We start from the raw sequence: 48,246 nt of genomic DNA on the forward strand, positions 1-48,246 counted from the left end.
CAATTAAATAAAGCGTTCCAATTCTGGTTTGGTTCATTAACAACTAATCGTGCTGGTTTACAACAAGCAGCTGAAGAAGATATTTTAACAACTGTACATTTTAGAAACTTTAATGTAGAGTTTGAAGAATTACCTGCTTAATTACATTATTTATTCAAAATAGGGCACTCATTTGAGTAGCCCTATTTTTTATTATATCGTATAAATTTATTTGTGATATTTAAACATAAATTAAATAAAAATGTTATAAAACGTTACAAAATGTTTCACTTTACATAAAAATGTTGTATAATTGTGCATGTACACAAAAATAATATATTTTAATATGGGGTAGAAATATGAAACCGATAGTAAGATTTAAAAGTATTAATATTAAAAACATTAAGAATGTTAAAGAAGGTAAAATTGTATTTCCTGATTATAATCCTGAAGCGGAAATTAGAAATAACATTCTTGGGATTTATGGCCAAAATGGATCTGGGAAAACAACAATCGTTAATGGTTTTAGAATAATTCAACTTTTATTTGCTGGAGTTTCAATTGCACCAGCTTTATATCTGTGTACTGTCAATACTTTATCAAGTGCAATTGATGTCGAGTTAACAATTCATGGTGACAATTATCAACTTTTAGTAGGTTATACTGTTAAATTCTCTAAGCTTGGTAAGATTGAAGAAACGTTAACTTATACTGATGTATTAACTAATAAAAAATCAAAAGTGTATTATTCTGAAGAGACTGTTCAAAAAGAACAAGTATTTAATCCGTTAAATAGAAACGTCGATTTTGGTGTAAATAGAAACACGATTGTAAGTTATCTTGTTAACATTCAGAAGTCGAGAAATGAATTTCAAAGTTTTTTCTTTAATGATGAATCAAAGAGTTTACTCAATGACAATTTGAAAGATGAAAATTTTAAAGAGATTATTAACATCATACCTGAGTATGCAAAAACAAAATTTTTAATCATTGATCATGCTCGTTCTGTCATGTCTGCTGTAGGACTTGAACATCCAATCAGTTTACTAATTAATGATAATGAGGGCAATAGAGTTTATACAGAGAATATTTTTAGTGGCTATAAGAATCAAAGTAACTCAAATACATTACAAAGTTTAAAAAATGGCATAACATCTGTTAATCAAGTCGTATCTCAACTGATTCCAAACTTTCAATTTCAAATTAAGAACGAAAAAAGGATTCCGAATCCATTGGAAGAAATATATGAGTTTGATTTTTTGGCAAGTAGAGATGGCATGGAATTTCCTTATTCGTTTGAATCTGATGGTGTAAAAAGTTTAGTCAGTTATATAGCATGTTTAATTCATATGTATAATCAAGAAGATGTTATTGTAATTATTGATGAATTTGATTCATCTATATTTGAGTATCTATTAGGTGAACTACTTCAAGTTGTTAAACAAGGAAGTAAAGGCCAATTCGTATTTACGTCTCACAATCTTAGAGCATTAGAAGTGCTAGATACTAAAGATGTTTGGTTCACAACAACAAATCCAGATAATAGATATATTCAATTTACAAATATTAAAAATAATCATAATTTACGAGATGTGTATTATCGCACAATTCAACTTGGTGGTCAAAAAGAAGAGGTATATAAAGCCTGCGATCAAGCAGAAATTAGAAGAGCTTTTTCTAAGGTGTAAATTATGAAAAAAGTTTGGATGTTCGTCGTTGAGGGAGATAGTGAAGAAATCTCTTTAGATATTATTATTAAACATTATTTTGGAGTAGATAAATCAATTAGATTTTTAGTTATGAATGCAGATGTAGTTGCTGATAAAAGCCCTGAAACTAAACTGATAAATCGAATTGAAAATGAATTGAATGTTTATAAATTGCGATTAAATGATTTAGAAAGAATTATTCATATAGCTGATGTTGATGGATGTTTCATCAATGAATCTTCAATTATTGAGATTCCAAATTCTAAAATTGAATACAAGACCGACACTATTGAATGTTCAAATAAAATAAGCATAAAATAAGAAAGGCAGAGGATTTTTCCAATAGTTATGCAGATAGAATTGCTGATTTTATCGTACTAACTAGAGGCCTAACTTTAGGGTTAACAAGGGATGAATTACTAATATGGTTACAAAAAGATACGAATTCATTAAAAAAGGCATCAAATATCTACTATCTTTTTGATGCAGGGGTATTAAATGAAAATTAATAAAGAAAATGCATTTAAATTTTGGGAATCTATCTATGGAAATCAAGTTCTTGTTGCTGATTGTTTTGGGTCTTTAATGTATAAAATGGATTATGGTGATTTTAAAACCATGCGTAGTTATAAAGATGGTAACTATAATTTTGGTTGGACAATTGATCATATCCTTCCCATAAAGTTAGGGGGCACTGATGATAATAATAATCTTGAACCGATGCATTGGGAGAATAATCAAGCAAAAGGTGATCACAATGTATTTGTGATAGATGGAGTTACATATGCAGTATATCGTTGTAAAATGACGGTAGATGGCTATAGAGGATACGGTATTATTAATCAACAAACTGGTAAAAGAATTGATTGGAAGGCCGCGACAAATAAACATTTTTAATTTGTACTTAGAAATGGGGCACTCATTTGAGTAGCCCTATTTTTTATTCCTATTTAGTTGTAAATATCTTAAAAAGATATATAATCAATATGTCATAAAAAATATACATGATGAGAAGCGTTGTAGGTGATACATATGTTTGATAAAAAGAATAACCCGGATCAAAAAGTCCTGGATGCTTTAAACAAAGCAATCAAGAAGTTTAAAGCCAAATTGAAATTCCAATTTTATGATGTTTCACCATTCAAAAAAATAGCTAATGATGAGGTCGTTCAAGTCGTTTTACTGTATGTCTCTCAAATGACTAATTACTACCATAAAATCTATATTTTAAGTGCACTTGGTAAACATGAATTAAGCAGTGCAATTCCATATATAGTTAATACTTATAATAACTTTGTTAATACACAGTATAGTTCTGCTCAAGATGAAATTTATATCGAATATCTATTTGAAACAATTGCTAAGATGAACGCATCAGAATACTTAGATGCTTATAATAAGTTATTCCAAATGAAAATGACTCCAGCATTTGAAAAATTTATTAAAATGTTAGATAAACAAAAAGTTTTAGCATTAACAGAAGTTATTTACCGCTTATTTAAAAAAGAAAACTTTATTCCAAAAGAATGGGTCGGTAAAAAAGAAGAAGAAAAGCGATACTGGGTTTCATATAGCATACTTAAGTATCTAGTTAATCGAAAAGATCCTAAATACAGAAAACTCTTTGAAGAATTAATTGAGGAAGAAAGATATGATTGGTTACAGTATTCAGATTCTGTATATCGTGATGATATTGTAAAATCATTTACTGCTAAGATTAAACAAGCTGCTAAAGACGGCATTGAAAAATTAAGATAACACATAAAATGCACCTATTAAAGGTGCATTTTCTTTTATATACAGTATAAATCAACAATATTTTCCATCATAAACTTTTCTTTATTGGTTAGAACAATCAATTGTTTAATCACATCAACCTTTGCAATATAGCCTTCATATGGATAAATATAACCATCTTCATAATGTTTAATTTGAATGGGTTTATTGTTTGATACGGCATCCTCTAATGCGTGATTGATTTCATCAATCTTATCATCAAGTAGGACTGGTTTAGGGATTTTACCTTGGTTATACTTAATTCTAGCAAGTATTTCCGAGAATCCTGCTAAACCATCGAATGGTTGCCACTTAATGATGCCACGATCAATATAACTCATTTATTGTGACCTCCAATCATACCATTTCTTGCAATAATGGTTGATTCAGCTTTTAATGCTGAACCACGTAGTGCTGCATTTTTACCAAAACGATGCTTAATTGAATCAATAGTCGCTTGGAGTTTAGTTTCTTTTTCTAATGATACTGAATCTTCAAAAATAGAGTATTGATAGAAGTTGTCAGATTCTTGTAAACCGCCTAATGAAATGCCAACCACTCGAATTGGATAACCAAGATAGAACCTGTCAAAAAGGTCTAGACAAGCTTGATAAATGGTTGTTTCATTATGGGTTGCTTGATCTAATGTAATCTGTCTTGAAAAGCCACCATTAAAATGTTTGGAGTAACCAACTGATAGATGAATTGTCTTACATTTCTTTTGATGGATTCTAAGACGTCTCGTAACTTCATCTACCATCTCTAAAATAATGGTTAGAATTTCATCTGCCATGTAATCTCTAAATAAGACTTGATTGGCACTAAATGATTTAGCTTTTGAGCGAAGTTTCCATTTATCTTGAATTAAACTCATATCAATACCGTGAGCATGATAGTATAACTCTTCGCCAATGACGCCAAATACTTGTTTTAAGCGTGCTTTGTCATAGTGGGCTAAATCATATACAGAATAGATACCAAGCTCGTTTAAATTGGATTCCATGCGTGAACCAATGCCCCAAATTTCAGAAAGTGGTGTAATTGGCCAAAGTTTAGTAGGAACATCAAGATATGACCACTCTCCAATATAATCAGGACTTTTTTTAGATTCGATATCTAAAGCAAACTTACTCATTAACATGTTAGGTCCAATGCCACAAGTAGCATATAATCCTAACTTATCTAAAATTCTTTTTAAAATCTTTTGAGCAAGTTCTCTAGCGGTTAGATTATAACGTTTAAGGTAGAAGGTGACATCTAAGAAAGATTCATCAATTGAATAAACGTAAATATCATCGAAAGAGACAAACTCTAAATAAGTTTCAATAACTTTTTCAGAGTACTCCATATAGGTTGCCATACGAGGTTTAGCAAAGATAATATCTAAATTCTCAGGAATTTCAAAAATACGGCAACGTGAGGGAATTCCTTTAGATTTTAAATAAGGGGTTACTGCTAAAACGATAGAACCACCACCACGTCCTTTATCAGCAACAACTAAAGGTGTAGTGAATGGATCTAGTCCACGAAGGACACATTCAACAGAAGCATAAAAAGACTTCAAGTCGATACAAAATATGGTGCGATTAATTTGGTAGTCTTTCATGTTTTCCATTTCATGGGTCCTCCTTTGGGAACTTATTATATAACCATTTTTTTGATGTAAGACACTGAAAAAACATGAAAGGAAAAACATAAAAAATGGTTACACCTAAAACGGCATAACCAACAAATTAAGTCGGATTTAATTTTATAATTACATAAAAAGCATTTACATTTCTTCGATTAAATCAATATCGTTAACGGTGGGAGAACCCACACGTTTTGAAACCTTATACATATGTATTGTTCCTTGATAAGGTCTAAGTACTGATCTAATATCATTGGGGTCAATGTATCTAGGATTTAACCAAATCTTTTCAGTCTCAGGTGTTAAAATAACCGGCATTCTTTCATGGATTTCTTCAGTGACTTTATTGGCTTTAGTAGTGATTACTGCCACGGTATGAAGTTTCTTACCGTCACTTGTTTGCACAGTGTTCCAAACAGCAGCCATAGCAAATAGTTTTTGATCAGTTGTTATACGATAGGGTTGTTTTGTATCATCTTGACTCCACTCATAATATCCATCTGCTAAAACGACGCATCGCTGATGCAAAACGGCCTTCTTAAAGGAAGGCTTTTCAAAAATAGTTTCAGCTTTAGCATTAATAAAGCCTAATTTATCATCCGGATTAAATGATGGAACAAAGCCCCATTTCAATAATCCAATGCGATATTTTTTACCATCATGAAGAATTGAGATGATATCCATACTAGGGGCAACATTATAATTAGGTAAGTTAAAATTTGTCTCAAACTTTTCAATTTCATACTTTTTTGAAACATACGCTTGGAGTTCATCAAAAGTTACAGTAATCGTAAAACGGCCACACATTATAATCACCTCAAGATTATCTTATCACTATTTAAAATATTCATAAGACTATATGTCTTATTTTAGATGTGAACTACTAACAAAATAAAGGAAGTTTAGTGCTATAATCAAGGTATGGGAATTGAATTGATTAACATCCACGGTGTGGGAGAAACTACAGCTAGAAAATTAAAACGTCAAGGCATATGGAATACATATGACCTTGTTTCTTATTTACCAAAGAAATATCAAAACTTCGCCTTAGCAAGTTTTGATGAATTAAAACATGGTGAAATTGTTACAGTTCAAGGAATCATTTCTGGCCCGGTTGTTACAATTAAGAAAAAGGCTGTATTAACGACTACCTATATTGATGTTGATGGACAAACCATTAAACTTTTAATTTATGGTAGAGAATATTTAGGTAAAACACTGAAAGAACAAGATAAAGTTTTAGTTCAAGGGAAGTTTAATTTATTTACCAGAGAACTGAATGTAAACTACATTACAGAACGAAAAGAAGTTCCTGAAATTAAACCAGTTTACATGTTAGAAGGCATCACAGATACCCAAGTATCTAAAATCTTGGAGGCAATCTTTAATGAGGATCAAGATCAGATTTATGAAACATTGCCTAGAGAGTTAATTAGTAAATATCATCTTTTAGAACGTAAGCAAGCAATCTATAAGGCACACTTTCCAAAACATGAACAAGATATTAAAGATGCATTTCTTCGTTTTAAAAGAGAAGAGGCATTTAATCATCAATTAAGTTATTTATTTACCCTTAATCCTAAGAACGAAAGACAACCAATTCCATATAAGATTGATATGGTTAGAGACATCATTGATGGACTACCTTTCCAATTAACCTTTAACCAACAAGAAGCAGTCAATGATATCTATAAGGATTTTAAAAAGACAGAATCAAGTTACCGTTTGATTCAAGGGGATGTTGGTTCTGGTAAAACTATTGTTTCATTTTTAGGTGCTATTGGAATGATGACTGCTGGTTATCAGGTTGCTATGATGGCACCAACTGAAATACTGGCTCGTCAACACTATGAGAATTTCAGTAAATTATTTCCGGAGTTTAAGTCATGTTCATTAACGTCTTCTCTAAAAGATAAGAAAGATATTCAAAAAGATATTTTAGATGGTAAATATCAAATGATTATCGGTACTCATGTTTTAGGGATGCCTCTAACTAGATTTAATAACTTAGGTTTAGTTATCATTGATGAACAGCATAAATTTGGGGTAGAACTTAGAGATAGTTTAATTCAAAAGAGTATCACGGGCGATTTAATTTATTTAACAGCAACCCCTATTCCAAGAAGTTTATCATTAACCTTCTTTGGTGATCTAGAAGTTTCATCAATTAAGATGCGTCCAACATTTCAAAAGATAACAAAGACAATCTTCTTAAAAGAAAGAAACTATGAAGAAATTATTAGAATTCTAAAAGATACTCAAAGTAAAGATGAACAAAGTTTCATTGTGGCACCAGCTATCTTAGAAAGTAAAGATAAAGACTCCGTTGAAAGTCTTTATGCTAAACTATCACCTTTCTTTAATGAACAAGACTTTTATGTTATTCATGGAAAGATGAGTAGTGATGATATTGAACTTGTGATGAGTCGTTTCATTGAAAATAAAAAAGGTATTTTACTTTCAACAACCATTATTGAAGTTGGTATTGATGTAAAAAATGCTACCACCATGTTAATTGTTGGTGCAGATGCCTTTGGCCTCTCACAACTGCATCAATTAAGAGGCAGAATTGGCCGAGGAGAAAAACCAGGCACATGCTATATTGTTTCAGAAAAACAAGACTCAGAACGTCTTAATTTCTTTGAACAAACAACGGATGGTTTCTTACTTTCTGAGTATGACTTAAAACTTCGTGGACCAGGCATATTTTCAGGTGTTCTACAAAGTGGACAAGTTAAATTTAACTATTTAGATTTTTCAAGCGACTTAAAGATTTTAATTGAAATGAAAAATGATGCTAAGTATTACTTAAAAAAATTAGATAAGTACCCGTATTTAAAAAAGAGAATAACAAATATAGTGATATAATCAATTTAGTAGAAAAGAGGAATGAAGTTATGATACGTTTAGCAATCGACGGTATGGGTGGAGATTTTGCTCCAAAAGAAATTGTTCAAGGAACCCTTACTGCTTTAAATCAATATCCTAATATTGAAGTCTTACTTTTTGGTAATAAAGAGATCATGGCTCCATATTTAAAAGAACATGAAAGATTAACTGTGGTTGATGTACCTAATTACTTTGACATGGGTGTCAAAGAGATCGGTATTGATACGCTACGTAAAAAAGATTATTCAATGATTGCAGCTATGTATGCTGTTAAAGAAGGTAAGGCAGATGCGTTAATTTCTGCTGGTCCAACACAGGTTTTAGTCTTTGGTTCACAATTTATTATTAAACCTCTAGAAGGGTTTGAGCGTTGTGCAATTGCACCACTTATTCCATCACTAGAAGGTAAACCTACCTATTTATTAGACGCTGGTGGAAATATCAATACAAAACCAGAACATATGTTAGGTAATGCAATTTTTACAAGTGTTGCCTTAAGAGAAGTTTATGGTGTAAAAGATCCAAAAGTAGCCTTAATTAACATCGGTACTGAAGTTGGTAAAGGTCGTGATTTAGATAAAGAAGCATACGAACTATTAGCAAACCATGAAGCAATTAATTTCTATGGCAACTTAGAACCAAAAGAAATCTTAGATTCTGATGCTCAAGTATTACTATCAGATGGTTTTACTGCTAACATCGTGATGAAAACGATGGAGGGTACAGCTAAAGCAATGGGTAAAATGTTGAAGCGTGAAATCAAATCAGGATTCTTCTCAATGATTGGTGCACTCTTCATGAAGAAAGCATTAAAGAATTTCAAAAAATCAATGTCTCCAGATGAAATTGGTGGTGCATTACTTGTAGGTTTAAACAAAGTAGTCATCAAAGCGCATGGTTCATCAAATGCATATGCCTTCACCAATGCTATCCGTCAAGCAAATGACATGGTAGAAAAAGATGTTATAGGAAAAGTAAAAAACGCACTAGGAAGTAAATAATGAAGACTTTATTCGAAAAACTAGGTATCACACCTAAGAATGAAGCACTATATATTCAAGCACTGACCCATTCTTCATACGCTCATGAGAATGGGACAGTGCATTATGAACGTTTAGAGTTTTTAGGTGATGCCGTCATTCAAATTATTATGAGTGACTATTTATATAAAAATGATTTAAGAGACCAAGGTGTCTTAACAAAAAAGAGAGCTCAAAGTGTTCGTGAAGAAGCATTGTTTCTCTTTGCTGAAAAAATCGAACTCTCAAAATATATCAAATTAGGTAATGGCGAACAAGGAGCTAAACAAAGTGTAGTTGCTGACGTCTTTGAGGCTATCTTTGCTGCAATCTATCTGGATTTAGGTATAGAGACTGCATTTTTAGTGTTTGAGAAAGTGGTGGTACCATATCTTCCACTTGTTGAAACACTAAAGGACTACAAAACTCAATTGCAGGAATTCATTCAACTTGAACGCAAAAGTTTAACATACCGCACAGTCAAGGTTAGTGGACCATCACATAACCCTACTTTTAAAGCGGATGTATTTTTAGAAGATGAAATTCTTTTAGGTAGTGGTACTGGGTCATCAAAAACTGAGGCCCAACAAAAAGCAGCTAAAGAAGCACTATCTAAAGTTGTAAAGGATGTGTAGACATGCTACAAAGATTATATGAAAAACAAGTCCTTGAAATTGACGGACTTTTAACTCAAGAAAGTAAAAGACTTAAACTATCACCAAATGAATTAGTAGTTTTAAAGACTTTATTTGGGATGTATAAAAAGAGAGTCTTTTCAATGTCTGCCATTGCTAAAAAAATCGAATTATCCTTAGATGATTTAGCTAAATCAGTTGATCTATTAACAACTAAAGGATTTATCTCGTTTTCATTAGAAACAAGAAATGAAAAACAAGTCGAAGTTTTCGACTTAAGTGGCACTTTTGAAAAACTAACCAATCTTTTAGACAGTGACATCAAAGAAGCTAAAAAAGCTAAATATGATACTTTAATCTCACAAACCATTGAACGTCTAGAACAAATACTAGGCAGAACCTTATCAGCACTTGAACTTGAAATGGTTCGTGCTTGGTATGAAGAAAATTTATATACACATGAATTAATAATCTCTAAGATTAATGAACACCAAGACTCTGGACGATTCTCAGTTAAATTCTTAGAACGTACATTGACTCAAACAAAGCTAAAAGCTCAACCTGTAGACGAAGCTGCTGATCGTGCAATTGATGAAATCTTTAAGGCGATAAAATGACGAAGTCTCAAGCGATTTTCTTTTCTGAATATTTAGATGAGCTTTTCCCAAATGCGGGTCCAGAACTTGTGTTTTCTAACACATTTGAGTTATTAGTGGCAGTTGTTTTAAGTGCTCAAACTACCGATATTGCAGTAAACAGGGTGTCAAAACCGCTGTTCAGGGGTTTTCCAACCCCAAATGACCTGGCGAATGCTAAAATCGAGGACGTTGAAAATATCATCAAATCCATCGGACTTTATAAGATGAAAGCGAAGCATATTATCAACTTATCCCAAATTTTAGTCAGTAAGCATAACGGAGAAGTTCCAGGTAATAGAGAAGATTTAGAAGCACTTCCAGGTGTTGGTAGAAAAACTGCAAACGTGGTCTTGTCCAATGCTTTTAATATTCCTGCATTTGCAGTTGATACACATATTCAAAGAATATCCAAACGATTAGGGATTGCCGATGATAAGGATGATCCTTATAAAGTTGAGATGAAGTTAAATGAATTATTCCCCAAGGAAACTTGGCATAAACTTCATCATCAATTAATCTTCTTTGGAAGATATCACTGTACTGCAAAGAAACCAAACTGTCATACATGTAAAATGAAAGATTTATGTCAGTACTTTAAATTAGGAATAGATTAAAATTTGTCGGAATATTTTCCGACTTTTTTATTGGCAAAATTTGGACGCATTTAACATACATAAAAAATAAAAAGGAGTCACAACATGTATATAAATATAATTAATGTTAAACACCAAATTGGATTGAGGAAACATTTACCTGAACATGGTGAAGATATTGGTTCAATGATTCGCCATCAACGAAGAAAAATGAGCCTCACCTTAGAAGAGGGTGCAGAAGGTATCTGTTCAATATCATATCTTTCAAAGGTTGAAAACAATCAAATCATTCCTAGTGACAAATATTTAGAGTTATTCCAACAAAAGTTTGAAATCTCGCTAGATAAACTGTTTGATAAGAATGATCAATTAATCATCGATTTAATTGATGCAATATTTATCAAAAATAAACAAGCATTTAGTAAAGAAGATTTTAAAGGATTTGATTATCGTTCTAAACTATTTTATCTTGCTACCTTAATTTTATTAGAACAATATCTAGATGCTAAAAAAGCCTATTTTGAGTTAAATCCATACATTAAAAACATGAATGATTTAGAACTATCGTTGTATTTATATTTATCAGCAACACTACTTGAAGATGAAGGTAGGCTTTCAGATGCCTTCACACTATTAAGAATGAATGAAGCAGAAAGCACTAACTTTAAATTAAAGATGCTCATTGAAACAAAGAAAATAATCCTAGCTTGTAAAATGGATAAACATCCTTATGTCACCATGTATTATGATGAAATATTAAGTGAATTGATTTCTCATGAGTATTATCATTTAGTGCATGAAATAAAATTTATATATTTATCGTATATGACACAATTCTTCGATCAAAAAAAACTTTTTAATGAATTAGAAAAATCATTAAATATTACCGCAGAACAAAGAAACTATTTATTAATAAATTATTTATATCGCACCAATGAATTTAATAAATCAGAACAATTGTTAGAAGAAATACATTTTACTAATTCAAGAACTTATCTTTTAGCATCGATTATCTTAAATCGATTAAATAAGAAAGAGAAAATCAAAACATTACTACAACATAAAATAGATACTAATAACGCACATGAAAGACTAATTATTGAATATTTAAAACTAAAACATGTTGAAAATAGTAGTCATTTGGATCAATTTATTCGTATTAAAATACTTAAACAATATGAACTTGCAGACTCAAAAGATATCTTGATGTTTTGGTATGAAGAAGGTGTAAATACCTTTAAAAAAGGAGGTTATTATAAAGACGCTACAATACTTTGTGAGATGGTCATTGATAAAATAAACACTTTAGCAACACTTCGTGATTGAAAATGAAAATTCTTATGATAGAATTAAAAGTGGAGCAATTGAATATTTGATTGATCAGAACTAATGAATAGGAGGTATAGAAATGTCAGGAATCATCAAAACCATTAAACTATTCATTATAGGTGATAGCCTACTTTAGGGCTTATAAAACTTATAATGAAAGAACGTAATTTTTTATATGTAATTACCCTTCTTTCATTTTAGAAAACTTTTTTAAGTTGACTTTTTAAACGAGGGGTAACTCTCGTTTTTTATTTATCTAAGACTCAAAGGAGATTCGTCATGAAAAAGATAAAATCATTATTTAAATTAACAAAAGGACATCTTTGGGGTTATTTATTACTCATACTTTTAGTTGTATTCCATCGCTTTAGTTATTCATTCGTACCTTTATTCACACAATATCTAATTAGAGCTTTATCAATTAACTTAGGGACACCCACAGATATTGATCCAGTAAACTTCCCACCATTCTTACTTGAATTCTTTGGATCAGGTGAGACTTTACTACAAACTGCAATGTATGTTGCAGTAACGCTGATTGCTTTCCAAACATTTAGATACTTATTAATGTTTGTAGAAGGTTATGTACAGGGGAATATCCAAGAAACCGTAGCAAAAGACTTAAGAGTTAAATTGTATGATCACATTCAAAACTTAAGTTATAAGTATCACAATAATGTAGACACAGGAGATTTAATTCAAAGAGTTACATCAGATGTGGAAACTACAACAAACTTTATTGTCGTTCGTTTAATGGAAATGATCGGTTTAGTGGCAACACTATTATCTGGTATCTATCAAATGTCTTTCATCAATCAAACGATTATGTGGCTATGTATTGCAATCCTACCAGTTTATGCTGTGTCATCGATTATTTACTTTGTTAAAGTCGAAAAAGTATTTACTAGAGTAGAAGAAAAAGAATCGGCAATGATGACAGTTATTCAAGAAAACGTTCAAGGGACTAAAGTCGTTAAGGCGTTTGCTAATGAGAACTATGAAATTGCTAAAATGGAAGAGAAAAACCAAGACCACACAGAAGCAAACATTAAAGCAAACACAATCGTTGCGGCCTATTGGGGAGCGATGGACTTTGTTTCATTATTACAATATTCAGCAATCACAATTTTATGTATTGAATTGGTAAGAAATGGTACGATGACAGTGGCATCTGTAGTCGCAACCTTAATGTTGTTAGGTCTTCTAGTATGGCCTATTAGAGGCCTTGGCCGTTTAATCAATGACTTCTCAAAAGCATCAGTTGCTATTGGTCGTATTGACCATATCTTTGAACAAGTTTCAGAATATGAAGTTGATGGTACTTTAGAACCTGATATTCAAGGGAACATTAAATTTAGTCATGTATATTTCAAATTCGATGATGATAAAGACTATTTATTAAAAGATGTTTCATTTGAAATTAATATAGGTGAAACAGTTGCCTTCATTGGCAAAACAGGTTCAGGTAAATCAACAATCATTAATATCTTAATGCGTATGTATGATTACGAAGGTTCAATCACGATTGATGGTGTTGAATTAAAAGATATTAAGAAACGTCATATTAGAAAGTATATTGGTGCAGTCTTACAAGATCCATTCTTATATTCAAAAACAGTGTTTGAAAACATTGCAATTACGAATAGAAATGCAAGTAATGAAGATGTTAAAAATGCAGCATCAATTGCGTCATTAGAAAAAGATATTCATACCTTCAAGCAAGGTTATGAAACAAAAGTCGGTGAAAAGGGAACTACCCTTTCAGGTGGTCAAAAACAAAGAGTTGCTATCGCTCGTGTACTTGTCAGCGAAAAGCCAATTCTTGTGTTTGATGATGCACTTTCTGCGGTTGATAACAGAACCGATGTAATGATTAGACAAGCATTAAATGCAAAGACATATAAATCAACTAACTTAATCATTACCCACCGTATTACAACTGCTAAAGAAGCAGACAAAATTATTGTGATAAACCATGGTACGATTGAAGCAATCGGTCGTCATCAGGATTTATCTATACAAGAAGGTTTATATAAATCGCTATGGGGTATTCAAGGTAAACTTGAAGCCGAGTTTTTAGCGATGTTGAAAGAAGGTGAAACTCATGCAGAATAATTTTAATGAAGAAGAAGCAATCAAGAAGATTGAGTTCTCTGTTTGGGTTAAGCTGTTCAAAGTTATCTTAAAATCTAAAAAGAATTTAATTTTAATGTTAGTGTTCGTTATTATGCTTGCAACGCTTGATACATTAACAACAGTCATGAATCAATATGCGATTTCTCACTTTATTACAGAATCTGGAGCAGATTTTTCTACTTATCCATTATTTATTGCAGGCTCTATTTTACTTGTTATTGGGTTTGCAGTATCTGTATATGGATTCATCAAAAATGGTGGTATTATTGAGGCTCAAGTCAACTACCAATTAAGAAAAGAAGCATTTGAAACACTTCAAAAATTACCATTTTCTTATTATGATAAAACGCCCCATGGTTGGATTATGGCACGTATGACATCTGACTCAAGAAAACTATCAAACGTTATTTCTTGGGGCTTAATTGATGTGGTATGGGCAGCCTTAATGATGCTTGCAACACTAGTTATTCTTTATTTATACAACTGGCAATTAGCATTAATTGCAACTGCAGCTGTCCCTATTATGTTTGGTGTGTCATTCTTCTTTAGAAAGAAAGTGTTACATAGACACCGCGAAGCAAGATTTTATAACTCAGAACTAACAGCTAAATATAACGAAGGATTCCATGGTGCTAAAACATCGAAGTCACTTGTTATTGAAGACCAAAACTTAATGGAGTTTGATGAAACTGCTAATCAAATGCGAAGATCGTCAATTAAAGCCGTTATGTGGAGCTCAATGTTCTCATCTATTCTTTTATTCTTATCTTATGGAACAGTATCAATTATCATGTATCAAGGTACATCATTTACAATTGATGGTGTGATTGATATTGGTATTTTATATCTATTCATTCGTTCAGTAACCAATTTCTTTGAACCAGTACAAGTAATGACAAACTTCATTTCTCAACTTCAACAAGCTCAAGCATCAGCAGAACGTATTCTAGAATTAATTCATACCGTACCTGAAATCGATGATAAAGATGAAGTTAAAGAAGTTTACGGTGACTGGTTTAATAAAAAAGAAGAAAACTGGGAAGATTTAAAAGGTGATATCGAATTTAAGGATGTCACATTCTACTACAATCCAAACGAAATTATTTTAGATCAATTTAATCTAAAAATTAAAGCTGGACAAAGTGTAGCTCTTGTTGGTCACACTGGTTCTGGTAAAACTACAATTGTTAACTTAATTTCAAGATTCTATGAACCAAAAGATGGTCTTATCCTTATGGATGGTAAAGATTATAAAGACCGTTCGATTTCTTGGTTACACTCAAAATTAGGTTACGTCTTACAATCACCACAATTATTCTCAACAACCATTAAAGAAAACATTAGATATGGTAGACTTACTGCAACTGATGAAGAAGTTGTTGCAGCAGCTAAGGCAATTGGTCTTGATCAATTCATTCAAACACTTGAAAAAGGATATGAAACACATGTTGGTGAAGGTGGTAACCTCTTATCCATGGGTCAAAAACAATTAATTTCATTCGCAAGAGCGATACTTGCAGACCCTAAAATCCTAATTTTAGATGAAGCAACATCTTCAATTGACAGCGAAGCTGAACGTTTAATTCAAGATGCTACTGACCATTTATTAAAGGGTCGTACGTCATTAATCGTTGCACACCGATTATCAACTATCGTTGATGCTGACTTAATTGTTATGCTAGAAGGTGGTAAGATCAAGGAAATGGGTACACACACTGAGCTATTAAAACAACGTGGTGCATACTTTGAACTATACCGAAACCAATTCTTAGCAGAAAAAGAAAAGAGTTACGAAGAAGCAATTGAAAATATATAATAATGAAACTGTCCTTTAAAAGGGCAGTTTTTTATTTTCAAAAAGAATAATAACGATTTTTTCACTACTATAGTATGAGGTGAAAATTATGTTTAAACTTTTCGTGGTAACTGTGAATCTTGCCGTCGCGTGGTTTAATACAACCATAGAAATACCATTAGGTGATTCTGTTGAGCAACACAAAACAGAACCATATGCAATTTTGTATATTGATGATAAAGAAGTCACTGACCCTGCGATGTATTATGATTATGAGGCTTGGACTTCATCGCTTAGAGTAATTAACACCAATGTTATCGGTGAATATCATGTACTATATCGTGTTTACTTTCCAAAGTACGGTATATCATCAGAAGAAACTATTACCTTTAGAGTGGTGGATAAAATTAATCCTGTCATTCATGCAGATAAAGATTTATATTTTGATGTAGGTACGAAACTTCCAGACTTTAAATTATTTGTTTCTTATGAAGATAACTATGATGATTTTGAAGGGTTAACATTAAGTATTGATTCATCTAGAGTGAATATGGCTGCACTTGGAACTTATCCATTAACTTTTAAAGTGAAAGATCGTAGCGGAAATCAAACGCTTTTTACATCAAATGTCCACATTGTTGATGAAACAAAACCAATCATTACGCAAAAGAAAGAAGTCATCTTATCCATTAATGAGACGTTAGAACTGGATAAATACTTTACAGTAACAGATAACTACGATAAGGTTATAAAAATTAAATTAGAAAACGAAATTGATACCAGTGTGGTTGGAAATTATACTGCAAGAATTACTGCAACTGACCAATCAGGAAACACATCTAGTTACTTATTTGAAGTGACTGTGATTGATGATGAACCACCAATGATTCGACTAATTACTAACAAAATAACGATAAATTATAAAGATGTATTAACGCTTAATGACCTAAAAAACTATATTGAATATGTATCTGATAATGTGGATGAATTATTTATGGATGATGTCAAAATAGAATCAGGTATACGTTCTAATTTCCTTGGTACATACGAAGTAAGATATCAAGTTAGAGATTCATCAGGACTACTTGGACAAGCTATTTTACAAGTTATTGTTGCAGATTTAGAAGCACCAACGATGGATGTCATATCAGATTTAGAGTTTGAAGTTAACACATTAGAACCATACATTTATGACTACTTAAAAATTGAAGATAATTATGACTTATATAATAAACTTAACATCACAATATCGGGCAAAGTATCTATGGATAAAATTGGAGAATATCGCTTAATAATCACAATTAAAGATACTTCAAAGAATGAAGCAACATACCCAGTTGTTGTTAAAGTTGTTGATCAAACAAAGCCTGAAATTGAACTTTTAAAAGAGATTGTCATTAGGAATTTTATTAAACCTAATTATCGTGATTATTTAAAGATTACGGATAATTATGATAAGGAAATTGAACTTAAAATAAATGATCAAAATGTAGATTATGAAAAGATTGGTACTTACATGGTAGAAGTTTCTGCCAAAGATAAATCAGGAAATGAAATGATTCAAAAGGTTGAAGTGAAAGTTATTGATGATCAATCCCCAGAGATTATTCTTAGCAATAACATTTCATATATTAACTATTTTGATCAAATCAATTTAAAATCCTTCATTGATGAAATCCATGATAACTATGATAAAAATCTTTCAAAAGATGATGTTTCAATTACAACAGATTTGGATACATCCAAACTAGGACTTTATGAAGTTATATACCAAATAACTGATAGTTCTCATAATATCGGTGAAAACTCAATTTATATTTATGTTGTTGACTATAATCTGCCTGAGTTAACAATTAAACCAATTACGTTAAGAGAGAGCGAACATTTTAATATCCATGATTTTGTAAGTGCGTATGACGATTATGATGGAGACATCTCAAATATGGTTAGAATGTCACCATCCTATATACCAACCAATTTACCAAACCTGTATGAAGTAACCTTTTACGTACATGATTCAAGTGGGAACTTAGCTCAAGAAAAAGTTACGATTGAAGTTCAAGAGAAAGATCTCTTAAAAGACTATCTAATTTATGGGATTGGTCTATCATTTGTTATAATTGGTGGTGTTTTATTTTATTATTTCAATAATAAACGTGCTAAATTTTAGTTTTTTATGTATAATTTAAGATGTATATATGAAGGGAATTAGATCATGGCAATTCTTGTAGTTTATTGGACTGGTACTGGTAACACTGAGATTATGGCTGAAAAAATCCATGAAGGTATTCAATCTGTTGGAGTTGAAGCTGAATTAAAGATGATTGACCAAGTAAGTCCGGAAGAAATCTTAAATTATGATAAAATCGCATTTGGCTGTCCATCAATGGGCATTGAAGAACTCGAACCGGATGAATTTTTACCTTGGTATGAAGAAGTAGAAGGTTATCTTGGTGATAAACTAATCGCTGTCTTTGGTTCATACGGATGGGGTGAAGGTGAATGGATGGATGCTTGGCACGAACGTATTCGTGAACGAGGCCAAAATCTATTTGAAGAAGGCATCAGAATTAGTTCAACACCATCTTCTAAAGAAGCACAAGAGTGCTTTGAATTTGGTCAACGTTTCGCAAAAGCATAAAAAGGATTGTAATATCCTTTTTTCATATCCTGATATTGTATAATTTAGTTAAGGTGAAATAAATGTTTGGTGTTCTTTATATTCAAAGTGAATATAGTATGTTAAACTCAACGCTTAAATTAGAAGCGTTATTTAACCTTGCAAAAGCACATGGATATGATGCAATACCTTTAGCTGATGATACCAATTTACATAGCTTATATAAATTTTTAAAACTTGCTAAAAATGAAACAGTAAAACCTATTGTAGGGGTTAAGATATCAACTGTAATAAAAAACGATTCAATTGATTTATTAGCATATGCAACAAATGATTTAATGCTCGAAAAATTAATTGAACTTTCTACTAAACTTGCTTTAGATAAATCACTAGAATATGAAGCAGTTGAAATACTTTTAAAAGATCTGATTGTTGTATTACCAACAAATCAAAAACTATTCTTAAATGATGAATTAAAATTAGATGATGTAGAAAACTTACTGCTTATTTTAAAATCGTCACTTAAGAAATACTATTTAGGTGTTTCACTTCAAAATGAAAAATTAATTAATGAAGTTTCACCATCACTTTATAAACTAGCTAATAGTTTAAAAATTCAAAGTCTTCCGGTTCATCAAACTAACTATCAAAATGATGATGAAAAGATTACTTATGAATCCTTAAAAGAAATTGAATCAGGCATCAAAGATTTCAGTAATTTGGATCAATCATTTAAATCGAAAAATGACTTATTAAGGCTATTTAAAGATTATGAAGGTATTTTCGATAACTTTAACAACGTATTTAAAGATACCAACTATAACTATTTAAATAATAAGTTTGATATGCCTAAATTTCCTACTAAAGATCAAACGCCAAGCGATGTATATTTAAAAGCTTTAGCAGAAAAAGGGCTCGAACGAAGAATCATCCAAAATAAAATCAAAGATAAAAAAGTTTATGAAGAAAGACTTAAAGAAGAATTAGATGTCATCAATATGATGGGCTATCCTGATTACTTCTTAATCGTCTATGATTTCGTAAGATTTGCAAAAACTAATGACATCTTAGTAGGGCCAGGTCGTGGTAGTGCAGCCGGATCACTAGTTGCCTATTCAATTGGAATTACTGATGTTGACCCGATAAAGTATGATTTATTATTTGAACGTTTCTTAAATAAAGAACGTCAAACAATGCCTGATATTGACCTTGACTTTCCCGATAACAAACGTGATTTAGTTATTGAATATGTTAAGAATAAATACGGGAAACATCATGTGGTTTCAATTTCAACATTTACGTCATTTGCATTCAAATCATCTATTAGAGATATTGGAAGAATAATGAAACTAGAACCATCAAGAGTTTCAGCCATTATTAAAAGTGTTGAATCAAACAGATTAGATACATCTGACTTAGAAGCAGTAAAATTAATTAAAGTTGCAGAAAAACTTGAAGGTTTACCAAGACAAACTGGTACCCATGCAGCAGGTATTATTTTATCTAAAGAAGATTTAACTAAATATGTACCGCTTCAGTCTGGACCTCATGATATGTTACAAAGTCAATTTGAAGCATCTGATTTAGAAGCACTAGGATTCTTAAAGATTGATTTCTTAGGATTAAGAAACCTAAGTATTATTGATGATGTCTTAAAGTCTGAAGGCATTGATTTAAAGATTAATGATATTCCACTAGATGATAAAGAAACTTTTGAAACGCTAAAACGAGTAGAAACTACAGGTATTTTCCAATTAGAATCACCGGGAATGAAAAATGTTATTGGTAAATTAAAACCAAGTGATTTTGAGGATATTGTAGCCCTCTTAGCTTTATTTAGACCAGGGCCATTAGAATTTATTGATACGTACATTAAACGCCGTCATGATGGGGTTTTTGATTCAGTTGATGCTTCAATTGATGATATTTTAAAACCTACATTTGGTATTATTGTTTATCAAGAACAAATTATGAAAATTGCTCAGGTTTTTGCAGGATTTACGCTTGCTGAGGCAGATTTATTAAGAAGAGCGATTGCTAAAAAAGATGAAGAACTTTTAATGAAGGAAAAGCAGCGTTTTATCTTTCGTGCAGTTTCCAATGGTAAAGATGAAATTGTTGCTAGAAAAATATTTGAATATATTGAACCATTTAAAGATTATGGATTTAACCGTAGTCACTCAGTAGCATATGCACTTTTAGCTTATCAAATGGCTTATCTAAAAACACATTACTTTAGAACATTTATGGCTGTTTTAATGAGTAGTGTTGTTTCTAATAAAGATTTAGTTTTTAGTTACATAGATGAAGTTAGAAGTAAAATGATTCCATTCTATAAACCTGATGTAAACGTATCTGATTTAAACTTTAAAATTTACCAAGATGGTATCATTATGCCACTCACCTTAATTAAAGGAGTCGGGGTTCAAACAGTATTAGGTATTATAGAAGAAAGATCAAAAGGTGAATTTAAAGATTATCGTACTTTCAAATCACGCCTTCAAGAAGTTTTAAACAAGAAAACTTTAGAAGCATTAATCAAAGCTGGGGCACTTGATTCATTTGGTATGACACATGCTTCAATGTTACAAAATGCAAATCTTGAAACCAGTGGATTTGATAGCTTCTTAAAAGATTTCAAAGAAGCAGAAGTTGAAGAATTCTCGTTTGAAATCTTAAAAGAACATGAGAATGAAGTATATGGGTTTAATCTCTTTTATACCGATAGTGGCACATTAGATCGTCTTAAGAAGACATACGGAATTAAAGAAAGACAAAAAGATGATAACAAAATTACCACAATTGCTAAGGTTTTAAGGGTTAAAGAGATTAAAACAAAGCAAAATCAAAAAATGGCATTCATTGATTTGGATGATGGATATAAGTTTAGTGGTACAATATTCCCAAGTACTTATGAAAAGTATCAAGATTTATTAAAAGAAACATATCTCTTCATTGAAGGGACAAAAGAAGCAAAAGGCTATATTATCAATCATATAAAGAAAGTGAAGGTGTAGAAAATGCCAAATCCATTATTATTAGAAAAACTTGCACGCCTAGCTGTTAAGACTGGCGTGAATGTCCAAAAGGACCTAATCGTTGTTTTAAGAACAACAACAGAAGCAGTTGAATTATCAAGAGCAGTTGCAAAAGAAGCTTACAAAGCTGGTGCTAAGAGAGTTTACTTTATTTGGAACGATGAAAAAATTTCTCGTTACTCATATGACTATGCAACAACAGAAGCACTTGCTGAAAATCCATCATTTACAATTGATCAATACAAATACTTTGTAGAACAAGGTGCTTGTTTCATTTCAATTGTTTCACCAGTACCTCATGTATTATCAGGTGTTGATGCAAACAAATTAAATACAGTAATCTCAACATTCACTAAAGCAATTTCATTCTTCAGAGAACATACAATGGGTAATAAAACTCAATGGACCATTATTGCCGCAGCAAACAAAGATTGGGCTAAAGAATTATTCCCTGAATTAGACCCTGAAGTTGGTGTTGAAAAACTTTGGGATGCAATCTTTAAAGCTTCACGTGTTTCATTAGATTCTGACCCTGTTCAAGTTTGGGAAACACATAATGCAAATCTTGCTCGTCAAAACAAATTATTAAATGATCATAACTTTAAATCATTACACTTCAAGAACTCACTAGGAACTGATTTAGTGGTTGAACTTATTGAAGACCATGTTTGGGCAGGTGGTGCTGAACATGCTGGTAATGGTGCAGTATTCAATCCAAATATTCCAACTGAAGAATCATTTACAATGCCATACAAGTTTGGTACATCAGGTAAGGTTGTAGCAACTAAACCATTATCAAACAATGGTCAAATCATTAAAAACTTCTGGTTAGAATTCAAAGATGGTAAAGTCGTTGATTTTGATGCTGAATTTGAAAAAGAAGCATTACGTCAAGTTTTAGACTTTGATGCGAACTCAAGATACATTGGTGAGATTGCTTTAATTCCTCATGATTCACCAATTTCAAATATGAATATCTTATTCTTAAATACTTTATATGATGAAAATGCAAGTTGCCATATGGCACTTGGACGTGCATATCCTATGAATATTAAGAATGGAACATCAACACCAATTTCGGAACTAGAAAAGAAAGGTTACAACAATTCACATGTTCACGTTGACTTTATGTTTGGTTCAGCGGATATGGAAATTGTTGGTACTAAACAAGATGGTTCAAAAGTGATTGTGTTCAAAAATGGGAATTTTGTAATCTAAGGGAGCGAAAGCTTCCTTTTTTGTTGCAAATGATTTGAATATATTTCGAATTCGTAATATCATAATCCCAGTAAATATATAAACATGTTAGGAGAAAGAGAAATATGTCAATTCGTATTGGAATTATTTTAAGTTCGGTTAGAGAAGGCCGTGTTGGAGAAACTGTAGCAAATTGGGTCTTAGATCAAGCGAACAAACAAAATTTAGAAGATGTTACTTTTGAATTAGTAGATCTTAAAAATTTTGATTTACCATTCTTAGGCTCAAATGCTTCAGAATCACAAATCGCTGCAATCGGTGCTTGGAGTAAAACAATGTCATCATTTGATGGTTATGTTATTGTTACACCAGAATACAATCACGTAATCCCAGGTACTTTACAAAACGCTTTACAATTTTTAAAAGCGGAAGTTGCTAATAAATCATTAGCATTCGTAGGTTATGGTTGGATGGGGGCTACTCGTGCAATCTCAAATGCTAAAGAAATGGTATCATTCCAAGGTTTAGCAGTTGTTTCACAAGCTATCCATATTGGTTTTACAAATGACTTCCAAAAATTTGGTACACCTGAAGCAGTATTCGCACCAGGACCATGGCATAATCCAGAAGTTGTAGCACTATTTAGTCAAGTTACTAAATGGGCTAAAGCTTTACAATTAGTACGCGAAGGTAAAATCTAATTAAAATAAATTAACTACTCTATGATTGGAGTAGTTTTTTTATCAAATAAAAAATCCCAGAAATTTGGGATTTATTTTTTATGGAATAAAGACAATACAACTTGGTTCTGGTACATTAATATGTTTAACAAACTTTAATTCACCAGTTTCTGTATTTCTTGAAAAGACAGATAAGTTATTAGAGTGCATGTTACCAACAACAATGTTAGATTCATCTAATGATAAATTGAAGTCTCTTGGATGTTTTCCTTGAGTGTTGTAAATTCTTTGTTGTTTTAACATACCATCATTATTCACCAAGAAGTGAGTAATTGTATCATAACCACGGTTTGATACATATAAGTGGCGTCCATCATGAGTTAAACGGATTGCAGCAGATGAAATACCTGCAAATTGCTTATCAATTGTCCCTACTTTTTTAACAAACTCTAACTTTTCATTATAGATATAAATTTCATGTGAGTATTCAGTTAAACAATAAACAAAACCTTTATCTGAAACAACTAAGTGTCTTGGACCTACACCTTTATGTAGAGTTAAGTCCTTTTTAGAGACTAACTTACCATTTGTATCAATTTCATATGTAAAGATTGTATCAAGTCCTAAGTCAACAACAAATAATGTTTGTAGGTTAGCATTGTAGACAACTTGATGTGCATGTGATCCTGATGGATAAATAATTGTTTGTAGTTTTTTAGTGTTTGGTCCATCAAAACGATAGGTTGACATTTGACCAACATGATAGTTGGCAGTAAAGATCATATTTAGTGTTGGTTCAAACCAAATATGTGCAGGGCTGTGTGCTTCACTATGATCTTCATAAACAAGTATATTGTTTTGATAGATTTCAATCCCACCACGTGCAAGTGTGAATAAATGACCTTCGCCTAAAGTAAAGTAAGTTGGATTGAATAATCTGTTATAAAGTGTAACTTTATCATCTTCAACCTGATAGATACCTTCTGATGTATTTTTTGTATATGTTCCAACGAGTAGTTTCATATATACCCTCAACTTTCCTTATACTATTATATCATCTAAAGAAAGCATTTCACTACACTTCAACTAAAAATAAAGTATGATATAATGTAGTGGTACAAAATTGCTAGAACTGTAGGAGGTTTAACATGGCAGCAGTATACGACAAAGTAAAACAGCTAATTGTTGATGAGTTAGCAGTTGAAGAGTCTTTAGTTACTCCAGAAGCTAGATTAGTAGAAGATCTTGGAGCAGACTCAATTGATGCAGTAGAATTAATCATGACAGTGGAAGATGCATTCTCTATTGAAATTTCTGACGAAGTTCTACAAAACATCAAGACTGTAAACGACTTAGTGTCATACATCGAAAAAAAATAAATATCAATTTCCAGTAATTGGAGATAAAAGATAAAGATGCAAGTGGCTAGTACTTTGCATCTTTTTTTTGTAGTCTTTGAAATGGGCTTTTTTTCATTGAATAATATTATATTTTCAAATATAATAGATAACAATGGAAGAAGGTTATAAACATGAGAAATTATGATTATCAAACAATTGAAAAGAAATGGCAAAAGCATTGGTTAGATTTAAAACTATTTAAGACTAAAAACGATCGTTTTCATCCTAAATACTATGTTTTAGATATGTTCCCATATCCGTCTTCTTCTGGATTACATGTTGGACACGTTGAAGGTTATTCAGCTACTGATATTGTTTCTAGATTTAAAAGAATGCAAGGGTACAATGTATTTTCACCAATGGGGTGGGATGCTTTTGGTTTACCTGCAGAACAATATGCATTAGCAACCGGCAAAGATCCAAAATCATTTACTTATCAAAATATTAAAAACTTTAAAAGACAAATTATTGAAATGGGTAAAGGTGTTGACTGGGATAAAGAACTTGCAACATCAGACCCTGAATACTATAAATGGACTCAATGGATTTTTAAAAAGCTTTATGAAAGAGGCTTAGCAGTATTAAAAGATGTTGAGGTTAACTGGTGTGAAGGTTTAGGTACCGTACTTGCTAACGATGAAATTGAAATTATCGATGGACAAATGGTTTCTGAACGTGGACATTTCCCAGTTATTAAAAAACCTATGCGTCAATGGGTATTAAGAATTACTGAGTATGCTGAAAGATTACTACAAGATTTAGAATTAGTTGATTGGCCAGAAAACTTAAAAGAAATGCAAAGAAACTGGATTGGTAAATCATCTGGTGCAATGATTGACTTTGAAGTTGCTGGTAGTGATGCTAAATTTAGAATCTTTACAACTCGCCCTGATACATTATATGGAGCAACTTATGCTGTTTTATCACCTGAACATCCACTAGTTCTTGAAATCACAACTGAAGATGAATTAGATTCAGTTAAGAAATATATTCAAACAACTAAGATGAAGTCAGAACTTGATAGAATTTCTGATAAGACTAAGACCGGTGTCTTTACAGGTGCTTATGCAAAACATCCAATTACGGGTAAATTACTACCAATTTGGATTGCTGACTATGTCCTTGTAAACTATGGAACAGGTGCTGTGATGGCAGTTCCAGCACATGATTCAAGAGATTATGATTTCGCAATGAAGTATGGTCTTGAAATTATTGAAGTTATTAAAGGTGGTACTGAAGGTGCATATGAAGGCGATGGCATTCATATTCATTCAGGTATCTTAGATGGCTTAAATAATGAAGAAGCTAAAGCGAAGATGATTGATTATCTTGAAAAACGTGGCATTGGTTTTGGACATCATAACTATAAATTAAGAGATTGGGTATTCTCTCGTCAAAGATATTGGGGTGAACCATTCCCTGTTTATTATGACCAAGAAGGGAATATTCATTTAGTTCCAGATGAAGAATTACCACTAGAACTTCCATATCTTGAATATATCAAACCATCAGGTACTGGTGAGTCACCACTTGCTAATGCAACCGATTGGGTAAACTTTACTAAGAACGGTAAACAATATAGAAGAGATACCAATACTATGCCACAACTTGCTGGTTCAAGCTGGTATTACATTGGTTACTTATTAAAATCAAATCTTGGTTACATTCCGCTAGATTCAGCTGAAGCTAAAGAAGTGCTAGATCAATTCTTACCAGTTGACTTATATGTTGGTGGTACAGAACATGCAGTTGGTCACTTATTATATGCTCGTTTCTGGCATAAAGTATTCTATGATTTAGGCTTTGTTTCTAGCAAAGAACCATTCAAAAAGTTAGTTAATCAAGGTATGATCTTAGGTGAAGACCACTCTAAGATGAGTAAATCTAAAGGTAATACAAAATCACCAGATGATATTTTCTTATCACATGGTGCAGATACACTCCGTGTATTTGAAATGTTTATGGGACCACTTGAAGCTGAAAAACCTTGGAGTGATGATGGTTTAGACGGTTCTAAGAGATTCTTAGAACGTGTTTGGAGAATGTTTGATTTTGAAATAACAAATGATAATGTTAAAGAACTTGAAGTGATTTACCATCAAACTGTTAAGAAAGTAACAGATGATTATGAGAAATTAGCATTTAATACGGCAATTGCTCAAATGATGATCTTTGTTAATGAAGTTTTTAAGGTTCAAAAGATTGGTAAAAATCAAGCAAGAGGATTCTTAAAACTGCTTAATCCAATCGCACCTCATATCACAGAAGAATTAAACCAAGAAGTACTTAACCATCATGAGGAATTAATTTATTCTGAATGGCCAACTTATGATGAGGCACATTTAGTTGTAAACGAAGTTGAAGTGGTTGTACAAGTCAATGGTAAACTTCGCGCGAAGATGCAAGTATCTCGTGATCTTCCAGAAGTTGATGTTAAAAAGATGGCATTTGAACATGAAAATGTTTTAAAACATCTAGAAGGATTAACAGTTGTTAAAACAATTGTCATTCCAAACAAAATTGTAAATATTGTAGCTAAATAATCAACATGGGGATAACATTTAGTTGTCCCCATGATTCTTTTTTAAAGTATAATGTATTTAGTAAATAAATAAATAAACTCAAGATAAAGGTAAATTCATATGAAAAAAATAACTATCAAATACGATCTCATGCAAACCTTTTATTATATCTATATCATTGAACTCATAATTTTGATTATGATTCCTCTATTCACGTCATACTTTATTGAATATTTAGAAGTGTTAAAGTATACGATTTTAGGTATTGCAATACTAGCGGTTATTTTTCCAATTACTGCATGTATCATTGCTTACTTTATTAAAAAACAAACTGTCGTGTTTACAGAATCTCTAATTGATGTTAAATCAAAAGAAAAACCAATTGAATTACCACTTGATAAGATTGCTAAAATGACTTATGTACCTAACATTTGGTATAAATTACCATTTATTGCATATTACGATGGTGGGATTTTAGAAATAACTCATAAAAACGGGAAAAAATATAAAATTAGAGTCTTTAAAAGAACACTTAAAAAACTAATTAAAGAACTCGGATATCAGGTTGAAATTTTAACTGGAAAGATCAATATTAAGAAATCATTTAAGGATGAATAAAAGAGGTTATCATATGATAATCTTTTTTTATGCAACTTAATTTGAGAAATTTGCATGTTATTTTCAAAATGTTGAATATCAAAATATCTTCTTGTATGATGTAAGTGGTTTAAGTTCAATTGCTCCTAACATTTAAAAACTTTAACCAACATATAAAGGGGAAACATGCACATGAAGATTAAGGACATTCTACGTTACGATTTCCATTATGCTGAATTTGTGGTAACTGACGGTAAGCATGACTTAGTCTTGATGTGTCACAATGTACCGCATTATGGGGAATTAATACCTGCCATTGGTACAGGAATCAAAAGTTTATCAGTCTTAAACTATCAAAAAGAGTTTGAACTAAAAAAGATAGAAGATAAAGATAAGCAAAAATACGCCATCTTAAAAGGTGAAACCTTTTATGAGTATATATTAAGAGGTAAAGTCATCGATCCAATTCTCGCTCTCGTAATGATTGAAGGATTTCTTGTGAGTCTTAAAAATCATTTTGAATTGGGGCTACCAAAATCATTTAAAATCAATGATTTCGTTGAATTTACCGCAGACAGATTGGACGCCTCTCTAATCTAGTCGTACAACAAAAAAAACGAAGCACCTAGTACTTCCAAAAGTATATATAAGGTGCTTCGTTTTTTGTTTCGTGCATGAATTTTATGACACGGTATTTAATTTCATTTTTATCTAGGAATGATTGAACTGCAACGGATTCTTTTAATCCTTCTAGGTGACCTGGGTATGCGACAACTAAGATAAAGCCTTTAGCATTTTTATGAAGCTTTTCTAATGTTTCAATCGTCGTATGTGTCATGGTAGTCAATTGTTTATTACCACCAGGCAGATAACCTAAATTAAAGACAACACCATCATATGTTTGAACATACTTTAAAATGTTTTCATGTGAATCATGAATATATGTAATATTGTTGAAGTTCTTGGTTAATTCTTTAGTATTTTTAATCGCAACTTCTTGAATATCAAAGGCATAGACTTGTTTAGAGTTTTCAGCAAGGAATAAAGTATCATATCCATTACCGGCAGTAGCATCAATCATAATTGAATCTTTAGTTATATTTTCTAGTATCAGTTTATGCGCAAGATCAGTTATTTTTATATTTTTCACAGTAATCACCTTGATATAAATTGAGTCTTCTCATTTTCTTATCAATTTCGTTTGTTACAGTGAATTTCTTTCTTGTCCAATCTGGGGCAATTAACATTTCATCTGGAGCATCACCAGTTAGGCGATGTACAATGATATCTTTTCTTAACCATAATAATTGTTCAACCGTGATATCAACGTATTCTTCTTTAGTTAGAAGATGCCAAGGGTTCTTTAAGTATTGATAACCCATCTTAGTTTTTTCCATGACATGGAGCATATGGATTTTAATACCTTGAATAGGTAATGTGTTTAAATGTTTAACGGTCTCTAGCATCATTTCATTGGTTTCACCAGGTAGACCGTTAATGATATGAACAACCACATCTAAATTCTTTTCCCTTAAACGATATACTGCATCATCAAAGGTTGGTAGGTCATGTGCTCGATTAATCAAATCACTAGTTACTTGGTGAATAGTTTGAAGACCTAATTCAACTTGAATTGGAATTCTTTTATTGAGTTCACCAAGATAATCAACGACATCTTGTGGTAGTGAGTCTGGTCTTGTACCAATTGAAATCATGACAATGTTTGGATCTAGGCTAGCAGCTTCTTCATAAATCTCTTTTAGTTTAGGTAGTGGTGCATGCGTATTTGTATTTGCTTGAAAATATGCAACATAATATCCATCTGACCATTTTTTATGCATTTGTTCCTTGATTTTTTCAAATTGAACAGGTAATGGATCGTGTTTATCACCAGCAAAATCTCCAGAACCCATCCATGAACAAAAAGTACATCCACCAGATGCCACTGTACCATCAATATTTGGGCATGTAAAACCTGCATTTAAAGCAATTTTAAACACCTTTTTATTGAATTTTTGACGATAGTAATTGTTTAGAGTATTATAATGTTTTTCTGCAGTAATTAAGTCCATATTTTCACCAGTTATTATTTTACCATATCATGTATGATATGTATTCATTTGAAGTTTTTATGGAATAATTTGAAAAATTAAGTGAATAATGAAAGTAGTTTTCAAGGATTTTAAACTTACTTCGAGCACTGATACATGTTATAATAACCATACAAGGAGTGACAAGATGTATCTAAGATTTAGAAGCGCACTTTTACAACCTAAAATGATACCTCATTTCATTAAAGATTCCTGGCTTAAGGTTTGGAGTTACTTTTTTTTATTGATGATTGTCTTAATGATTCCGTTTGTTATTACAATTGTGCCAGTTAATGGATTAAGAGGTGATGAGATCTTAGCAATAGAAGAAAACTTCAGTAGTCGATTTTTTGGTCCTTATGAAATTGAAAATGGGAAACTTTTGATTGAAGCTCATAACTTAACGGATGAAAAATATCTGAGTATCGACAATTATACAATTAGATTGATTGGTCGACCTTTAAATTCTGATGTTCGTAATTTTGAATATATCTTTTTAGAAGAAGGCATTAGATTCACTCTTTTAGGTAGAGAGTATGGATATTATCCATATGAAGAACTAGGATTACAAAACTTTACTTTTAACGATTATTCAAACAAGAATATTGAAACATTTGTAAAAGCAATTAATTACATTAGAAAAGACAATGATTTTGAAATTAAATCATTCCAACTTTCACTTTATTTTGGAGCAGGTGTTGCTCAAACCTTATTTTTTATATTGTTAACTGCGTTATTAACAAGAACACAGTTAACATTTAAAAACAGATTTAAATTAATTATGTACGCATCAACAATCTATGTCATTTGTGTAACCTTCGGTTTACTATTTGGTCTTAATTTCTTATCATGGATTGGGATGTTATTACTGATTATTTATAGCCAAATTGCATTATCACAATTTGTTGTTAACTAGAGGGTATTATGCCAAATTTATTTGAAACATTTATTAATCAAGCACAACTGAATATTCACCCACTTTCAACAGCAAAACTTCTGGGAGTAACTGCTAAAAAGTCTAATAGATCATTACATTTTTTAGTTGAGTTTGATGAATTAATGACACCTCCACAAATGAGTCTTTTTATTAATCAACTTCAAACATTCTTTTTAAAACCTAATGTTGTTGGATATATTGATTATCAATTTAGATTTAAAACAGCAGATCTTTCGACTAACTATAAAGGGTATTATGACATGATTGTGCATAAAGCTGCTGAATCATTTTCACCGATTCAAATATTTAAAACATTGAATGTTGAATTTGTAAATAATACATACTATGTGATTGTTGAAAAAGATGGTGTGGTTGTTAAAAAATATTTCCCTGAACTAAAGAGAGTATTTTCAAAACACGGATTAGGTGTTTCTTTTGAGATTAAAATCAATGAACAATTAGAAACAGTTGAAGAACAAGTAGCCAGAAGAATTGAAGAGGAACAAGAAAACTTAAAATCATTGGCACAAAACCAAAGTGAAATTGTTTTAGCGGAAAAAACAAGTTTTACGAATAAACACTCACCGCTTGCCGTTCCAATTAGTGAAATCCCATCAACTCAATATTTACTTGATAAATATAAAAACGAAAAAGGTGATGCGAACTTCCTTATTGAAGGGGAAGTCTTTAAAACTGAATTTAGAGCTTTAAAGAATACCAACCTTTTAACATTCTCTATTTCTGATGAACAAGATGCAATCACAGTTAAACGATTTGTCAGAAGCGATAAAGATATCGCACTGGCTAAAGCGATTAAAGTTGGCGATATTGTTCAAGTTTCAGGTGAAGCTCAATTTGATACTTTCCAAAAAGAGATTATTTTAATGGCTAAAGCTTTATATCAAATCGAGCGTCCAAAGAAACAAGAAAGAATGGATAAATCTAAAGAGAAGCGTGTTGAATTTAGTATTCACACTAAAGCTTCACCGATGGATGCTGTAACTGACATCAAAGATTATGTTGCAACGCTTGAAAAATGGGGTCATGAGGCTTTTGCTATTACCGATAAAAATGGTGTTTATGCCTTCCCTGATGTAGTTAAAGCAGTTAAAGGTAAAAAGATTAAACCGATTTTTGGTGTCGAACTTGAATACATTGATGAAGAACAATTCAAGATTGCTTGGGACTATCATGAAGACTTTAATTTAAAAGAAGCAACTTACGTTGTATTTGATATTGAAACCACAGGTCTGTCTGTGGTTCGTGACAAGATTATTGAAATTGCAGCTTATAAGGTCGTTGGTGGAATCATCGGTGAACGTTTTGAAGTGTTAGTTAATCCGGAAGAAAAATTATCGGCATTTACAACATCTTTAACAAATATCACAGATGAAATGTTAGAAGGTAAAGACACCATTGAAAAAGTCTTACCAGAATTCATGGAATTTATTAAGGGTTCAGTCCTTGTTGCTCATAATGCTTCATTTGATGTGAACTTTATTATTGAAAAAGCTAAACAATTAGGAATTAATCATGAAGATTTCGCAGTTATTGATACATTAAACCTTGCAAGATATTTCTATAACCATAAGAACAAGACTGAAAATCATGCAAGATTTTATGCAACAGATTCTGGTAATATTCCTGATTTAAAACGATTTAATTTAAAAGCGGTAACTAAGTTCTTTAAAGTTAATTTAGAAGCACACCATAGAGCTATTTATGATGCTTATGCAACAGCAGAAATTTTCTTAGCAATGCTTCAAAATTTTTATAAAGAAGAAATCATGACTTATTATGAAATTGATGCCTCAATCGAACCTGATAAGGTATGGCCACATCCATTTGGATATACTGCGACAGTGATTGCTCAAAACCAAGTGGGTTATAAAAATCTCTTTAAAATCGTATCAGATGCATTAACTGAACATTTTAGTGATGGTCCAAGACTCGTTAAATCGGTATTTAATAAATACAGAAATGGTGTTTTAATTGGTTCATCAAGTGAAACTGGCGAAGTATTTGAAGCTGCATTAAATAAGAATGATGATGAATTACGTCGTGCAATTTCATTCTATGACTATGTTGAAGTACATCCAATTCCAGCCTATAAGCATTTAGAAAAGGGATTAGGTGATTTTGGTAAAGAAATTATTCAATCCATTGTAAAACGAATCGTTGATACAGCAAAAGAATTGAATAAAACAGTCATTGCGACTTCAAATGCACATTACTTAAATCCAGAAGATAAAAAATACCGTGAAATTTATATTCATACAAAATCAGTTGGTGGTGGATTACATCCATTAGCAAACTATGATGTTTCGCCTGACCAACATTTATTAACAACACAAGAAATGCTTGATGCATTTAGTTTCTTAGATAATGATACAGCTTATGAAATTGTTGTTACTAACACAAGAAAATTAGCTGATTCAATTGAACAAATTCAAGCATTCCCTAAAGATTTATATTCAATTCAAGATGATGCATTCAAAGATACATTAGGCATTGAATCGATTGCAGAAGAAGTTAAATGCTTAGTTTACAACAAAGCCCATGAACTTTATGGATCAACGATTCATCCCTATGTAAATCAAAGAATTGAACGCGAACTAAAAAATATCATTGATAACAAATTCGCACCAATTTATTATATTTCACATTTACTTGTTAAGAAGTCACTTGATGATGGTTACTTAGTTGGTTCTCGTGGTTCGGTTGGTTCCTCACTGGTTGCAACCTTAATGGAAATTACTGAAGTAAATCCTCTAAAACCGCACTACAGATGTAAAAATGGTGATTATTCAGTCTTTAAGATGAGTGATGAGGAAATTATCGAACAAGGTGTATCCGCGATTGATGAACCATACATTGAAGCATTAAAACATGTTAAATCTGGTTATGACCTTCCTGATATGAACTGTCCGCATTGTCAAGCTAAACTGCATAAGGATGGACACGATATTCCGTTTGAAACATTCTTAGGTTTTGATGGAGATAAAGTGCCGGATATAGACTTAAACTTTTCAGGTGACTATCAAGCTAAAGCCCATGAATACGTAAGAGAATTGATTGGAGAAAATTACTCATTTAGAGCTGGAACCCTTCAAACAGTTGCTGAAAGAAATGCGTTTGGTTATGTTAGAGGTTATTTAGAAGACCAAGGATTAACTAAACGAAGTGCATATATTGAATGGTTAGCTAAAGGTATTGAAGGCGTTAAGCGTTCAACTGGTCAGCACCCAGGTGGGATTGTTGTCGTACCTAAAGATAAAACTATTTATGATGTTACACCAATTCAATATCCAGCAGATGATATAAATGCTGCATGGAAAACAACACACTTTGATTATCACTCGTTTGAAGATAACTTATTAAAACTAGATATTCTAGGACATGATGACCCAACCATGATTAAATTCTTAATGGATTATGTCTATGAACATCCAGGTGAGTTCCCGTTTAATAGAGCACAAGATATTCCTGTTGATGATCCAAAGATTTATGAACTCTTCCAAGGTACTAAAGTATTAGGCTTTGAAGATAAAGAAGTTTATGGAGAAGTTGCAAGTTATGCAATCCCTGAATTTGGGACAGGTTTTACAAGACAAATGTTATTTGATACCAAACCATCAAGTTTTGCAGGGTTAGTTAAGATTTCTGGCTTATCCCACGGAACGGATGTTTGGTTAAAGAACTCACAAGACTTAGTCCTTGGAACCACTCAATATGGCAAGATTTCATTTGATGATGTGATTGGTTGTCGTGATGATATTATGGTCGAACTCATTGGTTATGGTTTAGAACCATTAAAAGCCTTTGAGATTATGGAATTCGTAAGAAAAGGTAAACCATCAGCCAACCCAGCTAAATGGGCCGAATATGAAGTTGTTATGCGTGCGCATAATGTACCAGAATGGTATATTTGGAGTGCCTCACAAATTAAGTATATGTTCCCTAAAGCACACGCGACTGCCTATGTCATTATGGCAATGCGAATTGCATGGTTTAAGGTTTATAAACCGCTATTATTCTATAGTGGATTCTTCTCAAAACGAGCTGTTCAATTTGACCATGACACAATGGTTGCAGGTTACAATGCAATTAGAAATAAAATTATTAAGATGGAAAATTCAACCGATCTTAAAGCCAAAGATGAAGACGTTTTAGTCACATTATATATCGCACTTGAAATGACAAGAAGAGGGTTCAAATTCTTACCCGTGGATATTAATAAGAGTGAAGCAAGCGAATTTGTTATGGAAAAAGATGGTCTTAGAATGCCATTCATATCAATTGATGGGCTTGGATTACAAGCAGCAATTGATACTGTGGAGAATAGAAAAAAGAAGCCATTTACATCCAAAGAAGACGTTCAAAGACGTACAAAACTTAATAAAACTGTATTCGAAAGACTTGAATCAATTAATGCTTTTGGTGATTTAAAAGAGACCTCTGGTGAAATTGAAAGCGGTTTATTCGCTGCTTTTATATAAATATCTTTATTTTCACATTATTAAATGCACCAAAGCGCAATAACTTTTTTATGTTGTATAATAGCGTTAGTGAATACAAGAGGTGATTTCAAATGCAAAGCTCAAATCCAATTTTCTCTAGTCTTAGCAAAAATGGATATGCAACTGATAAAGTAGCAACCAAAGCTGGGATTTCAACAAAAACATTTATTTTATTAGCAATTACAGTAATTTCTGGATTCCTTTCAATATATATTCCAGTAAATGTATTAGAACCATTATTAATTGTTTCTGGGATTATTGCATTTATTGCAGTAATAGTATCAATGTTTAAACCTAAATTATCTATGCTTGCAGGTATTGTATATAGTGTGAGTGAAGGTATACTTTATGGTATCGTTACTTATTATCTAAACCAATTTTTCCCTGGTGTTGGTGCAACTGCAATGATGGGTACAGCTGTGGTATTCGTTGTGATGTTAGTTTTATATAACACAGGATTATTAAGAGGTTCAGCATTATTAAGAAAGATTGTTATTGGATCACTTATTTCAATGTTAGTTGGGACATTAGTTGTATCAATTATGTCATTAACTAATCCGGTATTTTTGGTTGAACTTGCAAATAACTTTGGTCTTGCATTATTTATTTCAATTTTCTCAGTTGTGTTAGGTGCATTTATGTTAACACTTGACTTTAACAGAGCTGACCAAGTGATTGCAATGGGTCTTGGAAAAGAGTATGAATGGGCAGCTGCTTTAGGCTTCATGATTACTTTAATCTATATTTACATTAATATCTTAAGATTATTAGTTGTTCTACAAAGAAATAGATAGTATAATAAAGTAAATCGTTGATGTAACAGTAGTAAATTAAAAAGCGCAATTAGAAGCGAGCATGGATTTGGTGAAAGCATGCATGTAGCGTTAGTTGAATTCGGTTACTGAGTGGATAGGTAAAATCTATCTCGGATAATCCCGTTAAAGATAATTAAGTGGCGTAGAGTTATGACTTTACGAACTAAGGTGGTACCGCGATTAAAACTCGTCCTTAGAGTAGAAATACTTTAAGGACTTTTTATTTTTATTAAGAAAGAAGAGAGGTTAAATCATGAAAGAAAAAATTGAAAGCCTAGTAAGCCAATTAGAGGTTGAAATTAAAAGTGCAGAGACACTTGATCAAGTGGAAGCACTACGTGTTAAATACTTAGGTAAAAGTGGTGAATTAACTCAAATGATGCCACTAATTAAAACATTGCCAAATGAAGAAAAACCTACTTTTGGTAAATGGATTAATGATGCTAAAGTGGCAATGGAAGCGTTAATTACTAACTTTAAGAATGTTATTCTAACTAAAGAATTAGACAAAAAACTAAGTGAAGAATCTATTGATGTCACACTTCCAGGTTATAAGTTTAAAACAGGTGGTGTGCATATCTTAAACCAAGTCATTGAAGACTTAGAAGATTATTTCATTGGACAAGGATTTAATGTTGCAGAAGGCCCTGAACTTGAACAAGATTTATATAACTTTGAAATGATGAATCTTGCAGAAGGACATCCTGCTCGTGAAATGCACGACTCATTTTATGTGACTGAAAAAGAATTATTAAGAACACATACATCACCAGTTCAAGCACGTTTTATGTTACAAGCACAAGGTAAGGAGATTGCTATTATCTCACCAGGTAAAACATATCGTCGTGACCCAGATGATGCAACTCACTCACACCAATTTATGCAATGTGAAGGCTTAGTGGTTGGTAAAGATATTAGCTTTGCTAATTTAAAAGCTGTTCTTTTAGGTATGGCTCGTCATCTGTTTGGACCAGAAAGAGAGATTAGACTGCGTCCTTCATACTTCCCATTTACTGAACCTTCAGTTGAAGTCGATGTGATGTTTACTAAAAAAGATGGTTCAAAACGTTGGATTGAAGTTTTAGGTGCTGGTATGGTTCACCCAAATGTTTTAAGAATGGGTGGTTATAATCCAGATGTTATGAATGGTTTTGCATTCGGTATTGGTATAGAAAGAATCGCAATCCTAAAATACGGAATTGATGACATCAGACATTTTTATACCAATGATGTTAGATTCTTAAACCAATTTTAAGGGGAACAAATCATGAACATTTTAGAAAATATATTAAAGCAATTTATTGATTTACCAGAAAATTTATCAGAAGTTACAAATAAAAGAATTATTGAAGTTGATGATTATCTGCCAATAAACTCTGCAACTAACTTAGTGGTTGGTCATGTTTTAACATGTATTGACCATCCAAACTCAGACCACTTACACATTACAACTGTTAATGTAGGTGACGAAGTTTTACAAATTGTCTGTGGTGCACCTAATGTTGCAGCAGGGCAATACGTGATTGTATCTAAAATTGGTGCAGTCCTACCAGGTGATTTCCAAATTAAAAAGGGAATGGTGCGTGGGGTTGAATCAAATGGTATGATTTGTTCATTAAAAGAATTAGGTTTTGATGAAAAACATATCCCAGAAAAATATCAATCAGGCATTTTTGTTTTTGAAGATGAAGTTACACCAGGCCAAAGTGCACTGGCTGCACTTGGACTTGATGGTAACAAATTAGTCTTAGGCATGACTGCGAATCGTGGAGATTTACTATCTCATTTAGGTTTTGCACATGATTTAGGGGCAATGCTAAACTTACCAGTTTACATCCCACAAACAACATATACACCAGTGCATAAACACGAACATTTACACGTAGAAATTAAAAATGACACTTGTTACGATTACAATGCAGCGGTTTTAGAAGTTAAGATTAAAGAATCACCATGGTGGTTAAAAAATGCTTTAATTCAATCAGATATCAGACCAATTAATAATGTTGTTGATATTACAAACTACATTTTAATTACCTATGGCACACCACTTCATGCATTCGATTTTAACAAGGTTAACTCTGATAAGATCGTTGTAAGAAATGCCAAAGATGGTGAAAAAGTTGTTACACTTGATGAAATTGAAAGAACTTTAGTTGATACAGATATTGTTATTACAGATGGTAAAAACCCAATTGCACTTGGTGGTGTGATGGGACTTGCTAATTCAGCAATTGATGAAAATACAACTAAGATTATTTTAGAAGCAGCACTTTTTGCACCTAGTGCAATCCAAAAAACAACACGTCGTTTAGGTTTAAGAAGTGATTCATCACTTCGTTATGAACGCGGTGTTGAAAGAGAACGTGTGATGCTTGGTATGGAACAAGCAATCCAACTTTTAGTTGATTTAGCAGATGCAGAAGTTTATGAAGGTATGGATGATGCACATATAGATGCACCAGAAAATCCAATTATTAAATTAAATGTTCCTAAAATCAATCGTGAATTAGGCTTAAACCTAACTAAAGAAGAAATCATTTCATTACTAGAAAGATTAAACTATTCAATCGAAGATGGTAATGAATTACTTGTTCAAGCACCAGGTTATCGTTTTGATATCAATATTCATGCTGATGTTGTTGAAGAAATTGCCCGTGTTTATGGATATGATGAAATTCCATTAACGCCATTACCAGTTACAAATAAAGGCGGCTTAACAGTTGCACAAAAGAACTTAAGAAAATTAAGACACACACTTGCTGAAATAGGTTTAAATGAAGTGATTAACTATAGTTTAATTGATCAAAAATCAATTGAAGCATTCCCTAAATTTGGAGAAGTAACTGGCGTTTTAACACCAATGAGTGAAGATCGTAAATATTTACGTCAATCATTATTAGGTGGATTACTTCAAAATATTTCATATCATGGAAAACGTCAAATTGAAAATATTTTTGTCTTTGAAATGGGTCATGTGTTTGCTAAAAATGATGAAAGAAATCATGTCGGTGTTGCACTTTCTGGTAAATTCCAAGAATTATCATTTACTAAATCATCATTAGCAGTTGATTTCTTTGTCTTAAAAGGATTATTAGATAAAGTATTATCAAGATTTGGATTAGTGCCTGAGTTAAAGAAAAATGCTGAGATTTCAGGATTCCATCCTGGTATTGCAGCAGATATCTTAGTTGATGGACAAAAAGTTGGTGTGATTGGAAAAATCCATCCAAGTGTTGCTAAAGACTATGATTTAGAAGATGTCTTTGCCTTTGAATTTGATTTATCATTGATTTCAAAAGTAAATGAAAAATTATCTTATGAAACAGTATCGAGATTCCCATCAATTACGCGTGATATTTCGTTTGTAATTTCAAAAGAATATGCAGTCGGTGATGTCTTAAAATTAATTAAACAAACTGCTAGAAAACTCATTACTGATGTTGAATTATTTGACGTCTACCAAGGTAAAAACGTTGAAGATGGACATCAATCTTTAGCAGTTTCAATCACTTTCAATAATAAAGAAAAGACTTTAGAGACTGAAGAAGTTGAAAAAGCATTAAAATCAATTAAGAACAGATTAGGCTTTGAATTTAAAGTGAAAATGAGGGATTAAGAGCGATATGCTCTTTTTCTTTAGAAAAATAAAAGACTTTCTTGTATAATTAAGAATGAAGGTATGATGATATGAACTTAATTTATGATTTGACTTATGATGAACTAGAAGAGTTTATCGTTAAAAACGGATTTCCTAAATTCCGTGCAGGCCAAGTGTGGCATTGGATTTACAAACAGAAGATTGATTTCTTCAATCAAATGAATAACGTTCCAAAAGAATTAGTTGATTTAATGACTAATAATTTTACTTTTGACACAATGGAACTTGTTATTAAAAATGTATCAGATGATGGTACAATCAAATTCTTATATGACTTACATGATGCTAATTTAATTGAAACAGTTTTAATGAAACACAATTATGGAATGTCTGCTTGTGTGACAACTCAAGTGGGTTGTAATATTGGATGTTCATTCTGTGCTTCAGGTATTTTAAAGAAACAAAGAGATTTATCAGCTGGGGAAATTGTTGGTCAAATTATTAAGACTGAAAAAGACTCAGGTGTTAGAATTTCTAGTATTGTAATTATGGGAATTGGTGAACCGTTTGATAACTGGAAGAACTTAATTAAATTCTTCCAAATTGTTAACCATCCAAAAGGTTTAGCGATTGGTGCAAGACACATCACTGTATCAACATCAGGTTTAGTACCTAAGATTAAAGAATTTGCTCATTTAGGTATTCAAGTGAACTTAGCTGTTTCACTACATGCCCCAAATAATGAAATTCGTTCTAAATTAATGAAGATCAATGACAGATTCCATGTTGAAGAAGTTATTGATGCAATCAAATATTATATTAACGTAACTAACCGTCGTGTAACGATTGAGTATATTATGATTCAAGAAGTTAATGACTCAGTAGAGACAGCAAAAGAATTAGCTGCATTACTAAAAGGTATGAATGTTTATGTTAACTTAATCCCATACAATAAAGTTAAAGAAGCTCCATGGGAACGTTCAACACTTGAACGTCGTGAAGCCTTCTTTAAGATTCTAAAAGATAATAAGATTACTGCAGTACTTCGTCGTGAACAAGGGCATGATATCAATGCTGCATGTGGACAATTAAGAAGTCAACATCTATAATAAGGAGATTTGTTTGAAACAAGCATTAGTTACTAAATTAATCGGTGGATTATACACGTTTAAAGATTTAGAAACAGGTGAATCCTATGAAGGCTATGCCCGTGGTAAATTTAGAAAAGTAAGAGTTGAAAAAGACTCAAGCTTTAATAAAAATGCCACTAAAAAGACTAAAAAAGATGTTAAAGACATCGTTTTAAGTCCTAAAGTCGGAGATATCGTTTCATATGAGTTTTCAACACAATACATGATTACAGAAATCATGGAACGTAGAAACGAACTTCAAAGACCGGATGTTGCCAATGTTGATCAGGTTTTATTGGTTTTTTCAGCAATTAGACCAGATTTTAGTTTCAACCTTTTGGATAAATTCTTGGTTATCCTAGAACATCACAATTTAACACCTATTATTGTGGTATCAAAAATTGATTTAATTGATCAAGAAACTTTATTAAAACTTAAAGCAGATCTCAAGTTTTATGAGCCTTTTTATGACATTCACTATGTGAATAGTAAAGCTAGAATCGGTTTTGATGTCTTAGAGACAATTTTCAAAGATAAAATTACTGTATTAGCAGGTCAAACCGGAGTCGGTAAATCAACTTTAATGAATGCATTAATTCCAGAACTTTCGTTAAAGACCCAAGAAATTTCAGATGCACTTGGTCGTGGTAAACATACAACTAGACATTCTGAAATTTACGCTTTTGGTGGTGGATATATAGCAGATACTCCAGGTTTTTCTAAAATCGAGTTTGAATCCCATGATTATCAATTAGTTAAAGACTACTTCATAGATTTTAGGGAAGTTGAACATAGTTGTAAATTCGGAAGTAACTGTTATCATATAAGTGAACCAAACTGTCAAGTAAAACTTGATGTTAAAGAGGGAAAAATCTTAAAATCTCGATATGAAAGTTATCTTTCTTTCATCGAGGAATTAAAAACAAGAAAAGAAAAATATTAGGGGGTTTCAAAATGAAAGTTGCACCATCGATCTTGACTGCGAATTTCATTCGTTTAGAAGATGAGTTAAAGTCTGTAGAAAATGATGCAGATTATATTCACGTAGATATTATGGATGGACATTTTGTCAATAATATCTCATTTGGACCAATGATTGCAGGACAAATTGGTAACTTAACTAAGTTACCGATGGACATCCATTTAATGGTTGAATATCCATTAGAGTGGATCGACAAAGTGAATTTTCCAACGACTGAATTTATTACTGTGCATGCTGAATGCCATCGTTTCGCAGAAAGTTTAAAGAGAATTAAATATTTAGGTAAAAAAGCTGGATTATGTATTAAACCTTCAACTGGAGTTGATTACATTCTTCCATACCTTGATAAAGTAGATTTAGTGCTTGTTATGGGTGTTGAACCTGGTTATGGTGGACAAATGTTCATCCAAGGTCAACTAAAGAAAATTGAAGAATTAGCACGTATTAAAGCTGAAAATGGTTATACATACGAAATTGAAGTTGATGGTGGTATAAATGCAACCACTGCGCGTCAAGTTGCCGAAGCTGGTGCAACAATTGTTGTTGCGGGCACTTATATCTTTAACTTTGAAAATAGAAAAGAACGAATTGATTCATTAAAATAATGAAAGCATATATCGTAACCTATCCATTTATTAATAATTTGAATATTTTACGCCAAAAAAACGAAGAAGATTACATCATCGCAGTGGATGATGCAGTCTTTTTTCTCATTGGGGAAAAAATAAAATTCGATTATGCTATTGGTGATTTTGATTCAAATAATTCATTATCTTATGTCAAATCATTTAAAAATGTGATTATTTTACCTGAGGAAAAGGATCAAACAGATACTGAGGCAGCCATTGAGTTAGCAGCTAAACTAAAGGTTAAGGAAACTGTTTTACTAGGTGGTATAGGTGGTGAACGTATTGAGCATACACTAGCTAATATTACCTTAATAAAAAAGTATCCTAATTTAAGGATACTTAATGATCAGTCAGAAATATTTAGTTTAAGTGAAGGTAATCATACAGTTAAATTTGATGGATATGTGAATATTTTTGCTGAGGAGAATTCCACAATTTCACTTGAAGGATTCAAATATCCTTTAAAAGATTATCATTTAAAACCTGAACAAGTTATTGGTATTTCTAATGAAATAACTGCTAATTTTGGTCAAATTGCAGTGAAAAAAGGCCGAATTTTAGTCATATTAACGATTTTAGATAATAAAAAAAGGCAAAATACGCCTTAGTTTATTTAATCAAATGTAATTAATTATGCACGCTCTAAGCTAAGTTTCTTTAATGCTTTAGCAGAAACTTTAACTTTTTTTACATTCCCGTTTTCATCTTTAATTCTAACTGTTTGTAAGTTAGCTTTCCAAGTACGACGAGTTGCATTTAAAGCGTGGCTACGTTTATTACCAAATGATGTAGTTTTACCAGTTACATAGCATCTAGCCATAGTATCACTCCTTTTACGCCTTACTTATCTTAACATATATATCTTTAAATTGCAACAACTAACAGTTAAAAAAAATCAAAACTATATACCATAGGTATAAGACATATAAAGTATATGACTTTACTTATGTAAATCTGTGTTATAATTAAGATAATCATATAGTGTATTGCATTATTGCTTTTATTTTACATTAGTGATATACTAGTTGACGTCGAATTATCTTCGCAATAATTCGAATTTAAAATTAAATACAATTAACTCAATTTAATCATGGCTAAAATTCGTTTTCGAGAGAACGAATCGGAGGAAAATTATGTCTAATAAAAAGGTTAGTGGTGAACTATTTAAAAAGATGGTCACCAACGGGGCTATCCACTTAAAGAATAATCATAAGGAAGTGGATCACCTTAACGTGTTTCCGGTACCAGATGGTGATACGGGAACAAACATGCAGATGACCATGATGGCGGGTATTAAAGAAGTCACTGCGTTAAACTCAAATTCTATTGTTGATGTTAGTAAAATTCTATCCAGAGGATTATTAATGGGAGCTCGTGGAAACTCAGGAGTTATTCTTTCTCAGTTCTTCCGCGGTGTATACTCTGAAATTTCTAAAATTAATAACGGTTCAGTTACAATCAAAGAATTTATCCAAGCTTTAGTGGGCGGATATCAAATGGCATATAGAGCAGTTATGGATCCTGTAGAAGGGACTATTTTAACTGTGGTCAGAGAATCTGCTGAGCGTGTTCTTCAAGAACAAAAGAACTTAACATCTATTGAAGATGTTTTAAAAGTTTATCTAACACAAGCTAAAGAAACTCTAAATAAGACACCTGAACTATTACCAGTATTAAAAGAAGCTGGTGTTGTTGACTCTGGTGGAGCTGGATTTATTAAAATCATCGAAGGTATGATGATGGCCCTTGAAGGTCAAATTCTTGCTGAAGAAGAAAAATCTTTCAACCCGCAAGTAAAACATGAAGAATATATTGGTGCAAACGCACTTGGTGAAATTGATATTAAGTTCGGTTATTGCACTGAATTCATTGTCCAATTATTTAATTGGGAATCATTTGATGTGAACAATGTTCGTAGACCATTAGAACAAATGGGTGATTCGTTAGTTGTTGTAACAGATGAAGATCTATTAAAGGTACACGTACACACAAACGAACCTGGTGTTGCATTAACACTTGCACAAAAGTTTGGTGAACTTAAAACCGTTAAGATTGAAAACATGAGATCACAACATTCAAATATCACTGGACAAGATCATTCACACGATCATGACCATTCTCATGAAGCTAAACCTGAAACAGTAGAAGTTAAAAAACCACGTGCTAAATATGGTCTAATTGCTGTTGCTCAAGGTGAAGGTACTAAAGAAGCTCTTAAAGAGCTTGGTGTTGACTATATCGTTGATGGTGGTCAAACAATGAACCCACCAACAGAAGATTTCATTAAAGCAATCGAAAAGGTCAATGCTGAAAATGTAATTATCTTACCAAATAACTCAAATATTATCTTAACTGCTGAACAAGCTGCTAAGTTAACTGAAGGCTATAATGTATCAGTATTAAAGACTAAGACTGTTGCTCAGGGCTATGCTTCATTAATTCAATTTGATCCAACCATTACTTTAGAAGAAAATACTGAAACAATGCAAAGTGTTGTAGACAATTTAAAATCTGGTGAAGTAACTTACGCTGTTCGTGATACAGAAATGCATGGTGTTAAAGTTGAAGCTGGTGATTATATTGGTATTTCTAAGAGTAAGATCATCTTATCTACTAAAGATAGATTAGAAACAATTAAAGGTTTATTAAAGACTCTAGTAAGTGATGATTCTGAAATTGTTACAATCTTCTATGGTGCAGCTGTTGAAGAAGCAGAACTTGAAGAAGTTGTTGCTTATGTATCAGAGTTAAATGAAGATTGTGAAGTTGAAGCAATCAATGGTAAACAAGATATTTATTCATATATCTTAGCAGTAGAATAAAAACACATTTAAAATTGTGGCACATTGTCGTGCCACTTTTTTGTTTTATAACTTTCTTTGACTTAGGTTTTCAATAATAGTATTATTGATACTGGAAAACGAGGGTTACTTATGAAAATACTAACAACAATCCATTCTTTAGATAATATAGAGTCATTTTTTAGTCTTGCAGATGGATTTATTTTAGGTGATGGTCGCTTTGCAAAAACCATTACACATGATTTTAAGGATGAGATAGTCGTTGCAATTGATACGATATTTCAAGCTAAGAAGGAAGTATTTGTTCTATTTAACAAACTATTTACAGATTTTGAAATTGAAGTTGTTAAATCATACGTAAAGTCATTACCAGTTGAAAAAATAACTGGTTTTATTGGTGCTGATTTAGGTCTACTTTATATGTTCAAAGAGTTAGGCTTAGAATCTAAGTTCGTTTATAATCCAGAAACACTACTCACTAATGATGAAGATTTTAATGATCTTGCAACTTACCATATTAAAGGAGCATATGTATCAAGAGAAATCACTTTAAATGATGTTTTAGAGATTGGATCATTAAAAAAATATCAATTATTTATGTTTGGTCATGGACATATGGCGATGTTTTATTCAAAACGTCCATTGTTAACATCTTTTAATAGTTATCAAAAAAAGGATGATAATTTATCATTTAATAAAACATTAAGACTAAAAGAAAAGAAAAGAGTCAATGAAGAATACCCGGTATATCAAGATTATGCTGGAACCCATGTTTTTAGAGGACATATCTTCCATACTTACCCATATATAAATGAATTAAGTAAGGTTGTTGATTATCTAGTTATCGATACGTTCTTAAAAGATGATGCATATGGCTTAGATATTATCGCTTTATATAAAGGCTTAAAAACAATTGATGAAATCAATCTTAAATACCAAGAAACATATCTTGATGCTTTCTTAACAAATGAAGTAACGATTAAAGGTGAAGAAAATGATTGAATTATTAGCACCGGCAGGTAATTTAGAAAAATTAAAAACAGCCATTATTTATGGAGCAGATGCAGTCTTTATTGGTGGTAAACACTTTAGTTTACGTGCCAATGCTTCAAACTTTGATGAAAATGATTTAATTGAAGGTTGTAAGTTTGCTCATGAACGTGGAAAAAAAGTATATGTTACAACAAACGTTATTCCACATCAAAAAGATAAAGAAGGTTTAATTGAATACTTAAAAGTATTAGAAAGAGCTAAAGTTGATGCCATCATTGCTGCAAGTCCATTAATTATTAATACAGCACTAGAACACACTTCTTTAGAAGTGCATGTATCAACTCAGCAATCAGCGATGAATATTAATACAGTTAATTATTTTCATCAAAAAGGTGCAACAAGAGTGGTACTTGCACGTGACCTAGACTTAAAAGAAATTGAACATATTGTAACAAATGTCGATGCTGAAATTGAAGTCTTTATTCATGGTGGTATGTGTGCTGGTTACTCAGGACGTTGTGCTCTATCAAATCATTTAACTAATAGAGATGCAAACCGCGGTGGTTGTGCGCATACATGTCGTTGGTTCTTTGACTTAGAAAAAGATGGAATTAAGGATACTGATGTACCATTTAGTCTAGGGTCAAAAGATTTAGCTGCAGTACGTGAAATTCCAAAATTAATTGATATGGGTGTTGCTTCATTAAAAATTGAAGGACGTATGAAATCTCAACACTATATTGCAACTGTTGTTAATACATACCGCAGACTCATTGATGAGTATCAACAAACAGGCATGGTTGCTGATTTTGAAAAATATGAGAATGAACTAAAATTAGCAGAAAACAGAGAAACTTCACATGGGTTCTTCTATGGTTTACCAACTGAAGAGCAACAGTTATTTGAACGTCGTAGTGAACGTGTGATGCAAAACTTTGTTGGACTTGTAGTTGATTATGATAAAGAAACAAAACTTGCAACAATTGAAACTAAAAATGTATTCAGGTTAGAAACATTAGAAGTTTTATCACCTAACTTTGAATCAAGATCATTTGAAAATACAATTATGTATTCAATGGAAGGTGAGCCAATGGATCGTGCCTTTCGTGCGAACCAATTAATCAAATTAATGATTCCGTTTGAAGTAAAACCTTACGACATGTTAAGAGCATCAAGAACTTAACAAATAAAAAAACTAAAATATTGATTTTTAGCTCATTAAATGTTATTATTTAAGGGCTGAAGATGGACGGGTGGCGGAATTGGTATACGCGTAACGTTGAGGTCGTTATGGGAGTTTCCCGTGTGGGTTCAAGTCCCATCTCGTTCACCATTAGATTTATAATCAATATTTAATTTGAATCCAGAATAAAAAATGCACTTGATTAGGTGCATTTTTTATTTTTTTGTTAAGATTATGATGTTTTAATTAAAGTTATTAAAGATGCTCTCAAAGTAGTCTTTAATAGAAGTAAACTCATTGGTTTTGGTAATAAAGAGATTGAAGTATTAGAAAAATATAATAATGAAATGAGTAGATAACTAAAAAAAGGTTAGCGAGTAATT

Annotated in this window: 40 protein-coding genes, 1 tRNA gene and 1 other annotated feature; of the genes, 34 read left to right on the top strand and 7 right to left on the bottom strand. The window is 31.8% G+C overall.

Annotated elements, in window-relative coordinates; all coding sequences use genetic code 11:
- Positions 1-338: 338 nt before the first annotated feature.
- From PG914_RS05745 to PG914_RS05760, 4 genes are all read left to right on the top strand, one after another.
- Positions 339-1,667 carry an AAA family ATPase gene (locus tag PG914_RS05745; protein ID WP_488822757.1) on the top strand — a complete coding sequence of 443 codons (1,329 nt, stop codon included), beginning with the start codon at positions 339-341 and terminating at the stop codon, positions 1,665-1,667.
- Positions 1,668-1,670: 3 nt separating this feature from the next.
- Positions 1,671-2,009: a hypothetical protein gene (locus PG914_RS05750; RefSeq protein ID WP_488822758.1), complete on the top strand. Its 339-nt coding sequence runs from the start codon at positions 1,671-1,673 to the stop codon at positions 2,007-2,009.
- Positions 2,010-2,186: 177 nt separating this feature from the next.
- Positions 2,187-2,585 (top strand): HNH endonuclease, encoded by a 399-nt coding sequence (locus tag PG914_RS05755; RefSeq protein WP_488822759.1) that lies wholly within the window; start codon positions 2,187-2,189, stop codon positions 2,583-2,585.
- A 135-nt stretch (positions 2,586-2,720) separates the two neighbouring features.
- Complete coding sequence (locus PG914_RS05760; RefSeq protein WP_488822760.1) at positions 2,721-3,446, top strand: hypothetical protein; 726 nt, start codon at positions 2,721-2,723, stop codon at positions 3,444-3,446.
- A gap of 35 nt (positions 3,447-3,481) precedes the next feature.
- Here the strand turns inward: PG914_RS05760 and PG914_RS05765 are convergent, their stop codons facing one another.
- From PG914_RS05765 to PG914_RS05775, 3 genes are all read right to left on the bottom strand, one after another.
- The gene (locus PG914_RS05765; RefSeq protein WP_488822761.1) at positions 3,482-3,805 is read right to left on the bottom strand and encodes a YolD-like family protein; all 324 of its coding nucleotides are present in this window, start codon (positions 3,803-3,805) and stop codon (positions 3,482-3,484) included.
- Positions 3,802-5,079: a Y-family DNA polymerase gene (locus PG914_RS05770; RefSeq protein WP_488822762.1), complete on the bottom strand. Its 1,278-nt coding sequence runs from the start codon at positions 5,077-5,079 to the stop codon at positions 3,802-3,804. Before PG914_RS05770 ends, PG914_RS05765 begins: the two co-directional genes overlap by 4 nt.
- Before the next feature lie 156 nt (positions 5,080-5,235).
- Positions 5,236-5,901: an SOS response-associated peptidase gene (locus PG914_RS05775; RefSeq protein WP_488822763.1), complete on the bottom strand. Its 666-nt coding sequence runs from the start codon at positions 5,899-5,901 to the stop codon at positions 5,236-5,238.
- Between the two features lie 114 nt (positions 5,902-6,015).
- Between PG914_RS05775 and PG914_RS05780 the strand changes: the two genes are divergently transcribed.
- From PG914_RS05780 to PG914_RS05840, 13 genes are all read left to right on the top strand, one after another.
- Positions 6,016-7,962 carry an ATP-dependent DNA helicase RecG gene (locus tag PG914_RS05780; RefSeq protein WP_488822764.1) on the top strand — a complete coding sequence of 649 codons (1,947 nt, stop codon included), beginning with the start codon at positions 6,016-6,018 and terminating at the stop codon, positions 7,960-7,962.
- Between the two features lie 29 nt (positions 7,963-7,991).
- Positions 7,992-8,984, top strand: a complete 993-nt coding sequence (gene plsX / locus PG914_RS05785) for a phosphate acyltransferase PlsX (protein ID WP_488822765.1) — start codon at positions 7,992-7,994, stop codon at positions 8,982-8,984.
- Positions 8,984-9,637, top strand: coding sequence for a ribonuclease III (rnc, locus tag PG914_RS05790; protein WP_488822766.1), 654 nt, complete (start codon positions 8,984-8,986; stop codon positions 9,635-9,637). Before plsX ends, rnc begins: the two co-directional genes overlap by 1 nt.
- Positions 9,638-9,639: 2 nt before the next feature.
- On the top strand, positions 9,640-10,254 hold the full coding sequence (locus PG914_RS05795; RefSeq protein WP_488822767.1) for a DnaD domain protein: 615 nt from the start codon (positions 9,640-9,642) through the stop codon (positions 10,252-10,254).
- Positions 10,251-10,889, top strand: coding sequence for an endonuclease III (gene nth, locus PG914_RS05800; RefSeq protein WP_488822768.1), 639 nt, complete (start codon positions 10,251-10,253; stop codon positions 10,887-10,889). The genes PG914_RS05795 and nth overlap by 4 nt, the downstream gene beginning before the upstream one ends.
- Positions 10,890-10,973: 84 nt before the next feature.
- Positions 10,974-12,194: a helix-turn-helix domain-containing protein gene (locus PG914_RS05805; RefSeq protein WP_488822769.1), complete on the top strand. Its 1,221-nt coding sequence runs from the start codon at positions 10,974-10,976 to the stop codon at positions 12,192-12,194.
- 282 nt (positions 12,195-12,476) lie between these two features.
- The gene (locus PG914_RS05810; RefSeq protein ID WP_488822770.1) at positions 12,477-14,312 is read left to right on the top strand and encodes an ABC transporter ATP-binding protein; all 1,836 of its coding nucleotides are present in this window, start codon (positions 12,477-12,479) and stop codon (positions 14,310-14,312) included.
- Positions 14,302-16,149 (top strand): ABC transporter ATP-binding protein, encoded by a 1,848-nt coding sequence (locus tag PG914_RS05815; protein WP_488822771.1) that lies wholly within the window; start codon positions 14,302-14,304, stop codon positions 16,147-16,149. The genes PG914_RS05810 and PG914_RS05815 overlap by 11 nt, the downstream gene beginning before the upstream one ends.
- An 88-nt stretch (positions 16,150-16,237) precedes the next feature.
- Entirely contained in the window at positions 16,238-18,298 is a 2,061-nt protein-coding gene (locus PG914_RS05820) for a LapB repeat-containing protein (protein ID WP_488822772.1), read from the top strand.
- A gap of 45 nt (positions 18,299-18,343) precedes the next feature.
- The gene (locus PG914_RS05825) at positions 18,344-18,769 is read left to right on the top strand and encodes a flavodoxin (protein WP_488822773.1); all 426 of its coding nucleotides are present in this window, start codon (positions 18,344-18,346) and stop codon (positions 18,767-18,769) included.
- 62 nt (positions 18,770-18,831) lie between these two features.
- Positions 18,832-21,765, top strand: a complete 2,934-nt coding sequence (locus PG914_RS05830) for a DNA polymerase III subunit alpha (RefSeq protein ID WP_488822774.1) — start codon at positions 18,832-18,834, stop codon at positions 21,763-21,765.
- A gap of 3 nt (positions 21,766-21,768) precedes the next feature.
- Positions 21,769-23,004 carry an aminopeptidase gene (locus tag PG914_RS05835; protein WP_488822775.1) on the top strand — a complete coding sequence of 412 codons (1,236 nt, stop codon included), beginning with the start codon at positions 21,769-21,771 and terminating at the stop codon, positions 23,002-23,004.
- Between the two features lie 104 nt (positions 23,005-23,108).
- On the top strand, positions 23,109-23,684 hold the full coding sequence (locus PG914_RS05840; RefSeq protein WP_488822776.1) for an NADPH-dependent FMN reductase: 576 nt from the start codon (positions 23,109-23,111) through the stop codon (positions 23,682-23,684).
- A gap of 78 nt (positions 23,685-23,762) precedes the next feature.
- Here PG914_RS05840 and PG914_RS05845 read toward each other — a convergent pair whose 3' ends face one another.
- Complete coding sequence (locus tag PG914_RS05845; RefSeq protein ID WP_488822777.1) at positions 23,763-24,686, bottom strand: lactonase family protein; 924 nt, start codon at positions 24,684-24,686, stop codon at positions 23,763-23,765.
- 125 nt (positions 24,687-24,811) lie between these two features.
- Between PG914_RS05845 and acpP the strand changes: the two genes are divergently transcribed.
- From acpP to PG914_RS05865, 4 genes are all read left to right on the top strand, one after another.
- Positions 24,812-25,042, top strand: coding sequence for an acyl carrier protein (gene acpP / locus PG914_RS05850; protein ID WP_488822778.1), 231 nt, complete (start codon positions 24,812-24,814; stop codon positions 25,040-25,042).
- A 152-nt stretch (positions 25,043-25,194) separates the two neighbouring features.
- Entirely contained in the window at positions 25,195-27,606 is a 2,412-nt protein-coding gene (gene leuS, locus PG914_RS05855) for a leucine--tRNA ligase (protein WP_488822779.1), read from the top strand.
- 99 nt (positions 27,607-27,705) lie between these two features.
- Entirely contained in the window at positions 27,706-28,203 is a 498-nt protein-coding gene (locus PG914_RS05860) for a hypothetical protein (RefSeq protein ID WP_488822780.1), read from the top strand.
- 171 nt (positions 28,204-28,374) lie between these two features.
- Positions 28,375-28,782: a hypothetical protein gene (locus PG914_RS05865; protein ID WP_488822781.1), complete on the top strand. Its 408-nt coding sequence runs from the start codon at positions 28,375-28,377 to the stop codon at positions 28,780-28,782.
- 25 nt (positions 28,783-28,807) lie between these two features.
- Here the strand turns inward: PG914_RS05865 and mnmM are convergent, their stop codons facing one another.
- Together mnmM and mnmL are read right to left on the bottom strand one after the other, a co-directional pair.
- Positions 28,808-29,332 (bottom strand): tRNA 5-(aminomethyl)-2-thiouridylate-methyltransferase MnmM, encoded by a 525-nt coding sequence (mnmM, locus tag PG914_RS05870; RefSeq protein ID WP_488822782.1) that lies wholly within the window; start codon positions 29,330-29,332, stop codon positions 28,808-28,810.
- Positions 29,310-30,254 (bottom strand): tRNA modification radical SAM protein MnmL/YtqA, encoded by a 945-nt coding sequence (mnmL, locus tag PG914_RS05875; RefSeq protein ID WP_488822783.1) that lies wholly within the window; start codon positions 30,252-30,254, stop codon positions 29,310-29,312. Before mnmL ends, mnmM begins: the two co-directional genes overlap by 23 nt.
- A 166-nt stretch (positions 30,255-30,420) precedes the next feature.
- Here mnmL and PG914_RS05880 point away from each other — a divergent pair, with 166 nt between their 5' ends.
- From PG914_RS05880 to PG914_RS05920, 9 genes are all read left to right on the top strand, one after another.
- Positions 30,421-31,188 carry a DUF1189 family protein gene (locus PG914_RS05880; protein ID WP_488822784.1) on the top strand — a complete coding sequence of 256 codons (768 nt, stop codon included), beginning with the start codon at positions 30,421-30,423 and terminating at the stop codon, positions 31,186-31,188.
- 8 nt (positions 31,189-31,196) lie between these two features.
- Positions 31,197-35,708, top strand: coding sequence for a PolC-type DNA polymerase III (locus PG914_RS05885; protein ID WP_488822785.1), 4,512 nt, complete (start codon positions 31,197-31,199; stop codon positions 35,706-35,708).
- A 92-nt stretch (positions 35,709-35,800) separates the two neighbouring features.
- On the top strand, positions 35,801-36,523 hold the full coding sequence (locus PG914_RS05890; RefSeq protein ID WP_488822786.1) for a Bax inhibitor-1/YccA family protein: 723 nt from the start codon (positions 35,801-35,803) through the stop codon (positions 36,521-36,523).
- A gap of 8 nt (positions 36,524-36,531) precedes the next feature.
- Positions 36,532-36,742, top strand: a binding site (T-box leader).
- A gap of 55 nt (positions 36,743-36,797) precedes the next feature.
- Positions 36,798-37,799 carry a phenylalanine--tRNA ligase subunit alpha gene (gene pheS, locus PG914_RS05895; RefSeq protein WP_488822787.1) on the top strand — a complete coding sequence of 334 codons (1,002 nt, stop codon included), beginning with the start codon at positions 36,798-36,800 and terminating at the stop codon, positions 37,797-37,799.
- Between the two features lie 12 nt (positions 37,800-37,811).
- On the top strand, positions 37,812-40,163 hold the full coding sequence (gene pheT, locus PG914_RS05900) for a phenylalanine--tRNA ligase subunit beta (RefSeq protein WP_488822788.1): 2,352 nt from the start codon (positions 37,812-37,814) through the stop codon (positions 40,161-40,163).
- 71 nt (positions 40,164-40,234) lie between these two features.
- The gene (rlmN, locus tag PG914_RS05905) at positions 40,235-41,254 is read left to right on the top strand and encodes a dual-specificity RNA methyltransferase RlmN (protein WP_488822789.1); all 1,020 of its coding nucleotides are present in this window, start codon (positions 40,235-40,237) and stop codon (positions 41,252-41,254) included.
- 13 nt (positions 41,255-41,267) lie between these two features.
- Entirely contained in the window at positions 41,268-42,218 is a 951-nt protein-coding gene (gene rsgA / locus PG914_RS05910; RefSeq protein ID WP_488822790.1) for a ribosome small subunit-dependent GTPase A, read from the top strand.
- Positions 42,219-42,229: 11 nt separating this feature from the next.
- Positions 42,230-42,862, top strand: a complete 633-nt coding sequence (gene rpe, locus PG914_RS05915) for a ribulose-phosphate 3-epimerase (protein ID WP_488822791.1) — start codon at positions 42,230-42,232, stop codon at positions 42,860-42,862.
- Positions 42,862-43,494 (top strand): thiamine diphosphokinase, encoded by a 633-nt coding sequence (locus tag PG914_RS05920; RefSeq protein ID WP_488822792.1) that lies wholly within the window; start codon positions 42,862-42,864, stop codon positions 43,492-43,494. The genes rpe and PG914_RS05920 overlap by 1 nt, the downstream gene beginning before the upstream one ends.
- Before the next feature lie 23 nt (positions 43,495-43,517).
- On the opposite strand, the gene rpmB is transcribed toward PG914_RS05920, so the two are convergent.
- Positions 43,518-43,706: a 50S ribosomal protein L28 gene (gene rpmB, locus PG914_RS05925; protein WP_488822793.1), complete on the bottom strand. Its 189-nt coding sequence runs from the start codon at positions 43,704-43,706 to the stop codon at positions 43,518-43,520.
- A 313-nt stretch (positions 43,707-44,019) separates the two neighbouring features.
- On the opposite strand from rpmB, the gene PG914_RS05930 reads away from it, so the two are divergent.
- The 4 genes from PG914_RS05930 to PG914_RS05945 all read left to right on the top strand — a co-directional run bounded on the left by PG914_RS05930 (position 44,020) and on the right by PG914_RS05945 (position 48,013).
- Positions 44,020-45,708: a DAK2 domain-containing protein gene (locus tag PG914_RS05930; protein ID WP_488822794.1), complete on the top strand. Its 1,689-nt coding sequence runs from the start codon at positions 44,020-44,022 to the stop codon at positions 45,706-45,708.
- 111 nt (positions 45,709-45,819) lie between these two features.
- Positions 45,820-46,689 carry a peptidase U32 family protein gene (locus tag PG914_RS05935; RefSeq protein WP_488822795.1) on the top strand — a complete coding sequence of 290 codons (870 nt, stop codon included), beginning with the start codon at positions 45,820-45,822 and terminating at the stop codon, positions 46,687-46,689.
- Positions 46,682-47,863 carry a peptidase U32 family protein gene (locus tag PG914_RS05940; protein ID WP_488822796.1) on the top strand — a complete coding sequence of 394 codons (1,182 nt, stop codon included), beginning with the start codon at positions 46,682-46,684 and terminating at the stop codon, positions 47,861-47,863. Before PG914_RS05935 ends, PG914_RS05940 begins: the two co-directional genes overlap by 8 nt.
- A 64-nt stretch (positions 47,864-47,927) precedes the next feature.
- Positions 47,928-48,013, top strand: a tRNA-Leu gene (locus PG914_RS05945).
- The last annotated feature ends 233 nt before the right edge of the window (positions 48,014-48,246 follow it).

The organism is Acholeplasma sp. ORD1043, assembly GCF_057808485.1.

Bases quoted from the DNA above. Each gene is read 5' to 3' on its own strand.
- PG914_RS05920 (WP_488822792.1), top strand. From the start codon at position 42,862: ATGAAAGCATATATCGTAACCTATCCATTTATTAATAATTTGAATATT.
- PG914_RS05775 (WP_488822763.1), bottom strand. From the start codon at position 5,901: ATGTGTGGCCGTTTTACGATTACTGTAACTTTTGATGAACTCCAAGCG.
- rpmB (WP_488822793.1), bottom strand. From the start codon at position 43,706: ATGGCTAGATGCTATGTAACTGGTAAAACTACATCATTTGGTAATAAA.
- PG914_RS05865 (WP_488822781.1), top strand. From the start codon at position 28,375: ATGAAGATTAAGGACATTCTACGTTACGATTTCCATTATGCTGAATTT.
- PG914_RS05930 (WP_488822794.1), top strand. From the start codon at position 44,020: ATGTCTAATAAAAAGGTTAGTGGTGAACTATTTAAAAAGATGGTCACC.
- PG914_RS05780 (WP_488822764.1), top strand. From the start codon at position 6,016: ATGGGAATTGAATTGATTAACATCCACGGTGTGGGAGAAACTACAGCT.
- PG914_RS05880 (WP_488822784.1), top strand. From the start codon at position 30,421: ATGTATCTAAGATTTAGAAGCGCACTTTTACAACCTAAAATGATACCT.
- PG914_RS05810 (WP_488822770.1), top strand. From the start codon at position 12,477: ATGAAAAAGATAAAATCATTATTTAAATTAACAAAAGGACATCTTTGG.
- PG914_RS05845 (WP_488822777.1), bottom strand. From the start codon at position 24,686: ATGAAACTACTCGTTGGAACATATACAAAAAATACATCAGAAGGTATC.
- PG914_RS05745 (WP_488822757.1), top strand. From the start codon at position 339: ATGAAACCGATAGTAAGATTTAAAAGTATTAATATTAAAAACATTAAG.
- PG914_RS05755 (WP_488822759.1), top strand. From the start codon at position 2,187: ATGAAAATTAATAAAGAAAATGCATTTAAATTTTGGGAATCTATCTAT.
- pheT (WP_488822788.1), top strand. From the start codon at position 37,812: ATGAACATTTTAGAAAATATATTAAAGCAATTTATTGATTTACCAGAA.
- PG914_RS05760 (WP_488822760.1), top strand. From the start codon at position 2,721: ATGTTTGATAAAAAGAATAACCCGGATCAAAAAGTCCTGGATGCTTTA.
- PG914_RS05750 (WP_488822758.1), top strand. From the start codon at position 1,671: ATGAAAAAAGTTTGGATGTTCGTCGTTGAGGGAGATAGTGAAGAAATC.
- nth (WP_488822768.1), top strand. From the start codon at position 10,251: ATGACGAAGTCTCAAGCGATTTTCTTTTCTGAATATTTAGATGAGCTT.
- rnc (WP_488822766.1), top strand. From the start codon at position 8,984: ATGAAGACTTTATTCGAAAAACTAGGTATCACACCTAAGAATGAAGCA.
- PG914_RS05795 (WP_488822767.1), top strand. From the start codon at position 9,640: ATGCTACAAAGATTATATGAAAAACAAGTCCTTGAAATTGACGGACTT.
- PG914_RS05770 (WP_488822762.1), bottom strand. From the start codon at position 5,079: ATGGAAAACATGAAAGACTACCAAATTAATCGCACCATATTTTGTATC.
- leuS (WP_488822779.1), top strand. From the start codon at position 25,195: ATGAGAAATTATGATTATCAAACAATTGAAAAGAAATGGCAAAAGCAT.
- PG914_RS05860 (WP_488822780.1), top strand. From the start codon at position 27,706: ATGAAAAAAATAACTATCAAATACGATCTCATGCAAACCTTTTATTAT.
- PG914_RS05830 (WP_488822774.1), top strand. From the start codon at position 18,832: ATGTTTGGTGTTCTTTATATTCAAAGTGAATATAGTATGTTAAACTCA.
- PG914_RS05825 (WP_488822773.1), top strand. From the start codon at position 18,344: ATGGCAATTCTTGTAGTTTATTGGACTGGTACTGGTAACACTGAGATT.
- mnmL (WP_488822783.1), bottom strand. From the start codon at position 30,254: ATGGACTTAATTACTGCAGAAAAACATTATAATACTCTAAACAATTAC.
- rpe (WP_488822791.1), top strand. From the start codon at position 42,230: ATGAAAGTTGCACCATCGATCTTGACTGCGAATTTCATTCGTTTAGAA.
- rlmN (WP_488822789.1), top strand. From the start codon at position 40,235: ATGAACTTAATTTATGATTTGACTTATGATGAACTAGAAGAGTTTATC.
- PG914_RS05835 (WP_488822775.1), top strand. From the start codon at position 21,769: ATGCCAAATCCATTATTATTAGAAAAACTTGCACGCCTAGCTGTTAAG.
- PG914_RS05820 (WP_488822772.1), top strand. From the start codon at position 16,238: ATGTTTAAACTTTTCGTGGTAACTGTGAATCTTGCCGTCGCGTGGTTT.
- PG914_RS05840 (WP_488822776.1), top strand. From the start codon at position 23,109: ATGTCAATTCGTATTGGAATTATTTTAAGTTCGGTTAGAGAAGGCCGT.
- PG914_RS05890 (WP_488822786.1), top strand. From the start codon at position 35,801: ATGCAAAGCTCAAATCCAATTTTCTCTAGTCTTAGCAAAAATGGATAT.
- PG914_RS05805 (WP_488822769.1), top strand. From the start codon at position 10,974: ATGTATATAAATATAATTAATGTTAAACACCAAATTGGATTGAGGAAA.
- PG914_RS05765 (WP_488822761.1), bottom strand. From the start codon at position 3,805: ATGAGTTATATTGATCGTGGCATCATTAAGTGGCAACCATTCGATGGT.
- acpP (WP_488822778.1), top strand. From the start codon at position 24,812: ATGGCAGCAGTATACGACAAAGTAAAACAGCTAATTGTTGATGAGTTA.
- PG914_RS05815 (WP_488822771.1), top strand. From the start codon at position 14,302: ATGCAGAATAATTTTAATGAAGAAGAAGCAATCAAGAAGATTGAGTTC.
- PG914_RS05935 (WP_488822795.1), top strand. From the start codon at position 45,820: ATGAAAATACTAACAACAATCCATTCTTTAGATAATATAGAGTCATTT.
- plsX (WP_488822765.1), top strand. From the start codon at position 7,992: ATGATACGTTTAGCAATCGACGGTATGGGTGGAGATTTTGCTCCAAAA.
- PG914_RS05885 (WP_488822785.1), top strand. From the start codon at position 31,197: ATGCCAAATTTATTTGAAACATTTATTAATCAAGCACAACTGAATATT.
- pheS (WP_488822787.1), top strand. From the start codon at position 36,798: ATGAAAGAAAAAATTGAAAGCCTAGTAAGCCAATTAGAGGTTGAAATT.
- PG914_RS05940 (WP_488822796.1), top strand. From the start codon at position 46,682: ATGATTGAATTATTAGCACCGGCAGGTAATTTAGAAAAATTAAAAACA.